The sequence below is a fragment of the uncultured Nostoc sp. genome (assembly GCF_937863485.1).
Classification (GTDB): domain Bacteria; phylum Cyanobacteriota; class Cyanobacteriia; order Cyanobacteriales; family Nostocaceae; genus Nostoc.
The window spans coordinates 42,214-99,884 of sequence record NZ_CALMFY010000046.1; the positions used below are offsets into that span (position 1 = coordinate 42,214).

Sequence of the window (57,671 nt, forward strand, 5' to 3'; positions counted from 1 at the left end):
GGGACAAAAGTGTCGATAAATGCTCCTGTTTGCCCGTTGTAGCGTAGAACACTATTACTTGTGCGGCTGTTAATACTGGTAACGTAGAGATTGCTGTCAGGTCCAAAAACCAAGTCTTCAGGTGAATCTAGTCCACCACTACCGGAAGGAACAAAGGTACTAATGAAATTCCCTGTTTTTCCGTCGTAACGTTGGACGTTACCGCTCAAAATACTACTAACATACAAATTATTATCGGGTCCAATAGTTAAGCCAGTGGGTCCCTGTAGTCCGCCACTACCGGAAGGAACGAAGTCATCAATGAATTCTCCCGTTTTTTCGTCGTAGCGCAGAACGGAGTTATTATTAAAACTCCCGACTAAAAGTGCTGCATCAGCTCTTGGGGCTATCCACCCTAGTAATGCAAAGCTTATTAGTGGGAGGCTGATATAACAAAAGTTGAAAAATCTCATAATTTTGTTAGCTCCTACAATCATAATTACTTAATACAGTTAATCATAAATTTGTAGCCTCTCATTTGTCCTGCTTCCCCTGCCTGCCTCAACGGATAAATTTCCTTAATCCAAGCGTATTGGTATTTACTGTGGTAATGACACAAACTTGTGCATTACAAAAACCACTCTTGGTAAAAAATATCTGCTAATCTTTCACCCAACTTCTAGCGAAAGAAAGAGTTTCAGGCTGAGTATCTCTGTAATCATGAAATGCGGACAAGTATTAACCTGCTTAATAACTGATATGCCGCAATATTTCGGAAAACTACCCACTACTAACCAACCTTGGACAACAGTTAGCAATGTAAAAGCTGTAACCTGGGACAATAATATTATTAATTTTGACTGTGGTGACTCACGCCTTACCATCAGCGTACTTGCTCCCAATTTAATCCGTGTGCGTTTTGCACAAACTGGGGAATTTATGCCTCGCCGCTCTTGGGCAGTGACGCTGGATGATGCAGAATGGGCGACAACACCTTTTGCAGTCCGGGAAACTGAAGCGACGGTAGAAATTGAAACAGCACAGATTCGTGTGTGCGTCCAGCGAGAAAAATGTCGCATCGCCTGTTTCGATAAAGATAATCGTCCCTTTGCCCAAGATGCAGAGATGGGTATAGGTTGGCGGATGGGCGCAGTTGCAGGGTGGAAAGAAATTGCAGCCGATGAACATTTCTATGGCTTTGGTGAACGCACAGGCTTTCTAGATAAACTCAGTGAAGTAAAAACCAACTGGACAACGGATTCTTTAGATTATGATGCACTGAGTGATGAAATGTACCAGGCAATTCCATTTTTTATGGCTTTGCGCCCCCAGGTAAGCTATGGCATCTTTTTCAATACCACTTTTTGGAGTCAGTTCGATATCGGTGCTGAACAACCAGGTATTTGGAAGATGGAAACTCGTGGCGGTGAATTGGATTATTACATTATCTATGGCCCCGAACCAGCCCAAATCCTAAACACATATACTCAGCTAACTGGGAGAATGCCATTACCGCCGAAATGGGCGCTAGGTTATCATCAATGTCGCTGGAGTTACGAATCAGAAACCGTTGTCCGGGAACTAGCAAAGGAATTTCGCCAACGCCGCATTCCCTGCGATGTCATTCACCTCGATATTGACTATATGCGGGGCTATCGGGTGTTTACTTGGAGTCCTCAGCGTTTCCCCAACGCCGCAAAACTTATTAGTGATTTAGCACAGGATGGTTTCAAAACAGTCACAATCATTGATCCTGGTGTGAAATATGAACCAGAAGGGAATTATGATGTTTTTGATCAAGGATTAGAAAACGACTATTTTGTGCGTAAAGCCGATGGTACGTTGTTCCACGGCTACGTTTGGCCTGAGAAAGCTGTTTTTCCTGACTTTTTACGTCCTGATGTGTGTAACTGGTGGGCTGATTTACACAAAAGTCTAACTGATGTTGGTGTGGCAGGAATTTGGAATGATATGAATGAACCTGCCATCAACGATCGCCCCTTTGGTGATGAAGGTGAAAAAATTTGGTTTCCCCTAGATGCACCACAGGGGGGAGATGGGGATAATTCTCAATCCAAAATCCAAAATCGTTCGACTGAGCGAAGCCGAAGTCCAAAATCTAAAATTGATGTGACTCATACAGAAGTGCATAACTTGTATGGGTTGATGATGGCTAAAGCTTGTTATGAAGGATTGGAACGGCATCGAAGCTCTGAGCGATCATTTGTGTTAACGCGATCGGGTTATGCTGGTGTGCAACGCTGGTCTTCTGTGTGGATGGGGGATAACCAATCGTTGTGGGAGCATTTAGAAATGTCTCTACCGATGCTTTGCAACATGGGACTTTCGGGTGTGGGGTTTGTGGGTTGCGATATTGGCGGGTTTGCTGGTAACGCCACAGCTGAATTATTCGCTCGGTGGATGCAGGTAGGAATGCTGTACCCAATGATGCGTGGTCACTCGGCAATGTCTACTGCTCGTCATGAACCTTGGGTATTTGGCGATCGCGTTGAAAATATCTGTCGAGAATATATTAATTTACGCTACCAATTACTTCCCTACATTTATAGTCTTTTCTGGGAAGCAGCAACAACGGGCGCACCGATTTTAAGACCCTTATTGTACCATTTCCCCAACGATCCGAAAACCTATAGCCTCTACGATCAAGTATTGCTAGGTGCGTCGCTGATGGCTGCACCAATTTACCGCCCTGGAGTTGAGCATCGATCTGTCTATTTACCCCTTGGCACTTGGTATGATTGGTGGAGTGATGAGCGTTATGAAGGCCCGATTCACATTCTTGCTCATGCACCACTAGAAAGAATGCCACTGTATGTCCGCAGCGGTGCGATCGTTCCCATGCAACCTGTCAGGCAATACGTTGAGCAAGCCCCACTCGATGAGATCAGATTACGGATTTGGTCTGGTAATAACGAATACCAGCTATTTGAAGATGATGGACAGACAAACAAGTATCAAGATAAAAGTTTTTCGCTAATAAATATAAGCGTATTTACAGAGGCAAACCAAACAGTTGTGGAAATTGGAGCGAGAGTTGGAGAATGGACAGCACCGCGTGAAGTGATTGTAGAACTTGTTGGTGTTGGAGAGCAACGTTTCCAAGATGATGGTAAGCAACGTAGCCTGCAATTCTGATAGACCACAAAGGTGGTTCAAAAAACCACCTTTATTTCTGATTTTCAATTGTCCAAGAAAAAATATGCATAAGGGTAGATGAAAAGCAAGTCAAAGGGTAACATACAATACAAAGGGTAGAAATAGTTAAACCGTAAGAAATACGTAAATTTACTACGCTAGATAGATGCGGTTAGAGAACACTCAATGTTAAATATTAACCGCTTGCGGTTGCAAGATATATTTAAAATCCCTACAAATTTACTTGTAGGAAAAGTTGCAAGTGCGATCGCTGTTTTTGTTGGCAGCTTGGTACTAGTTGGCTGGTGGTTTGGCATTGAAGTTCTCAAGCGCGGCTTCCCTGGTAGTCCGGCCACAATGAAAGTCAACACAGCGCTGTGTTTTGTGCTGTGTGGTGTGTCGCTGTGGCTGTTTTTAAGAGGAGGGGGAAACAATTCAAAATTCAAAATTCAAGTTGCGCTGGAAGCGCACCAAAGGTGCGACTCAAAATTATTTCCCCACTTCCCCACTCTTCTAATTTCTAGGGTCTGTGCAATAGCGGCTACCACAATTGCTGTGCTTACAGTCTGTGAATATCTGTTTGGCTGGAATCTTGGTATTGACGAACTGCTATCGCGTGATTCGCTAACTAGCATAGCGACATTGCATCAGGGGCGAATGGGGGTGAACACAGCAGTGAACTTTATGCTGGTGGGCGTCGCCCTACAGATTGTGGTTAATCCAAAAACCGACCGCAGTTATTGGTATGCCCAGATTATCGCTCTGATAGCTACTTTAATTTCCTTTCAAGCGCTCATGGGCTATGCCTATAAAGTGAAAGTTCTCTACGGACTTGCCCCTTATACAACATCAATGGCCTTACACACAGCGGTGTTGTTCAGCTTACTAGATATAGGCATTCTCTGGGCGCGACCAGAACAGGGGTTAATGAGGGTAGTTACAAGTGATACCTACGGCGGCTTACTTGCACGTCGTTTATTAATTGCCGCGATCGCAGTACCTTTTATACTGGGGTGGATAATTGTTGAAGGTCAACGGGCAGGACAATACGATCCAGCTTTTGCAGTATCGGTGTTTGCGATCGTCCTGATTGTGATTTTTACTGTTTTGATTTGGCAAAGTGCGGCGGTTATTGAACGTCTCAGCCATCAACGTGATCTTGCCCAAGAAGCACTGAGAACCTACGAAGCTAAACTGGGGAGTTTTGTTGATGCTAACGTTATCGGCATTCTGTTTGGTGACGTGTATGGCAGTATCCAGCAAGCAAACGACGAATTCTTGAGGATGATTGGTTACACGCGAGAGGATTTGTTAGCAGGCAGGCTAAGTTGGAGTAATATCACACCACCAGAGTATCTATATTTGAATGAGCGAAGTGTCGCCGAAGCACAAGGAAGCGCCAACGGTGCTTGTATGCCTTACGAGAAAGAATACATTCGTAAGGATGGTAGCCGCATCCCAGTTTTAGTTGGTTACGTGCTGCTAGGAGAAAACCGAGAAGAATCAGTAGCATTTATCCTCGACTTGAGTGAACGCAAGCAAGCAGAAGCAGAGCAACAAAAATTAGTATCGTTGGTAGAAAATAGCTCTGACTTTATCGGCATCGCCACCCTTGAGGGTGAATTACTCTACATAAATGATGCAGGTCAAAAACTGGTAGGGCTTGCAAGCCTTGATGAAGTGAGGCGAAAAGCAGTATTAGATTACGTCATGCCCAAAGACAAAGCCTATTTTCAAGAATATATACTGCCGACTGTGCTATTACAAGGGCGCTGGCAAGGAGAATTCTGTTTTTGTCACCTCCAAACAGGTCAACCGATACCAGTTGATTACAACATCTTCACTGTTACAGACAACAACACAGGTCAGCCAATTGCCTTAGCAACTGTGACTCGCGACATTAGCGAACAAAAGCAGGCCAAGGAACAAATCTTACAACTAAACAAGGATTTACAGCGCCGCATTACTGAGTTACAAACTTTGTTGGAGGTCATTCCCATTGGAATTGGCATTGCTGAAGATCCAAAATGCCAAAATATCAAGGTCAACCCTGCTTTTGCCAAGCAGTTGGGGATATCGTCAGATACAAATGCCTCCCTCAACGCTCCCAGTGACGAAAAATCGACAAGCTTTAAAATCTACCGAGAAGGAAGGGAACTGTCAGCAGAGGAACTGCCAATGCAATACTCTGCCACTCATGGTGTCGAAGTTCTGGATTGTGAACTCGATGTCGTCCATGAAAATGGAAAAATCGTCAACCTGTTGGAGTATGTTGCACCCCTGTTTGACGAAGAGGGTAAAACTAGAGGAAGCGTCGGTGCATTTTTAGATATTACGGAGCGCAAACAGGCAGAGGAAGTACTTTTAAATCAGCAAAAATGGCTGGAGGATGTGTTAAATCTGATGCCCAGACCGTTGCTGTTTATCGAACCAGGAACGGCGCGGGTAACTTTTGCCAATCGCTCTGCTGACGAATTAGCTGGGGGCGAATTTCCCAAAGGTGTACCAGCCGCAGATTATCACACAGTTTACCACTACACAGATGCAACTGGCGATCGCATCCCCAATCAGCAAATGCCAGGAGTGCGGGTTGCCCTTGGCGAACGCCTGAATGGATTGGAAGTAGACTGGCACACTCCCGGTGGTGTCCGCTCTCTACTAGTATTTGCTGATACCCTGCCAGCAATGCACGGTCATCCAACTACCTGTATCTTGGTGTTCCAAGAGATTAGCAACCTCAAAAAGGTACAAAAAGCACTCTTGTTAGGTTACAAAAGGCTAAACCTACTATTTGATACAGCTAACGATTTACTATCGAGCCAACAACCAGTAGTACTAATCGATAGCGTCTACCGAAAACTAAAAGACCAAATTAGTTTAGATATTTACTTTAACTATTTGGTTGAGGATAACTCTCAGATATTGCAATTGGGGTCTTACAGTGGCATTTCCCAGGAGATGGCAAAGGAAATTGAGAGGTTGGCATTTGGTCAAGGGGTTTGTGGTACTGTAGCGCTCTCACGCCATCCCATAGCTGTAGAGAATGTGCAGCAATCCACTGAAGAGAAAACAGAATTGATTCGCTCTTTAGGCATTAGTGCTTATTATTCATACCCATTGATTGCTCAAGGACGGCTGTTGGGTACTCTTTCTTTTGGCAGCCGCACTCTGTTAAGCTTCACCGACAATCAAAAGGGGATGATGCAAGCAGTATGCGACCAAATAGCGATCGCAATGGAACGGGCTAGTTTAATTGCTTCTTTGCAACAACAAACTGAGGAGTTGCAAGATGCTAACCGCATGAAGGATGAATTCTTAGGGATATTGTCCCACGAGTTGCGATCGCCCCTCAATGCCATCCTTGCCTGGGCGCAATTACTGCAACGAAGCAAGCTCAGTGAAACCCAAATGGCTAGGGCTACGGAGACAATTGAGCGCAATGCGAAGGCGCAAACCCAGCTAATTGAAGACCTGCTGGATGTATCACGGATGATTAGAGGTAAGTTACGCCTCAATGTTGGTAGTTGCAATTTGGTTGGGATAATTGAGTCAGCCATTGAAACTGTTAGTCTAGCCGCCCAGTCCAAGGAAATCGATTTGAGATTTTCCCTGATTCCCTCAAAAGAAACGCGAAATGCGCCACCGGGGATACTCCCCGTAGTTACTTTCGCGCAAAATTCCGATTTGGGATTAGGAATCAATCGCGAAAATCTAGAATCTCTAGAAGCACAATCCCAAACCAATCAACACTCAAAGGATAGCAAGTTTAGCGAAAATTCTCAATTCTTAATTTCCGGGGATTTCGAGCGTTTGCAGCAAATCATCTGGAATCTGCTATCCAATGCCATCAAATTCACACCCGTAGGAGGACGGGTAGAGGTGCAATTGTCAGTAGTCACTGGTGAAGAAAAACAACAGACAACGGATAATGCCCAAATTCAGGTGATTGACACAGGCATTGGTATCAGTCCTGACTTTCTTCCTTACGTCTTTGATTGCTTTCGTCAAGCTGATAGTTCTAACACTAGAACCTATGGTGGATTAGGACTAGGATTAGCGATCGTGCGTCATTTAGTAGAATTACATGGCGGTACTATCCATGTAGATAGTCCAGGTAAAGAGCAAGGAGCAAGGTTTACAGTCAAGCTACCACTTTTGAAAAGTCGCCCCCTCGCAGCCTCGTAGCCTCTCCTCATACCCTATTCCCTTCTTCCTAATATCAGAATTTATACAAAATTCCAAATTTTCCCCAATTACCAATTACCAAAAAGCAGTTTTTTCCTTTGCAATTTAGTGTAGGTGAATACCTGCATTAGAAAAATCTTTATATGTATATTTTTATTTCAATATGAATAATTATTTTGTATTGGGGCGATCGCTATTTAGTAGAAGCAGCTTCAATAGGCAATGCAATGACTCCCATTAAAAAGGCTTGCTGTTTTCTACTCCATTTTTTTAGCGGTTCCCAAGTGCATAAAGTACACAAAACCTCACCCATAACCCCTCTGGGTGAGTTTGGAGAGAGGAGATACTTATTCTTTATCAAGGTGAGGTACAGCTTAACCTCACTCTTTTATTACTCTCATTAGAGAATATTTAAAACTTTGTTTCTTTATGCTTGGTTCCTAACAAGGATTTTTTGGCTTTGCTTATCAAGCGAGGCTTTGAAAAAGATTCAAGGTGAGCATTTTATTTTTCTCTCCTCAGAGACATAAAAGAGCGTTAGGAAACGCTATAAGGAGGTGACTACAGGCGGAGAGAACTTATCCAAAACTTATTGGAAGCAACTTCCGAAATAGGCAATTTTAGAGTTGTATTTAAATTATGTAACCTGAGTTAATCCAAACAGGCTACATAAATTGTTGTTTGGGTATTATCAAAAAACTATGTTAAAAATAACACTTGTATCCCTGCTGTTAGCATGATTGTTCTGTAATATTCACGTAATTTATTCAGATAATCATGTAAAAAAAAGATGTGCATCTTCCAACTACCATAAATCTAACTAATAAGCAGTATTTGATACATTACAATACCTCCTATGATTGCTCTAACAAAGACATTAGTACAAATAGTAGCTGAACCACAACAGCTAGATAGTATTAACTTACATGAGTCGAAGCGAGCTAATTTTTTACAAGAAGTAATTGAAGGCTTAGAAGACGGTATATTAATTTTAAGCAAGGCTGGTAAAGTGATTCATGCTAATGCATCTGCTCATCGCCTTTGTTGTCAATTTAATCAAGGCAATTTTAATCATAATTTTGTACCCCCAGCCATCTGGAATCTTTGTAAATCGTTAGTCAATAGTAGGTATTTGTTTTCTGATAAACTGCTAATTCTGTCAGATGAAATTGTGCTTGATAAGTCAAATATTTTTCGTATTAGGGTGAGATTGCTAGATTTAGATGGGTTTGAAGTGCCTTGCTTATTAGTGACCATAGAAAACCAATATGAGTCTGTGAAAAATATAGCACTCACTGAAGTTAAAAAATTTGACCTGACGCCGCGAGAAGCTGAAATTTGGTTTCTCTATAGAAGCAACTACAGCTACAAAGAAATTGCTAATAAACTTTACATCACCATCAACACCGTGAAAAAGCACATGAAAAATATTCACACCAAGCGACAAGCATCTCTTGTACTTGAAGAGTAATATCGCAATCATAATTGGTTATGCAAGTTGGGGCACAATGCTGTGTCCCTACTTGTATTCGGAGCTTTTTGTAGGCATAATAAGGTATTGGAAACCTGCTGTTTTAATAAGATATTGTTATTTTGTAGTTCCATAGTAATTTTGTTGAACTGATCATTGCTCAAACCATTATCTTTGACAATTTTTTCAGAGAGAGTACAGAAATTCTTGGCGATATCTTGAGCCTTTGTTGGAAGATCCTTTATACTGTTAGGATCGTTACAAACAATCTTGGGAATTTCTCCATTGCCAATAAGTTTTTTAATTTCTTCAAAGGCATTTTGACGGGCTGGCTCGATTGCAAGCACGGCTTGAGCGTAACTGTTGATTTCAGTATTGTTGACTATTGGTGTTGGAGTTTGACCATCAGCTTTTAAACTCAATGAAAACGCGTTGGAAATCACACTCACAGTAGCGATCGCACCGAAAAAGAATGATTGGAAAAGAATTCGCTTTCGGCTAGGTCGGAAAAAGAAGTCAGAAGTTTTCTTCATATAGTGTGTAACACAAAACTACATCAGGGATATTATAAGGACTTGGAATTATTTTCGGAGTTGGAAGTTCCAGCTACCGCTGAATACATCAAGCTTTTATATTTGATTGTTAACTTCCTCGGCATACTTGACAAAGTTCGATGACTTTAGTCTGGAGTGTTGACATTTCTGATGCTCCTTGCTTGAGGCTGACTTCTAACTCCAGTAGTAGGGGTAAGCAAGAGATTAACTGTTGCACAGAAAGCAGCCTAATTTCTTGCTGTAAGAAGTAGATCCGTTTGGGATTACCGATATCAGCAGCAATAGCGATCGCTTGTTGATTGCGCTCACCACTTTCTATCATAATCTTCACCCATACCCAGGTGCGAAATTGTCCAATTAGTGTGGCAACTATCCGTAATCCCGGTTCGGCAGCATTGATCAGATCCGCCAACGTTGTCAAAGCTTTAGCTGTATCTCCTGTTCTGATTGCTGCTGCTAATTGTAAGCTATTTTGAGTAGTATTTCTTACTAACTTCGTCACGGTATCTACATCTAAAGGCTTGTTGCTACCTTGGGCATATAACCGCAATTTCTCTATTTCATTGTAGAGTAACCGTGTATCATTTCCTACAGATTCTGCCAACAGCTGGGCAGTATTGGCAGTCAGTTTCACGCCCACAGTCTGGGCTGCTTGATTAACAGATTGCACCAGCAATTCTGTTTTCCAAGGGGGAATGAGGGGAAATTCTCGGAATTCGGTAGCAAATTGTTTTAACAATTTCGTGGATTTAAGGCGTTCATCTGGCTTGTTGCGGCTGGTGAGCAATAAAAATGAGTTTTCGGGAATGACTGATAGCGATCGCACCAATTCTGCTAACACATTGTCTGGACAGTGTTGGCACAGAGTAGTATTTATCAGCCATACCAAGCGCCCACCAGCGCCAAAAGTGGGTGTCATCACCTGATTTAACCCCTGGATAGCAGCATCAGCTTGATCTGGGGGAAATGAAGTGTAATTAAAACTGATCCATTGGGGATCGAGGACGCGATCGCGCAGCATAGCGATCGCCTTTTCTATGGCAAAATCATCTTCACCCCAGTAAACATAGATTGGCATAGATAAACCTCATTGGGCATTGAGCAAAACAGTTCCGAATTCTGAGTAAATAAGTGAAATTCCCTACTTCTTTACTCAGCACTCCCCACTCCCCACTCTCTCAACTATCACACCCAGAAACTAAATACTTTTGAAATCATTCTGTCAATCAAGGTAATTTTCCCTAAAATCTATCAAGTGAGAGCGTGAGGCTATGAAGATTGGACGACAACTATCAAACTTACTTAAATCGGTTAGCACGACTGACGCTGCCAGAAGCTTACAGATCCCAAGTCCAGCATATTCAGGAATCTTCTAAATTCCAGCCACATTCTGGGTTGAGACAAGCAGCGTCCTTTCCTGGCTATACGCTAACTACCCCGCCGGCAGAAGAAGAATCACAAAACTCTGCTTTCTATGCCAAATTACAGACTTACCAACAGGAACTTTTACAGTTGCCTGTAAACCCTAATTTGATTGTACCTGTACCTCCTGCTAGCTTCCATCTGACTTTAGCGGATTTAATTTGGGACAGTGCTTACCTTGACGCCTACGAAAAAAATCCCAATTTTGACGAGGAGTTACACTCTTGTTTAACCGAAATATTTCAGCAATATCAACAATTGATGACAAACAGGAGTCATCTAATTCAATGGCAAATGCTGGGACTGATACTGATGCCAAGAGCTGTAGCTGTTTGTTTAGTACCTCAAGATGAACGCTGCTACGAGGAAATTATTAAATTTCGCCGAACAATTTATCAAAATCCCAAGTTAATTGCTTTGGGTATTGAGCAGCATTATCACTTCACAGCCCATATTACATTAGCTTATTTTGGGGAGGTTTCATCTGACTTAGACCGCACAAGTTTCAGTACAATGCTTTCTGAATTGAATGAAGAATGGCTGTTGAATTTGCCAGAATTTTTGATTGATCGCGTCGAATTGCGGAAGTTTGACAATATGACACGCTATTATCGTGAACCAGACTGGCCAATTTTAAATTTTTGACCTGATTCGCGGATCATCTTCACAATAAACGTAAGAATGTAAGAATTCAGCATTCAGGAGTCAGGATTTATCAGGAGTTTAGTATGATCGGTATATTCATTCATCAAATATTCTCCTGATTCTTTAACTATTCGGACTCCTGAATTCTAACTTCTGAATTATTTAACATTAAGTAAGTAGGCAAGAATAAATCAAATTATGTTACCCAATGTAAAATTAATTAAATTGGCTTGTATTAAGCGGTTCTAGTCCCTAGTTAATTGAGATGGTAGCTGGATTTATGCCATGCTGTACTAGTTTTTTTATATCAAAATTCTGGTTGTTTATAAACGAGGTAAACAGCTTCTAAAAATACATCAGGTGTAACAGCTTCTGGTAGCTTTTCTAAATTAATAATAGTTTGAACTTGCTCGGCTAACTTTAGAGATAGTGAAGCTCTTGCCTTTAATGACATTGCACCACGTCGCTGTAAATACTCACGAATAACAGCAAAATCATCGGGTAACAATTGCGATAAATCGGCAATTTCTACTAACTGCTGATTGAGTACCTTTGCCTGTTCTGAAATTGTCAATGTCGCAGATGCAGTAGGTGTTTGTGCTTGAATCACAATTGTGCCAGCTGCTAAATCACCCAAACGCTTTTCGCGACGGCCCAACATAATTAAAAAAGCGCCTATAAATAAAGTCTCATCAAAGGGTCGGAGTAAAGCACGTAGCGTTGCTTGTTGTAGCCCGATGAGTCTACCGTCATCTCGAACCACGCGAATTTTAGCAAACCGTTTACCAGGGGTTTGCCCAAACCATAAGGTTTCAAAAAATACAAAATAGCTGATATAAATTGCAAAGGCGATAATGAAGAAGATTGCTAATAACCAAACTCCTAAATTTTTGCCATTAGTAAAAAAGTCTTCAACAAAATTTAATAGTTGCGTCGATAAGACGCTCCAAGCAAGGACAAACAGAAGCAAGGTTACAATCAAGATTGTATAATCAATCAGCAGTGCTAAAGCTCGATTGCCGATTCCCGCTAAGGTGAATTCCAACTCTACACTTTCTGGAGTCTGGAATGTGATGCGATTAAAAAAGCGCATATTTTAACTAATTGAAAATTAATAGAGTTGAATTAACGTATTGAGTTAACGAAAATCTTGTAAGGGAGGTTCTCGTAACTGCAAACCTAAACCCTCACGCCGAGTCCGCAAGTCCAAGTATAAAACAGCTTTTAGTGCTTGCCAGAATGGCATTACTAAAACTCCACCTATTAAGCTGCCGATCAAAGAAATAACATACACAATCCAGTAAATAATAGTACCTTGCTCAAGCTTTATGAGGAATAAACTAGGTATATAGTTTAATACAAACATTAACGGTAGTGTAACTAAAAAAGCAACTAAAACAATGCCCTGAATGCGAAGTACCGAGGCTTTAGTTAACTCCCAACTTCTAGCAACACTTTCGCTACCATTAATATTTTCCTCAACTGCTAGTGGTACTTCAGCTACTACCCAACGAGAGTAGAACCAGGTTAGTCCCAACACCACAATTACTGTAAAAATTATTGCCAATGTAGTTACGACTATAACGCCTGTACTAGCACCAAATATCCTTCCTAATACTACTCCCAGCAAGCCAGCCAAGATACCAGCTGCGATCGCTAGTCCAAAATAAATTAAAAGTATTGATATTCCTACCTGAAAACCAACTCTTAAAAATGACCACAGACGCTGATTAACATGGCTGCTGGCAGCTTGGACACTTTCAGGTTGGTAAATCAATTCTCCAAAAGCCAAGCGTGAAATTAGTCCAGAAATAGCTGCATATTTTGCCCAGCCATAGATCGGAACTATAATCCACAAGTGAGCAATTAAAGCCAGTTTCAGATAAGTCTTCAGATGAGAACGATACAATCGCACCGCAGCACTGACAACATTTCCTACACTCAGTGGTTGTATCTGACCGGGAGATCCAAAATTTTCAGACATAATGGCAACTTTCCCTTGAAAGTACGGAGATGAATTTGAGGATATTTTAAGCTAAGTTAAACTCAGTGTTCCCAAAATTCATGAATATTCAACGTTGGATTGCGCGACGAGAACCGAATTGGCAGCGTTTGGATGCCCTATTAAAGCAGATAGAAAAAAAAGGGCTAAAGTCCCTACAAGCAGCAGAAATTAGAGAGTTAGCGAGTTTATATCGTTCAGTAGCAGCAGATTTAGCTCGTGCCCGTACCCAGCAAATCAGCAATACTTTGATACAAAGTTTACAATCTTTAACAACTCGTGCCTATACGCAGATTTACCAAGGTTCGCGGCGACAGGAATGGCAGGCAATCTTAGAATTTTACTATTGGGGATTACCATCTGTAGTCCAGAAAACATTTGCATATATTGCTACTGCAACGGCGCTGTTTCTACTGGGGGCAGTAGTAGCTTGGTGGTATTCCTGGCAAAATCCTAGCTTTATGTCGTTGATAGTACCTGAAAGTTTGATTACCAAGGTGCGAGATGAGCATAAATTGTGGATGGGGTCAATTGTTGGCGTTGAACCTCTGGCATCCAGCGGTATCATGATCAATAATCTGTCGGTATCTTTTGGTGCTACTGCTGGTGGGATCACGGCTGGAGCATATACAGCCTACTTGATGGTCTTTAATGGCTTATTGATTGGTGCTGTTGGTACTTTGGTGGGTCAAAATAATCTGGCTTATCCTTTTTGGGCGTTTGTGTTTCCGCATGGTTCTTTGGAATTACCCGCCATCTTTTTTGCTGGGGGTGCAGGATTTTTATTAGCAAGAGCAATTTTATTTCCTGGTAAATATCGCCGTGGTGATGCACTGAAATTCTATGGTTTTCAAGCAGTGCAGCTAATATTTGGGATTGTACCAATGTTAGTTATTGCTGGTGCGATCGAAGGCTTTTTTTCACCTAATCCCAGCGTACCTGAGCCGATTAAATATTTTACAGGAATAGGATTATTTATACTTTTGGTGCTGTATTGTAGCCGCAAGCAAACATGAAATAACTTAAATAGCGGCGGATTGGTGAATTTAAAAAATATTTTAGAATAAGGTAAATACTTTTAAGTTAAGACTTCACAAGTTAGGATTTAACTATGTAAAACAATTATCATAAGTTGGAGCTAGGATAATCATGGTACAAACACCAAATAAAATATTGACTTTAGAAGAGTTTCTCGCACTACCAGAAACTAAACCGTATTGCGAGTACATCGACGGTAAAATAATTCCAAAACCTCTGCCTCAAGGTAAACATAGCACTATTCAAGGAGAACTCTGTCCCACAATCAATTCTGTTGTCAAAGTACAAAAAATGGGTTGGGCTTTTGCAGAATTACGTTGCACTTTTGCAGGACGTTCTATAGTTCCCGATGTCGCTGTATTCTCTTGGGAAAGGCTTCTTGTAGACGAAAATGGTGATATTGCCAATACATTTGTCGCAGCACCCGACTGGATAATCGAAATTCTCTCTCCTGAACAAAGCCATACAAAAGTTACAAAAAAAATTTTACATGCTCTCAATCACGGGACTCAAATGGGTTGGTTAATTGACCCTGATGAGCGATTCATTGCTGTTTATCCTGCGGGACAACAACCTTTACCTTTTGAGGAAATTGAGTCTGTTTTGCCAGTACCAGAGTTCTGTCAGGGGTTACAGTTGACGGTAGGTGATATTTTTGGGTGGTTAAAGGTGATTGTGTAACAAATATTTCGTTCAAGCCAACCTACCATTCTTGCACTGAAAATATGCCAAAACGCATCATCACCGAACTATCAGATGAACAAGAAGCAATGCTTCCTATCTATAGAGACAAGTGGCGATCAATACAAATATCAACTGAATCAATTGAGCAAGAAAAAGTCACAGCAATAATCAAAGCTGCTTATGCGGTGAGTGATTATCCTGAGCCTGAGATATTATTCTATAGCAGTCCTATGACGGCAATTGAGAAGATTCTTACTATTGAGAACTTTAAGGCGTATTTAGGGCGCAATATCCACATCAAATTCTTTAAAAGAGTAGTAGATCACCTTCTACATGGAATAAGGCAACAACTTGACGAGCATCTCTTTATCAGGTTGCGGAACCAAGTTCAACACCCTGAATTTCCGTACTACTCAACTGAGAGTTATCCACTAGTTTCATACTTTCCGTATACAGGAAGATGTCTTGAACATCAACTAATTGCTGATCTCGACAAGCTTGAACTTGAATTTAGTGAGATTTCATACTTTACAGACCACCTGAATAGACCAGCAGGATGGGCAATTTGGGGTTGTATGTTAGATTTTTGTATCTCAGTTCTTAATATTCAACACGACAAGAAAAAATGGAATGCACTTCAAGAGTTGATGCAACATTGTGGTTTTATATTCCAATTTGAAAAGGTTTGTATAGTCTGCGATCGCCCTTGTAAGTTGTCTTTTGACGAATAAAATATGCTCCATGCTGAAGGGGAATCTGCCCTTCAATTTACTGATGGCTATAGTGTTTATGCTTGCCACGGAAGACATCCTTATGAAGAAAATCGAGAGCGATGTTATGAGGAGCAAGTGCCTGATTCTATGTAGATGCACAGCCTAACAACGAATGATTTAGAATTGCTACTCAACTCCAGTGACTCACCGCTCAACACATATTTTTATCTCTTTTCTACTGAAATGATAATTTTAAAATTGCGTATTTTATTAATTTTTAATTATTAAAAACAAACTTAAATTTTTCATCATCATATTTTTAGTAATCTAATCTAATTAATCAAATATAGATAAGTAACAAATTGTTTTAAAGTAAATTTTAAACATAGATTAATTTTTTGTTTATCAGTTATTAAATAAAATTTAACCATAAAAAATGTAGCCTAATTTAAGGCTGGAATTACAGCAGGAAAATATTCCTTTAATCAGAGGTAATATGATTTTTTCGACCACCATCTTGAATCGTGTCGTTGCTACTTCAGTGGTGACAACTTCTGTTGCGCTCAGTCCATTTTTTGGTGTGATCGCACAAGCTGAAACTCTGAATGGTGCAGGAGCAACTTTTCCGGCTCCGCTTTACGAACGCTATGCTCGTGAAGTTAAGAAGAAATATCCAGACTTGAAAATTAACTACCAAGCAATTGGTAGTGGTGGTGGTATTCGTCAAGTCACTGCTGGAACTGTTGACTTTGGTGGTAGTGATGCTGCAATGAAAGATGATGAAATCGCTAAAGTCAAGAACGGTGTAATCTTAGTACCCACAGCAGGCGGTGCCGTTTCTGTGGTTTACAATCTTCCAGGCGTTAATGATCTTAAATTGTCCCGCAGTACATTACCAGCAATTTTCTCAGGTCAAATTACCAAATGGAATGACGCAAAAATTAAAGCTGATAATCCGGGTGTCAATCTACCAAATCAATCAATTAAATTTGTTGTTCGCGCCGATGGTAGCGGTACAACTTTCATTTTTACTAACCACTTAAGTGCTACCAGCGGTTATTTTAAAGGCAGAGTTGGAACTAACACTGCTCCAAAATGGAATCTGCCAAATGTCCTCAAAGGCAAAGGCAACCCAGGCGTAGCCGCCTTAGTATCTCGTACTCCTGGTTCTATCGGTTATGTTGAATATGCATACGCGATCAAAAACAATTTGAAATCAGCATTGGTACAAAATAAGAGAGGAGAATTTGTTGCTCCTTCTTTAGAATCTGCGAATGCAGCTTTGTCAACTGTCACTTTCCCAAACAACTACCGCGTTTTTGTAGGAGATCCAGGACAAGGTTATCCTATCGTAGGTCTTACCTGGATTATGGTTTACAAACAGTATGCTAATGCTTCTAAAGCTGATGCTATTAAGAAATTGATTAATTGGGTATTGAAAGACGGTCAACAATATAACGATGACCTCAACTACACCAAGATTCCATCTGATGTGGCAAATCGTGTACTTCAGACAGTGAATAGCTCTGTCAAACCTTAATTCGCAATCTTATTACTTTCCTCTCCTAGAGCATCGATTCGTAATCCTAGAAGAACTTCTCCCCCAACCCTACAAGAGTTGGAGGCTGGGGGGTTAGGTTTTTGATTACTGAATCGATGGTCTAGTAAGGTGAGTTGACAACTCACCTACTAATAAGAAAAAAATCTATTTTATTGATTTGTAATGGCAAATTCATCGGAACCAGCCGACAGCAATTCATCAGATAATTTAAATCTAAGCGATGAAAATTTCAATCTAACAGCTATCAGCGGCACAAATCTCTGGTTTGACCAAAGTTTTACACGGTTAGTATACTTTTTTGCCGTGATTACCGTTGCAGTGCTATTTTTGATGAGTTGGGTAATTTTACACGAAGCTTTACCAGCCATTAAGCAGTTTGGACTGGGGTTTTTGTGGGACCAAAATTGGGATACAGGTAATCAGATTTTTGGTGCATTACCCTATATTTATGGAACTTTGATAAGTAGTGCGATCGCTATTTTATTCGCTGTCCCAGTAGGAATAGCAGTAGCCTTAGTCACGAGGGAAAATTTCTTAGCTTCATCGCTACGAACAACTTTAGCATTTGTTGTTGAATTAATTGCAGCAATTCCCAGTGTCATTATTGGTTTGTGGGCGATTTTTGTCTTTATTCCAGTTCTAGAACCTCTACAAAAGTGGCTAGCCAGTACTTTTAAATGGATACCACTGTTTAATACAGAAGACCCTTCTGGGACTAATATGTTGACTGCTGGAATTATTCTAGCCATCATGATTTTGCCTACAATGGCAGCAATTACTCGTGATGTTTTAATGGCTATCCCTAAAGAATTACGTAGTGCATCTATGGCTTTGGGTAGCACCCGTTGGGAAACAATTTTTCGGCTCTTGCTACCAGCAGGATTTTCTGGAATCGTGAGTGCAGCAATGCTCGCCTTAGGACGCGCTCTGGGTGAAACAATGGCTGTCACTATGGTGATTGGTAACTCTGCTCAAATCAGTGCTTCTTTACTCGATCCAGCTTATACAATTCCCTCTGTATTAGCTAATGAATTTGCCGAAGCTGAACCGGGATTGCATATAGGCGCTTTAAGCTATTTGGGATTGATTTTATTTGGGTTGACTCTAGCTGTAAATGTTGGCGCTGTACTCTTGGTAAAATGGTTTATGAGGAAAAATATATAACACTATTTCAGTTTAAGTTTGCCACAAATACTTCAGTATAGTAAGACGTTTATCAATCAAAATTTGTAAACAATATGAGTGGTTACATCCAGTCAGAAACTGATGAATCCCTGGCGACAGAATTATGCAGTCCTCTGCCAACAGAACGAGTAATATTTACTTATGCAATGAATGCGATCGCCTTTGGTTTGACAGGTCTAGCACTCATTCCTTTAATATCAATTTTGTGGGAAATTCTTGTCCGGGGAATATCTGGACTTAAATCAGATATGTTTGTCAAAGCAGTGATTGACAATGGTTTTGGAAATGCCATCCTGGGAACCATAATCATGGTGGTAATTGGTTCACTTTTAAGCATCCCCACAGGGATAATGACAGGAATTTTTTTGGCGGAATTTAGTGAAACCAATCCAATTGCTGGTATTGTTCGTTTTATCACCAGGATTCTTACAGGCGTACCTTCAATTGTTATAGGCGTATTCGCTTACGGTGTGATAGTTTTGCTAACTAAAGGATTTAGTGCGATCGCAGGTGGTTTTGCTTTAGCCGTGATTATGCTACCTGTGATTATACTGACAACAGAAGAATCTTTAAAACTGATTCCCACATCTGGACGCCTCGCCTCTGCTGCTTTAGGCGGAACTCGTTTCCAAACTACCTTTCGCATCGTTGTTACTGCTGCAATTCCCGGAATTACTACAGGCATTTTATTAGCTGTAGCTCGTGCTGCTGGTGAAACAGCACCTTTAATTTTTACTGCTTTATTTAGTCTAGATTGGTCAGAAGGATTGTTAAGTCCAACAGCTTCCTTACCAGTATTAATTTTTAACCTCTACAACGATCCAGACCCACAAAAAAGCCAATTAGTATGGACTACTTCTATAGTTCTACTCGGCTTAATTTTATGTGTCAGTATTCTCTCTCGCTTAGTTATTAGCCAAAGAAGAATAAAGTAAAAATAAATTTTGGTTTTGTTTTGCAGCTTGGGCAAGTATGAATAACCTAATTCCAGCTATCAAAGTTAAAAATATCAGCTTTTACTATGGCACAACAAAAGCAATTGAAAAGGTGTCAATAGATATTTATCAAAATCAAGTAACAGCAATTATTGGTCCTAGTGGTTGTGGTAAATCTACCTTCATCAAAATTCTTAATCGCATTAGTGAATTAGAAGGGCCTGTGAAAGTTGAAGGGGATGTAGAATTTTTTGGTCAAAATATTTATGCTCCTCGTGTCAACATCAATCGGTTACGCCGCCAAATTGGTATGGTGTTCCAAAAACCGAATCCTTTTCCTATAAGTATTTACGAAAATGTTGCCTACGGTATGAGAATAGCAGGCAGGTATTCAAAATTAAAATTAGATGAAATCGTCGAATCTGCACTTCACAGCGCTGCTCTTTGGGATGAAGTGAAAGATAAGCTGGATAAATCAGCTTTATGGCTTTCTGGTGGTCAACAACAAAGATTATGTATTGCCCGTGCTTTAGCAGTCAAGCCAAAAGTTCTGCTGATGGATGAGCCTTGCTCGGCTCTTGACCCCATCGCTACCATGAAAGTTGAGGAACTGCTCCATAGTTTGCAGTCTGAGTTGACAATTGCGATCGTTACCCACAATATGCAGCAAGCCGCTCGCGTTTCTGATTTTACGGCTTTTTTTAGCACCGATGAAAGTCGCATTGGTCAAATGATTGAATTTGGTGCTACAGAGCAAATCTTTAACAACCCACTAGACCCCCGCACCCGCGATTACATTTCAGGGCGTTTCGGTTAAGATATGTCCTAGCGTGACTCAATGATTTTTGTCAAACTATCTGATATCAGAGGCTACTCATTAAAGTGTAGTTTTAAAGTGTGGTTTTTAAAATCATTCATATTTGGTCTTTCCTGTCAATGCGTAAGTCCTACTAAAATTATTTATTCAGAGTAACCACCTAAAGAGTAGGAACGCGCAAAATACAGGCATGGGGTCAATCTAAAATCTAAAATCCAAAATTGTTTGACTACCCATGAAGGGTATATGATATTAATATTTTTATTTCTACATAGCTATTTTAAGTCGAACCAACCCGAATCCTTTTTATAGGAAAGGATAGTATATAGGTCAAGGTGCGAAAGGTAGGTATAAAAAGTCTGTAAAAGAGAAATTTTAGGATACAGTTTTAATACAAATACTAACAGTTTATCTGCTGTATAGCTACGTAATTTCCATGAACATCTCCTTTTGGGAGTAACATAGTGAAACAGCGGCGCTGATTTCTACTGCTTTGCTTCGTCAAGTTTTGTTTCACACGTTTTAGGAATATGAGTAAACTAATTCCAGCCATTAGAGTCAAAAACTTCAGCTTATATTACGACACTCAAAAGATAGTTGGAGGCGTGTCAATGGATATTTACCAAAACCAAGTCACGGCAATTATTGGTTCTAGTGGTTGTGGTAAATCTACTTTTCTTAAATCGTTAAATCGCATGAGTGAATTAGAAGGAGAAGTGAGGGTTGAAGGAAAAGTAGAATTTTTTGGACAGAGTATTTATGAGCGTCGTGTCAACATCAATCGCTTACGTCGCCAAGTTAGTATGATTTTTCCCAAGCCAAATCTTTTTCCCATGAGCGTTTACGATAATGTCGCCTATGGGGTGAAATTAATTGGATGGCATCCGAAAGTAGAATTAGATGGGATTGTTGAATCTGCCATCAAGGCTGCTGAACTTTGGGATGAGGTAAAAAATAAACTGCACAAATCTGCTTTAGAGCTTTCTGGCGGTCAACAACAAAGATTATGTATTGCCCGTGCTTTAGCAGTCAAACCGAACGTTCTGTTGATGGATGAACCTTGTTCAGGTCTTGATCCTGTTGGTAGCATGAAAATTGAGCATCTGATCCATAACTTGCGCTCTGAGTTGACAATTGTGATTGTTACTCACAATATGCAGCAAGTTCCTCGCCTATCTGATTTTACGGCTTTCTTTTGTAGTAATGAAAATCGCATTACTCAAATGGTTGAATTTGGTACTACAAATAAAATCTTTACTAACCCTGTGGATTCTCGCACCCGCGACTACGTTTTCCCCCGCATCAATTGAAGTGTTTCTTAAATTTTAGCTATTTAGAGGGCTACGACATAATGCAAGCGTAAATTAAGGTTGAATTTAATTTCTGCTTGCTTTGAGTTTATCTTGTGTTGGGCAATATAAACTGAAGTTTACAGTATTTTTTGATACTATATACTTAAAAACAGTATTTGCTTTAGACTACCTGAATCAAAAGATGAAATGTCCCCGGTGCGAATCTACTTTATATCGTAAAAATGGTCGTAGGAATGACAAGCAGAATTACCTCTGCAAAAATTGCGGTAAACAATTTCTTGAGCCTGCATTCCCTCGTTCCCTGGAAAGTGACTTGCTTGCTAACAGCAACGGGCATCCTAAAATATCTATACCTGAAACTAGAGAACTTTCTTTAGTAAAAAACCTATTAGAAGAAAAAGTTACAGAGAAAAGCCTTAGCTCTTTTAGTTTTACATTAGCTGAAGAACTGCTGCAAACTATATTATCGCCTGATTGGCTAGAATCTGCTGTATTCAGTCAATTGATCCAAAAATTTCAACAAAAAACTGAAATTCAACATCAATTATAAACAGGAATCTCCCTTCTACTTTTGGATGCGGAAAACTTAAAATTAGATATTAATTCACAATTATTTTTAGCCAGTATTTGTAAATATCCTCTCCAAGCTAAAATCGCATTTGCTAACTGGAGAAATCAAAGTATTGGTAAACAAGATATTGAACTATATAACCGTGGCTATCAACTTGTCCATGTGCCTGAGGGTAAGGACAGTGCTGATGCAAAAATGATCGCACTTGGTGCTTGTATTTTACGCTCTTATCCAACAGCTAAAGAAATCTTGGTCTGTTCTAGCGATGGAATTTTGATCCACCTCTGTAACGAACTCCAAAATCAAGGATTAATTGTCTATTGGGTACGTAGACAAGGACAAAATTTGCATATAGAAAACCGGAATACCGGCAAATTAACTCATTATTCCTTATCAATGGCAACAGAAGTTCCATCCTTTGAAAAAGTGGTTGAGCAAATTCAAGATTTAATTAAAAACGAACAAGATTCAATCAATGCTCGATTACACAGTTTAGCGGCTATTGCTAGTTTATTTCAAGAAAGATGCAATATCAATATCAACTATAATCAAAAGCAGCCACAAATTGAGGAAATAATTTCTCTTCCAGAAGAGTTATCTCCAAAATCTATTCAACAGGAAAAACAAGAAGATTTTGCTAAAATTTCTGATGGAAAAACATTAGATAAATTTCTCTTGAAAATAATTCAAGATATCCAAATAAATTCTCCTACAGCTAAATTATCTGTGTCCAAGCTAGGTACAGAGATACAGAAAATAACTGGAGAATCTCCTAATTCAATTATTAAAAAATTAAAGTTAGGTTCCAATTTTACCAAATATCTAGAATCATCTCCCACATTTACATTAAAGGCGAGTGGCAAGGAATATGAGGTAACGCCGCTACTCTGCAAGTAAATACTTTCTGAATGTCTACGTACAACCTGAGCTGTAATTCAGTATTATGTAAAAAGATGTAAATAAATGTAAATAATACGATGCAGGATAAAGTCGTTGTTATTGTCGGTGCTACTGGTGGTATTGGTTCAGCATTAACACACAAACTTGCGCCCACCGGAGTCCGGTTGATACTGGCTGCCAGAGATGCAGTTCGTTTAATAACACTGGCCGCTGATTTACCAGGGCAAGTTTTGACCGTTCCCACCGATATTACTGACCCCCAACAAGTAGACAGTTTGATAAAAAAGACCGTTGCTGAGTTTGGTCAAATCGATATTTTGGTGAATGCAGCTGGCGCTGGTATACTCAAGCCTTACAACAGCCTGGAACCTGCTGATTTAGACAAGATGCTAGATGTCAACTTAAAAGGCAGCTTTTACACCACTCAGGCGGCTGCTGAAGAGATGCAAAAGCGCAAGTCTGGTGACATCTGTAATTTAGTAGGAATTCTGGGCAAGCATTCGATGGCAATGGCAGCGGCTTATTCTGCTTCTAAGTTTGGTGTTGTCGGTTTCAGTAAATGCATGGCAGAGGAACTCAAGCGTTTTGGTATCAAGTTCACGCTATTCTACTTTGGTGGGGTAGATTCTCCTTTCTGGGATAACGTGAACTTAAAAGTAGACCGAAAAAAAATGCTTAGTCCTGAAACTGCTGCCAATGCAATTTTTTTTGCCCTTTCTGCCGAACCGCAAGCTGTGCCAATGGAAATTAACATTCAACCTGATAGTCATCTGTTCTTTTAGAGTGGGAGTACGTCTACATAATTCTTGCCTGGTAAAGACATGAAAATCTAGCAAAAAAGGCAAAATTTACAGACATATAAGCTGTTATGCTTGATTTTCAGTATTTATGAAAATTGATCACGTTCATTTCTATGTAGAAGACGCCAAAGTATGGCGGGATTGGTTTGTACACCATCTTGGTTTTCAAGCAGTAGCCAAGAGCCTCAGTTCGTTTCACACTTGTACAGAAGTGGTGAAAAGTGGTTCTGTCTGCTTTTTTCTATCTTCACCACTGTTACCCACAAGTCCAGTAGCTGAGTTTTTACTTCAATATCCACCTGGTGTGGCAGATGTTGCTTTTGCTGTCGAAGATGTTGAAAGCGCGATCGCACTAGCTCAAATGCACGGTGCTACAATCTTACAACCCATCCAGGAACGTCAGGTAGGTACGGCATTCATCAAGTGTGGCAAAATTGCCGCCTGGGGTGGACTGACTCATACGTTGATCGAAAGGCGCTGTCCAGAAGTAGGAATAGACGACACAAAGAAAGAACTCTCGGTGTTCCCGTGTCCCTGTGTCCCCGTGTCCTCTTCAATTACCGCCATAGACCACATAGTGTTAAACGTGGCAGTTGGTGAATTGGAACGTGCCGTCGCTTGGTACGAAAACATTTTAGATTTTCAACCCCAGCAGGCATTTAAAATTAAAACCGATCGCTCTGGTTTACATAGCCAGGTGATGGTTTCGCGCAACGCTCTAGTCCAATTGCCAATTAATGAACCAGCTTCCAGTAATTCCCAAATTCAGGAGTTTCTCGATGTTAACCGGGGGCCAGGAATTCAACATATTGCCTTGCGGACGATTAATCTTGTGAGCGCGATCGCTAAATTTCGTGCTAGTGGTTTATCCTTACTCTCAGTTCCCCAAAGCTACTACTCCCAGCTAAAACAGCGTCCAGGACTCACCCTATCACCTCTAGAACTGGAAGCGATCGCTCAACAGGAAATTCTGGTGGACTGGCAAGAATATCTTCCCGTAGAGGCACAACAAACCGCGCCTTTACTACTGCAAATTTTCACCCAGCCCATTTTTGAACAGCCGACATTTTTCTTTGAGTTTATTGAGCGCCGTTTGCAAGCTAAAGGTTTTGGTGAAGGTAACTTTCGCGCCTTATTTGAAGCTATTGAAAGCGAACAAATCAAACGCGGTACCCTGCAATGATGCCTGAGTACAAAATACCAATTGAAATTCAGCCAGACTCCAAACAAGTTGATTTTGTAGACAAGCAACTTCAGGATTTCAATGTAGGCAAGATTGGAGATTAGCAATATACGCCACTGTTTCTATTACTTCATGAGTGAGGCTGCCATATATGCCGTTATGACTCGTATTATGCTACGTCGTCTAGTCGTCTAAAGATTTACTTTATAAATGGTCTCTAATGATAAAGAATTTAAAGTTATTGGAGAGGAGACAAATATAATGGACAGACTTGATTTGCGGGCTGAAATTATCCCTGGAGTTTCCGCAGCAGGATTTAGCATTGGACAACATCTTTCATCAATACCTGATCTTAGTGAGCCTAATCTGGTTGTCAATCTCCAAGAAGAAAGAGAGAAGAGAGAAAAAGGATTGAAATCAATTAATATCAACGAAGCTTTATCTAAGTCGGATGGCTGGATCTGTCAGAAAATCTGCTCAGATTCTGAGAAGTTAGATGGACATAAAGTTTTCTATTATAAAGATAGGGTTGTATTACTGCATTTTAATTCGGATGATATTCTCTTCGTTATTTTTGTTTTTGAGGGCTACCAAGGAAAGTTTTTTGATAAATTTGAAATCGGCTCTAAGGTTTCGGATATAAACGAGTATTTTGAGCTTGAATATGATAGCGGAGATGAAATGCATTATCCTTCTGAATCATCTCATGTTAAAGGTATTGCCTTCTATGGTGCAGAAGAATCTTTAGAAGATAATGCTGAACAAAAAATCATAGGTTTTTGCGTACATAACTGGAGTTTACAGGTATAGATATGAGCGTAGGGTAAGCTGATGAAAGGAATTATCTGCTCGATCCGAGGGGTAATCGTCGATAGTTTCTTAAAAAGAGTTTACAAAAAACCTTAGCTAGACTTGATCCTCTCGAAAAATAGCCATATATCTGAGATAATTTTAATAAAAATTAACATTTTGCGCCGATGCTAAGACTTATTACTGACTTCGACGGCCCAATTATTGATGTTTCCGAACGGTACTACCGTGTTTATCAATTCTGTTTGGAGAAAACCCGTCGTCCAGACCAAGTAGTGCAAGAACTTCCGAAAGCGGAATTTTGGCAGTTAAAGCGATCGCGTGTTCCCGAAAAACAAATCGCCTTAAATTCAGGGTTAGATGAAGCCCAAGCACAAGAATTTGCCCAGTTGCGGCGGCAAACTGTGCATACAGAACCTTACTTTCATTATGATACTCTCGCGCCTGGTGCTGTGGATGCACTGTTAAAAATTCAACAAGCTGGAATTGATTTGGCAGTTATGACCATGCGCCGATTTCGAGAACTAGATTATGCCTTTCAAAAACACGATTTAGGCAGATTTTTCCCGGAAAATCGTTGTTATTGCCTGAGTAACGACTACGTAAAAACTCGTGATATTGAAGATAAGCCTTTGTTAATGGCTAGGGCTTTAGAAGAACTGCCCCCCGCCACTGATATCTGGATGGTGGGAGATACCGAAGCCGACATCACCGCTGCTAAAAATTATGGTATTAAGGTGATGGCTGTAGAATCTGGCATCCGCGATCGCACCCAATTGGAACTTTACCACCCCGACTTAATCGTTAAGGATTTCAGCGCTGCTGTAGATTTAGTCCTAAAACCTAAACACCTTGTCTAGAAAGGCTGTGTAGCTGCAACAGATTGAATTAATCGGCATTCGTTTATTGTCTTTCTTTTTGCATCAATCTCAATTATGCCAATTACTCCCCAGGAAATAAATTCCCTCTCTTATAGCTAAATAGTCTTTTTGGGTTTCAACTTCCGGGTTTTCAGCCAACATTCTTAAAACTTAATCAACGTGAGTTTAACAAACTTCTCCCTGCCTTGAACTTTAGTTCAAGTCTGTCGCTCTGGGAGTCGGAGAGGGATAGGTTTTGCGTAGTAAAACCTCTTAGAGGTCTTTTGATTCGACTGATGTGACCAGTCAAACTCACGTTAATCAGCATTCAGGTTGCCAATTAAAGTAGGAGTCAGCATACCTATTCTGACTCCTGACTTTCTTATTTAAGAAGAACACACATAAACCACGTCTTCTTTATAGAAATTTGCTTGCAGGTAGCGGTTTAGCGGAGAAAGCTACTAACCAACCACAACAATATAAACGTCACTACAGTAGAGAACTGATTTATTCCCAGACTGATAAATGAGATTTGTGGTAACAGCCAGCTAGCAACTAGTCCCCCAGCGATTAAGCCAATTATTAAACTGACCAGGGTGAACAAAACTGCTCGGCCAAATTTACCTTCCTTGCGATTGAGAAAGTAAATACTGGTGCCTACCCCAACCACCAATGCTAACTGCAAAACCTGATCGCCTCCCTCTGGGTAAAACACACTAATAGAACTCAAACCAAGAAACCAAGCTCCTGGTAAGAGTATATCCGCAGGCGTTGGCTGATCCAGCATCCGTTGCAGCCATGCAGGTGACTGCTGACGAGGGGTTGGACTTTCTTTAGGAGGCGATTGCACTCGCAACTCTGGAAACCGGATACGCTCAGGGACTTTGATTTTACCTTCCTGGCGCATCCGTAAGCGATCCATTAAAATCGCATCGTAAGCTGCTTCAATTACTTCTAAATGCTTGGCATCGCCATTATGCTGCTCGAATAGGCGATTACGAGCATCCTGAATTTCATCGAAGCTAGCCTCTTCTGATACCCCAAGTTTTTCGTAGGGATTTTGATCGCTCATGGGAGTTTGTTACTTCAGCCTCAGTCAGCGGCAGTCTTTTGTCGAAGAAAAAAACGGCTTTAGGTTTTGTTTTAATCGAAACTAAAGTCTTGACCTATTTTATGCCCTACCAGGATAGTAGCACGGGTTAGTTTGATTGACTTTGTAATTTCAACTATAGTTACTTTAACATATCGCTATAACTCCGTGTATACCCTCATGTCGTTGTCCAGTTCTGGCTCTAATCTAGAATTTGAACGGAGAGTACCTAAAACATATAGTTTTTATGAAAAAATCAACTTTACTGTTTCAGATTTGGCAACTTACTGTGCCCTAATAGAGTTTTTTTAATTATACTGAATAATCGCTTGTGGTATATATCCACAATATCGATTTAAAATTGAAACGTTTTAAGTTACCACCTAACTGGGATCAAGAAGGTGTCTTGGTGTCAAGAACTGTTGCGGCTAAAGTCAGAGCGCCTATATACTGTGGCTAACACAAGTTTCGCGTTCTTATTGCCCACAATCCTGATTAGAGTATTTATTTTTGAATGATCAGGATTATAATGCCGTAGCCATGTAGATTCTTAGTTAGTCCAAAAGTGGCAACTGCGTTTTTACGCAACCCTCTTGTTAATCTTACGTATATTTGTGCAAAGTAATGGTCATGGCTCCTGCCAAGATTCTTGTAGTTGACGACGACCCTGCGGTTCGGAATTTAATCCAACGCTTTTTGATTAAGCAGAACTATCAGGTAGAGGCTGCCGAAGATGGAAAGACAGCCTTATCTCTATTTGAGCAATTTAACCCGGATTTGGTAATTCTGGATGTTAATTTACCAGATGTAACTGGGTTTAACCTCTGCCAAGAGATGCAAAGTCGTAATGGTGTTTTTGTTCTGATGTTGACTAGCCGTGCTGACGAAGCTGACAAAATTCGCGGCTTTTCTAAAGGTGCTGACGACTATCTCACCAAGCCTTTTGGGCTAGGAGAGCTAGAAGTCAGAGTCGGAGCTATTTTGAGGCGTCAACGAGTGATAACTAATGCCGAGCAGAAACGCTTGGTATTTGAAAAACTGATGATTGATCCGGTGCGACGAGAGGTGGCACTTAATAACCAACCAGTACCCTTAACTGCTCTGGAATTTGACTTGTTGCATTTTTTAGCCAGTCATCCAGGTCGAGTTTGGCGGCGTGCAGAACTAATCCAAGAGGTGTGGGACTATGAATATGTCGGCGACCAGCGGGTTGTAGATGTCCATATCGGCCAAATTCGCAAAAAGATTGAAATTGATGCTAGTCAGCCAGCATTAATTCAAACTGTACGTGGTGTAGGGTATAAGTTTGAATCTCCTCCTCACTCCCAGCACTTGGAAGCCAAGTCCTGAGTTTATAGTCTAGAGTTTTTTAACTCTTGACTGTTGACTCTTGGGCGAGGAATTAGTGAATTATCTTTGACTTTAGTAAAAGACAAATTTAGACAATCAAAATAGGGAGATATTCCTCAAATACAGACCAGTCCGTTATTTGAGATATTTCTTTATCCGTTTAAGACAGTGGACAGGTGAGAGAGTCCACTGGAAAATATTTCTTTGCATTTGACCGTTTTGGTAGATATAACGGTGCTTAGGTTGGAGTTCGTAGAGGCGCATAGCTATGCGCCCGCGCCCCTACAAACGTGTTTGTATCCAAAAGAAAACCGTTAGATAATAAGTACTAACGGTTAGCTAATATACTCAAGTCTTGCCTCAATTCTAAATCTTGCGCTATTACCAATAAGTTTTAGCAATAGGAGAAACTATTGGAACCTTTTTAAGGATCAGAATCTACTGATCTTTTTTGTTGTAATATTGCCCCGATATGCTCGATCGCTATTGGGTCAAAATCCCATTGATGGCGCACGGTTTGCGTGCCTTTATTAGGGCATGAGCCAGAATAACGCCCTTTATACCAGTACCTATGGGGTGTCTAGTAGATTAGCGGTTGCGGGTGAATCGATGCTGGGCATTTCTACTGAGGAGTGGTGGAACAAAGTTTCCAGATAGACTCGGGCAGCACGGCGATCGCTATCTCCATTTTGGAGTAAAAACAATGACAACGCCGCCGTCAATACCCTGTTTTCATCCCAATCGGGATGGGTTTCTAAGTAGGTTTTTAAGGATTCGTGGAGTGTTTCGGGAATTTCTGTAAAGATGCTAACCGTTGCTTTCATGAGATTTTCCTCCTATGAGGATAATCAAGAGGGACAAGTTGCTTGCGGTGAAACGGCCTAAAGCTACCTCACACGCTCTTTCGCTAGCCCGACAATCTGCGCCTACATCTCAGGTAATATATTTTACACATTTGATACCAACGGTTGAACGGACTACAAAAGCAAGCCGAATCATTGTGCGCTAAGAGGGGGTGGGTTTGTCAATGCTGCGAAATGTTAAAAGCCATTGTATAAAAAATAAATGCGAACGGAATAATCAGCTTTAGAGTCTATTTTTTGTTACTTTACTTTACAAAAACTCAGTCCTTGAAGTTCCTTGCCACAGTTAATTAACAATCCCCAGCAAGACGGCAAGAAGCCCATTAGTTCGTAGAAGACCTGTGGAAAACTGCTAAAATCCCTGTGGAAACCCTGTGGAATGAGTCAGGAAAATTGCTGCAAATGATAAGAATTACCAAAATGTCACAAAACTATGACATTTAAGCTCATGAAATTAACTTCTCAATCTCAGCTATCATCGTGGCTGCCCTCGATACATCCCCAGATATGGATTTTCGCAATTGGTAGATTTTTCTCGGAAGTTGGCACTGGCTTTACCGTGTTTTACGCCCCAATCTTTTATGTCAATCAAGTTGGTTTATCTGCAACTAGTGTCGGGCTAGCCTTGGGTAGCGCCTCGATTTCCGGCATTGTCGGGCGGATTGTAGGTGGTTCTTTGGCTGATTCTGGAGAATGGGGACGCCGCCGCACTTTGTTGCTAGCGACGGCGATTTCAGCAATTGGTTCTTTAGTTTTAGCTGCAACCAGTAATTTTACTATTTTGGTAATTGGTAGCTTGATTAGCGGTTTAGGGATAGGTTTCTATTGGCCGGCGGCTGAAGCTGTTGTTGCTGACGCCAGCCAGATTGACAATCGCCGGGAAACTTTTGCGATCGCCCGACTAGCAGATAATCTTGGGTTAGCTATAGGAATTGTGCTTGCTGGGTTTTTAATCGCGATAATTGGCAGTTATCGCTGGCTATTTGTCATTGATGCCATCTCTTTTATGGTATTTTTTGGGGTTGTCTATGTGGGAATTAATCAAACAGAACAACAGCAGATGGGGGAATCTGAAAAGACACAATATTTTGCTTCTTGGATGACAGTATTAAGCGATCGCCGCTTCCTTGTCTACATAGCAGTTAATATATTCTTCACAATCTATATTTCTCAAATCCATAGCACCCTCCCGCTTTACTTCAAAAACTTTGTGATCAAAAGTACTACCGAAGGATTTGCTCAAACTACGATTAGCGTTCTATTTGCTTGGCATCTGGTGCTAGCGATCATTTGTCAATTGCCTGTTACCACTGCCTTAAAACGCTGTTCTCACACACTCGCACTTACTGTATCTGCTATTTTGTGGGCAATAGGTTTTGGCCTGATTTGGGTAAGCGGTACTGCCCCATCTCATAATCTGGTTTGGGTAGCATTGGCATTGGGAGTATTTGCTGTTGCGATTGTTTCTTATACCCCATCTGCTGCCTCTTTAGTCACTGAGTTAGCCCCTGAAAATCAACGCGGCGTTTATTTCTCTATCAACGCTGTCTGCTGGGGTGTTGGCTATTTTATTGGTCATCCTTTGGGTGGATGGGCATTAGATCAACCGCGAATTATTACTAATAGTTTCTGGCTAGGCTTTTCTTTGAGTGTGGCGATCGTCGTGGTAATTTTACAGTACCTGAATCGAATTTGGGCTGATTAAAAGCTTCATTCCACCCACGGTAAAATGACTTATTATTCCCTCTATTGACGACGTTCTTGGAGCTTGCGATACACAGATTTTAAATCAACTTGATGGTGAGCTAAGGCAACCAAAGTATGATACAGCAAATCAGCCACTTCACCTGCGATCGCATCTGCTTCATCATCCTTAAAGGCCATTACCACCTCAGCGGTTTCCTCACCGATCTTTTTCAAAATTTTGTTATCACCACCTGCTAATAACTTACAGGTATAAGAACTTTCAGTAGGATTGTCGCGGCGATCGCATATTATTTGAAACAATTGCGACAATGTATCTCCTGGTGGTGGGGCAATTTTCCCTTCTATTTGGTGAAAGCAACTGCGTTCTCCAGTATGGCAGGCAACATCTCCTAATTGCTCTACTCCTATGAGTACCGCATCACTATCACAGTCATAACGGATACTTTGGACTTTCTGAATATGTCCAGAAGTCGCCCCCTTGTGCCACAATTCTTGCCGGGAACGGCTCCAAAACCAAGTTTCTTCAGTTTCCAAAGTCTTTTTTAACGACTCCTGATTCATCCACGCCATCATCAGAACAGTACCATCCAAATAATCTTGGACAATTGCAGGTACTAGACCGCGTTCATCGTAGCGAATTTCCTCAGTAGGGATGGCGTAATGCAGCGATCGCGAATCGTTAGAAGACATACCAGCTAATTTGCTCTAATGAGAATAATTCATGGATTTACGATACCATTCTGAATAGGGCAGCTGGCATGTTTTTTTAAATTTAACTATCTTATCTAGCTTTCAACAAAAGCATTCCGTTCCATAGCAGACTGCATCTTTACAGCACTCAACGCGACTTTGTGAGCTTTTGAGGCTTCGCCATACCAATGGATCGCCGAGTTAAAAGCTGCTCGGTAAAGATCCTGGTATGCTTCAGATAATCGAGTTTGAACATCTAAAGGCAAATCTTTATTCGACTTGTATAACATATTATTATTTTTCTATTCAGCTAATTTTACAGGATAGAAATTCTAAGCAGTTTTTGACACTATCCTAAGATAGAGCTTTTTATTGCCCACTGTTAGGAGAGAACCTTGGTAAATACCACAATTAAAACAACAAAATCACAAGAAGTTTTTGCCGCTGCTCAAAACCTTATGCCAGGAGGAGTCAGTTCTCCAGTTCGTGCCTTTAAATCTGTAGGCGGACAACCCATTGTTTTTGAGCGTGTTAAAGGCGCATATGTTTGGGATGTAGATGGCAACCAATACATAGACTATGTAGGCACCTGGGGGCCAGCTATTTGCGGTCATGCTCATCCAGAAGTAATTGCCGCGTTGCATGAAGCTTTAGAAAAAGGCACAAGTTTCGGTGCTCCCTCAGTACTAGAAAATGTTTTGGCAGAAATGGTCATCAATGCCGTTCCTAGCATCGAAATGGTCAGATTTGTCAACTCTGGAACTGAAGCCTGTATGGGGGTTTTGCGGCTGATGCGGGCTTTCACCAACCGAGACAAAATCATCAAGTTTGAAGGCTGCTATCACGGACACGCCGATACGTTTCTAGTGAAGGCAGGTTCTGGGGTTGCCACACTTGGCTTGCCAGACTCACCAGGAGTTCCTAAATCGGCAACTAGCACCACTCTAACCGCGCCTTTCAATGACCTAGAAGCAGTTAAAGCCTTGTTTGAAGAAAACCGCGACGAGATTGCTGGTGTCATTCTTGAGCCAGTCGTCGGCAATGCTGGGTTTATTGCACCTGATGCTGGCTTCCTAGAAGGATTACGGGAACTGACTCACGAGCATGGAGCCTTATTGGTATTTGACGAGGTGATGACAGGCTTCCGCATTGCTTACGGTGGCGCTCAGGAAAAATTTGGCGTCACTCCCGATTTAACAACCTTGGGTAAGGTGATTGGTGGTGGTTTGCCAGTAGGAGCCTATGGTGGTCGCCGGGATATTATGTCAATGGTTGCGCCCGCCGGTCCTGTATATCAAGCTGGAACTCTTTCAGGTAATCCCCTGGCGATGACTGCTGGCATTAAGACTTTAGAACTGCTGCAAAAGCCTGGTACTTACGAGTATCTTGACCGGATTACTAAAAAGCTAGCAGATGGTTTACTGCAAATTGCCAAAGAAAATGGTCATGCGGCTTGCAGCGGTCAAATCAGCGCGATGTTCGGCTTATTTTTTACCTCTGGCCCAGTTCATAACTACGAAGATGCAAAAAAGTCTGATACAGCCAAATTCGGACGCTTTCATCGTGCTATGTTAGAGCATGGTGTTTACTTAGCACCCTCTCAGTTTGAAGCTGGGTTTACGTCTTTTGCTCACACCGAAGAGGATATTGATCAGACTTTAGCAGTAGCACGGGATGTAATGTCGAGCCTGTAAGCTGTTAAGGAATTTTAAAATAAAAGAGTATGCAGTGACCTCTTGTGGGATGGGCAAGATGCCCATCCCACAAAATGGATGATTATATTGGAAATCCCTTTTTTAAGCGAGTTGGACAAAAGTAAGTGGGGGAGATTCTGTGACTCACTCTAAAGCCTTATTTGCAGAACTTTCAGCAGTCAATGGTGTTCACTTATCTTGCGCCGTCGGGGATCAAATAAATTTTTTAACGAATCTGCCCTGTACCGTCATCACTCAAGTAAGGTCACATCTTTGTCATAATTTCGCAATGGCTTTGTCAATACGATATGCAATATTAAACCTACATAAGTATATTGATGTTAACAAGGCAGGATTAATTGCCTTTTACAGTTCTCGAAATTCCCCTCATACCCCATAGTTTACAAAAATTAACGCGCAAGAAGGCTCTCACTTTCATGGTGAGGGTTTTGCTTATAGATACTTAGATTATCCGTAGGGTAAGCCATTTTTTCTGAGTCAAGGTTGGAGCTAACTTTAAAAAATATACCAATTATGCTGTAGCTTGCATGGCAAGGCTTACCAGAGGATAAAAAACTGCCAGAAGTATTGTGAAAAAAAAGATGGTTCGACCCTTGAAGGAGCTATGAAGTGGAGGAAAATAAGTCATTTTTTAGTCTGCAAAAAATATTAATTACGTTGCTTGTCTTGAGTGCCAGTTTGAGTGCTAGCACGATGATGCTTATCAAGTCAAGCTCCTCTGAGGCTGAAAGTACAAAGAATACAAATGTAAACAATCTACCAGTCAAGGTTGGAACTCAGCAGCAGATTGAAGAACTAAAAGCCACGATGCTTAACAGTTGGCAGCAACTAGCACAAATAAAGGGTTTCTCCTATGCTGTGCCACTACGTTTTCAAGGAGCAATAGTTGAGTCGGCAAAACTCACTCCCGAACAAAAAGTAATTGCTCTCACCTTTGATGATGGGCCATGGCCTGAGAGTACCGCGCAAGTACTGGATATTCTCAAAAAAAATCAGATCAAAGGGACATTTTTCCTCATTGGGCAAAACGTGAAGAATTATCCAGGCTTAGTAAAGCGGGAGATTGCTGAAGGTCACGTAATTGGTAACCATACTTGGCATCATTGGTATCAATTCTTTAATCCCCAAGCAGCTGCCTATGAAATTAACCACACAGCAGACCTGATTTATCAAGTGACAGGGATTAAAACAAATTTGTTTCGACCACCAGGGGGAATCATGCATAATGGGGTAGCTGCTTACGCTAGAAATAGCAAATATGCCATCATTCTCTGGTCATCTGACTCTGTAGACTACTCGCGTCCTGCTGTACCAAAATTAATTAATAATGTATTCAGGAAGGCCAAACCAGGTGGGATTGTGCTGATGCATGATGGTGGTGGTAATCGCTCTAAAACTGTGCAAGCTTTACCAGAAATTATTGCAAACTTTCGGAAACAGGGCTATAGCTTTGTTACTATCCCTGAACTTTTAGAAATGCAAGATAAAGATCAAAGGCTGATTGCAAACAAAAAGTAATTGTTATTTCGATGGAAATCAGTGGCTCTATGAATCGCCACTTGGCAACAAAAAACAAGTTTAATTTTTCTGGCGATTTGTAGGTTTTTTGTCTAAACTCAACTAAGAATAAGGTCTACCACTCAGGGAAATTATGAATAAAATTCTCATGGGTTTGCTTTGCGGCTCTAGCTTTTTTGCATTGACGCTCCTAACTGTTAATCCAGCTTTTGCAAAAGAGCTTTCTCCTCAGGATTTAACCTCTCCTAAGTTGAACTCGGCCCAGACGCAGACAGTTAATACATCTGTAAGTAAAAAATCCCCCGAATTTCCATCAATCAAATCTACTCAATCACTCGAGGAGCTTGCTATACAGAAGTTTGGCTGTGACTGCCCTGGCTGTCAAGCTCGTGTAAGTCAGATGGTATTACAAGGTAGTTTCCCTCAGCCTCAATAAAACTGGTGTCTGAGATGACATTACGACAGATATTGATATTGAGAATTTTTATAGCGATTTATAATTTTTCGTCTAAGCTCAACTTAAAGATCAAGTCTACTACTGGTGTAAATCATGAATAAAATTGTCATGTTTTTGCTTTGCGGCTCTAGCTTTTTTGCATTGACGCTCCTAACTGTTAATCCAGCTTTTGCTAAGAAGCTTTCTCCTCAAGATTTAGCCAATCCTACCTTAACACCCACTGACACACAGACAGTTGCTGCACCTGTTTCACAAGAATATCCCCAATACCCATCAATACATGCTAATGAAAGAGTTAAACAGCTTGCCATGCAGATGTTTGGCTGTGCCTGCGCCAGCTGTCAAGCTAGGGCAAGTCAGATGATACTACAAGGTAGTCTACCTATACCTCAGTGATTTAGATTAGGGACTCAGCCAATTGTAGTCACTTGCTGCTTTGAGGTTTTAATTAGCTAAGAACCTAGCTGAACGATGAACTATTTCTGGTTTCGTTAAAATTCCTTGTGTGGGACTAAAAAACTTACCTTTGAAAGCCTTTTTTAAGGGAAAAGTAGAGGGGATCAAATCTTATCCGAACTATATTGCAGGAACTTATAGGCGGGGCTGACTTTTCATGGCATGGAGAAAAACCAACGATAAACCTAACCCCCTAAGCCTTTTCCCTACAAGCAGGGCTGTTTCATTCCCCAAAAGCTCTGATTTACAAGCGTCTAAGTCAAAAAAAATCAGGTGATTAAAAAATCTGATTGGACAATAAAATGGCGATGCCAACTATACAAGATGCTTCTCTACCACAGGCTACGCCAACGCCAACGCACTGAAATTTGCTTGTTGAGACGGTAATTTATCTTTTTGCTACTTCCCTAAATTTCTCGCCGATGCTGTTGACAAAATCCCTGCTTCTCTACAAGGTGAGAGGACAATACGCTTGGGTTAGCGTCAAAAACCATAAACCGCGTAGGTTGGGTTTCGTTCCTCAACCCAATCTACGATTCTCCTTAATCCAAGCGTATTGGGTGAGAGGAATGGAAGTGAGGTTTTCTATATCCTGTGAAAAGTTAGGTAGGCACGGTTACCAATTTAACTCACCTTTATTACAAAAAAAACCGTTCAAAATTAACATCTGAACGGAATTTTTACGTATTAATACTTGATGCCAGTCTAGTTCTGTTACTGGCTATACTTGTACTTAAAAATTACAAGTCAGGAGGCAAAATCACCTGATCAATTGCGTGGATTACACCGTTACTGCCTGTGATATCTGCCTGTGTCACTTTAGCATCATTGACAGTTACACCGGTAGCAGGATCAACCTTAACGTTGATTATGCCGCCTTCAAGGCTTTTAACTTCGCCAGACTTTAAATCAGTGGACAATATCTTACCAGGTACTACATGGTAAGTTAAAATCTTCATCAATACTTCTTTGTTACCTGGCTTTAACAATTCTTGCAAGGCATCTGGTGGCAACTTAGCAAAAGCTGCATCTGTGGGTGCAAAAATAGTTAAGTTATCTTTGCCTTGCAAAGCTCCAGTCAATCCTGCTGCTTTCAAAGCCTTGGTTAAGGTGGTAAAAGAAGCGTTTGACTCTGCCAACGCTAACAAGTTTTTGCCTTGATTGTCACTTGCCCCTGGACCTGGTGGAGTTGGAGTAGGTGTCTCAGTAGATGGTACTTGTGTTGGTGGTGTGGTAGGTTGAGATTCTGGGATAGTGCGCGGGGTACGGGGTGTAGGTTCACTAGGTGTAGCGTTACCACCACGGTTATAGGGAGGCTCGTTGAAAATACTTGGTCTGGGATTTGTTACACCACTTGTCTGCGCTACTTGTTTGCGTTTGGTATTGCCTTTTTCTGTTTCGGAAGCAGCCTCAGCAGGTGTGTATTGAGCGTTTACTTGAAGGCGTTGACCCTGGTTATATGGGGCTTCGTTGAAAATACTAGGGTTAGGATTTAGCGCCAATTTCGCATCAGATGGTAAAGTAATAAGAAGGCTGAAACTAGTGAATCCTGCTATACCTGTCAACGCGGTCAGCAATTTGCTGTAATTCGTCTTCATAAATTTTGTTTGTCTTTTTTGTCTATACATCACATAAAGATTTATAACATTTTGCTATGCACAAAATCTAACTTGAGAGGGAAGTAAGATTTTTCTCCAGGATAACTTGTGTTGATTAGGTTAAATATCTAACCTCGACTCACGCTTGACAACTACTAAATATACTTACCATATATTTCATGTAAATTGAGCAGATTTTCTGCATTACACCAAAAGGAGTTAAAAAGCCTTACTTGGTGTAGCGTAAACTCTAAGAACGTGGAAAAATATCATATTTACAAGTTATAAGTTATAACATCCTCTGAAAAATACTCTACTTAAAAGCAAATTTATATACAAAGTTGTACGCAAGTTAATAGTTGATTCAAAAATCCGGAATTCTTTATGGATAAGGCTATAATGTCGAAATTAATCATTAATTACTCAGCAAAAGTAGAGAAATTAAGTACCCAGTACAGCTTTGCTTAAATTCAGCTACCATGTCAATTAACAAGACTTAGAACAAAATCCCTTGTTAAAGCTAGGTAAGCTTCCGCCATAGCCATAGTGTACTAGATATTTTAACGTAGGCTAAAAGTGACGAAAATTAAAGTAACTGCTGAAGACTCATACCAATTCTTTGTGAGCTTGCACAGAATATCAAACTATAAAATCTTTGTAGAGCAAGAGTTATGAGTATGAATATCCAATACATCTTCACATGAAATTGGGATCACGACTGAGCGGTTAGGTTTATTTATGTATGCCGAATTAAATTATTTAATTATTTGATATTTTAATCATTTAGAAAATAATATTTTTTAAATCGATAATCTTGCCAAAAATCAGGTAAGTAGTAGTAAAAAATTAAATATACATATTAATTTCACTCGCAATCACATAAATAATTTTGCGTAACCACTTATAAGTTCAATCCTAATGTCAAGAAAAATTACTTTAACTAAAGATACAATTACAATTGTAAAGTTAAAAAGTTGACCAGTTACAAGGTATACAACATGCTTGAATTATACCAATGGGAACTCTCTCAATACTCAGAGAAAGTGCGCCTAATTCTAGATTTTAAAGGATTAGATTACCGCAAAATAGAGGTTACACCTGGAATTGGACAAGTAGAACTGTTCCGGCTGACTGGCCAGAAACAAGTCCCAGTATTAAAGGATCGTAATAAATATATTGCGGATTCTACGAAAATAGCTAAGTATTTAGACTTAGAGTATCCCGATCGCCCAATAATACCGCAAGATCCCAAAAAACGGGGTTTAACTTTATTAATAGAAGAATGGGCTGATGAGTCCATAGGTATCAAAGGTCGCAAAGCACTATTTGCTGCATTAAGTCAAGATCAAAATTTCCGCAAGTCTTTATTACCCACCTCAACACCAGATATATTTAAAAGTTTGGTTCAAGGAGTACCTAGTGACTTTTTGGCGCTGTTGGGTGTTGGGGTAGGTTATAGCCCAGATGTAATCCAGTCAGCGATCGCATCCTTAAAACAAGACTTAGAAGCGGTAACGTTATTATTGGCAGATAGTCCTTATTTAACAGGAGATGAGCCGACTTTAGCTGACTTGGCAGTAGCTAGCTTATCAATATTGCTCAAGTTCCCCTCTGGGCCCTATCTGGATTTACCAGCTTCTATTAGAGGTAAAGGATTGCCAATTTTTGCAGAGAATATAGATTATGAACCATTTTTCACTTGGCGCGATCGCCTTTATGCCCAATTCCGCAAACCATTAATCATTACCACTCCACCAACGGGAAGTGCGCCAACTTCGATTCAGATTGATTAAGTAATTGGGTATTGGGCATTAGTTATTCCCTCACACTCAGCACTCCAAACTCTGCCAATTTTAGATTTTAGGTCGTACCTTTGGTGCGCTAGAAGCGCAACTTGGATTTTGGTGAAGCAGCGCAGTCTTCCCCCATGAGTGACTGCACCAAGCCGTTCGTGCAGCGTCTCCCCTTCTCCCAAAGGGAGAGGCTAGCGCCTGCCGTAGGATGCCCAAAGGGCTGTAGGGAGAAGGGATTGAAGAAAAAATCTAAAATCTAAAATCTAAAATTGAATGAGTCCTAATTTATTCGCAACTTTTGCCCTATCCAATTAAAATTCAACATAAGATAGCGCACCACAATCATGTAATTAACTAGATGAATTCGGTACAGCCATTAGGTTCGGTTATTCAAGGTTCTCTAACTGAAGGTTTAGAAGTACGATTGCATCCTGACATTTCTGTGGAAGATATGCGGGTGGGTAAGTTTCTTGTTGTGCAAGGGATGCGATCGCGCTTTTTTTGTATGCTGACAGATGTAGCATTGGGAGCTGCTAATGCACGAATTATTGCTAATCCACCCAATTGGGAAGATACTTTTTTACGAGATGTTTTAGCCGGAAGTGGTACATACGGTACTATCAACCTTGCGCCGATGTTGATGTTCACTCCCGAAACTGAAGAATCTTTCTCCCCCACAAATGGCAAATCGGTAAATCCCTTTCTTCCATCGGTGACGGGTTTGGCTTCATTTGTGCCACAAACCAGTACTACTATGGAATTGTTGCCTGTTAAAACTATTCCTAGCCACTTTAGTCAAGTTTACGAAGCAAGTGTTGACGATTTTCGCCGGGTATTTGGTTGGGAAGATGACCCCCAAAGGCGCAATTTTTCCATCGGCAAACCTTTGGATATGGATGTGCCAGTTTGCATCGATTTGAATCGCTTTGTGGAACGCAGTAATGGGGTTTTTGGGAAATCTGGTACTGGTAAATCCTTTCTAACACGGCTACTTTTAGCTGGTGTTATCCGTAAAAGTGCGGCAGTAAATTTGATTTTTGATATGCACTCTGAGTATGGCTGGGAAGCCGTTGCAGAAGGTAAGAACGTAAATACTGTTAAAGGTTTAAAACAACTTTTTCCCAGTAAGGTGGAAGTTTACACCCTCGACCCGGAATCGACAAAGCGTCGAGGTGTGCGTGATGCTCAAGAACTTTATTTGAGCTATGAGCAAATAGAAGTTGAAGATATTAAGTTATGTAGTCGAGATTTAGGACTCTCTGATGCAGCCTTGGATAACGCCAATATTCTATATAGCGAGTTTGGCAAGTCCTGGATTGTCCAGTTGCTGAATATGACTAACGAAGAAATTGAGATGTTCTGCGACGAGAAGCGCGGACACAAAGGCTCGATTATGGCATTGCAGCGCAAACTCTTGCGGATGGATAGTTTGAAGTATATGCGAGCGGTTTGCCCTCAGAATTACATTAGTAAAATTGTGCAATGCCTGGAATCTGGGAAGAATGTTGTGATAGAATTTGGTTCCCAGTCAAATATGCTCTCTTATATGTTGGTGACAAATATGATCACCCGACGGATTCACGAGCATTACGTCAAAAAAGCAGATAAATTCCTGCAAAGCAAAAATCCTTGCGATCGCCCGACGCCATTGATGATTACCATTGAAGAGGCGCACCGTTTCCTTGACCCAGGAGTGGTACAAAGCACGATTTTTGGAACTATCGCCCGTGAACTGCGGAAATATTTTGTCACACTTTTGGTAGTTGATCAACGCCCATCAGGAATAGATAATGAAGTTATGTCCCAGATTGGGACTCGCATTACTGCTTTGCTAAATGATGAAAAAGACATTGACGCAATTTTTACAGGTGTGTCTGGTGGTAGTGGGCTGCGATCGGTGTTGGCAAAGTTAGACTCTAAGCAACAAGCCTTAATTTTGGGTCATGCCGTTCCGATGCCGGTAGTAGTGCGTACCCGTCCTTACGACGCAACTTTTTACGAAGAAATTGGTGAGCCAGCCTGGGAAGAAAAACCTGATGCAGAAGTCTTTGCCGCTGCTGAACTAGCCAAAGCTGACCTGGGATTCTAGATAGTTATTTGCCATTGCTCATTGGTCATTAGTCTTGAGTTATTCTCTTCCAATGCCCAATGAATGCCCCAATTCGTAACATCCCTCCATCCTCACAGCCAATTAAGTTCGGTTATCCGGCTACTGTTTGGCAACAGAAGAGGGGTTTTTGGCGTCACTATAGATGTAGTAAGTAATTTCAAGGAATTTTAAATTTATTCTCGCAAACGATTACTTTTGAATTATAATTAGACGCTTTATCTGAAGATACTTTACTATCCGCCTGATTTATCGTATTATAAAGGTAACTAGAACTCATACCGACTTCGGATTTTCCAGTTACTATCAGTAACTGCCAGTAACTGCCCAAAAGAAGAATTCTCTAAAACAACTAGCGTGCTTATTATAAGAGATTGAAAATTTAGGGGAGGTAGGGGAACCTATCATTGGGGGCTTGCCGTCTTAACAACGGCTGTATCGATTGATAATTGCTTTTGGTAGCTCCCGATATTTCGTGATAGATGTACTACCTTTCTCCAATAAATTTTAGTAAAAAAACATACATTGTGTTTACGGAGTAGAGGATAACACACGAATGCCTACTGTCAACACCCAAACGGAAAATCTTAACACCAAATTCACGGCTGATATGGTGCGAACCTATCTGCGGGAAATTGGGCGTGTACCACTGCTAACCCGTGAACAAGAAATTGTCTATGGGAAGCAGGTGCAACAAATGATGAAGTTCATCGACGCCAAGGAAGCTTTGGCGAAGAAGCTGCACCGCGAACCGAATATGTCAGAGTGGGCTGACCAGGTTCAAGAATCGGAAACTGAGGTACAACAAACGGTGGCGCAAGGTAAGCGGGCAAAGCAAAAAATGATCGAAGCGAATTTGCGCTTGGTCGTTGCTATTGCCAAGAAGTACCAAAAGCGGAATATGGAATTTCTGGATTTAATCCAGGAAGGAACACTAGGATTAGAGCGGGGTGTGGAGAAATTTGACCCAATGAGGGGTTATAAGTTCTCAACTTACGCTTACTGGTGGATTCGCCAAGCGATTACTCGAGCGATCGCCCAACAAGGTCGCACCATTCGGTTACCGATCCATATTACCGAGAAACTGAATAAAATCAAGAAAGTACAGCGTGAGTTGGCTCAAACCTTGGGGAGATCGCCCACTCCAGCCGAAATTGCCAAAGAACTGGAACTAGAACCTGCTCAGATCCGCGAGTATCTGAACATGGCCCGTCAACCAGTGTCTTTGGATGTTAAAGTTGGCGATAACCAGGATACTGAGTTGCAAGAAATGCTCGAAGATGGCGGCCCATCGCCAGAGTATTACACCAACCAGGAATTCTTACGCCAAGACTTGAATAACCTGCTAGCAGAACTAACCCCGCAACAGCGAGAAGTTTTAGCACTACGCTTTGGTTTAGAAGATGGTAATGAAATGTCATTGGCGAAAGTGGGTGAGAGATTGAATCTCAGCCGTGAACGTGTCCGCCAGTTAGAGCATCAAGCTTTGGCTCATCTGCGTCGCCGTCGTGCCAATGTTCAAGAATACGTTGCTAGCTAGAACTAGAGACGCGGAATTTCGCGTCTCTACACCATCTTGGTGACGCGCCTCTTAAATTCAGGGGGCGATTTTTTTATGCTGACAACCAGGAAAAATATTTGGATTTGACGCGATAGGGACGCACAGTTAATTAAATAAAAACTTTAATTTTTGACAGTTTTATTTTTTGGAGAATAGTAATATAAGTCGTTAAACAGCGTCCACCTTGAAAACTGTAGTTCTTTCCGTATGAAAAGAAAAAACCCTCATCCCCCAGCCCCTTCTCCCAATATTGGGAGAAGGGGAGCCGGAAAGAAGTCCCTCTCCCAAGTAGGGGGAGAGGGATTTAGGGTGAGGGCAAAAACTACGGTTCTCAATATAGATGAGGTTTAACAAAGTCTTTGACAATTAAAACTTGGTTATTATTTAAGTAAGTTATAGAGAAGTTAGTTAGTTTTTTAACAGGAGAAGTAGGGTGCTTAACAACTTTTATCAGTTCTTATCTCCCCGTCAGTGGGGAATTTCTCTCGCAGGCTTAGGCTTACTTCTTGGTTTGGGCTTTATAGGCAAGCAGACTCAAGTAGTACCGATTAGAGATTCGCCATTATCATCGGCTCAGATTCAGAAAAGCTCCGAAACCTCTCTATTGTCGCAGCTAAGAATAGTTAGAGAGCAGAGAAGTCAGCTAAAAAGGGCTGCTGGAGAGAGAGATTTTTTTATGCATAAGAGCGGAAAAACCTTCCCTACAACCACAGCATCGGTTCCAGGTTCTCAAGAAGCCACAAAAGGCGCAGAAATTTTACCAAAAGCGAATTTTCCTGTAAAAGATGGGATTTATCTCTATGGCCAATCCCCAAAACCAAACCAGGTTGGTCAAGGTTACATCATATTTGAAAAGCAGCAGGGCAAGGTAACTGGTGCATTGTATATGCCCAACTCAGAGTTTAATTGTTTTCAGGGTACACTCAACCAGTCAGGAGAGTTGGCGATGACGGTTAATGGTTCGTCAAATGAAGCCAGTTCTACTCAGTCGAATCAGGTAGCTGCAAGCAGTAGACTGCCTCAAGTCAGTGAAGATGAGTTCAGCAATTATCCTTACTCAGTGGCTCTGCAAGACTTTTATCAGTTAAATTCCATCACAGCTAGCGATCGCCGCACATTACAAATGTGTAAATAATCTCCAACTTAATACTCAATTCCTGGTTGCGCCTTAACGCCTTGATCGCGGAAAGGGTGCTTAATTAGGGTCATTTCGGTTACGAGGTCAGCACGCTCAATTAAACCAGCTGGTGCGCCTCTACCTGTGAGAATAACGTGCTTGTTAGCTGGTTTTTCTGCCAAACCCGCTAAAACGTCCTCTAATGGTAAATAAGCCATTTTGAGGGCAATATTAATTTCATCTAACAACACCAAATGGAAGTCTGGGTTGCGAATATATTCTAATGATTTTTGCCAAGCGGCGCTAGCTTTATCGAGGTCGCGATCGCGGTCTTGAGTTTCCCAGGTAAAGCCTTCGCCCATTGCGTGAAATTCTAACTGGTCTTCCCAATAGCTGAAAACCCTTTTTTCAGAAGGTTCCCAGCTTCCTTTGAGAAATTGGACGATCGCTACTTTATACCCGTGACCAAGCGATCGTAACACCATCCCCAAAGCCGCAGTAGTTTTACCCTTACCGTTACCAGTATTTACAATAATTAACCCTTTTTCTGGTACAGCTTGTGCTATTCGCTGATCCTGCACTTCCTTACGCCGCTGCATCTTTTTGCGGTACTGTTCATCAGTCAGAGATGAAGACATTACCTGATCAATCAAGCGCCCAATTTCTGGATCTTGGTTTAATTCTTGTGGTGTATCGTTTTTCATCAACTTTGTCTAGAAATAACTGTTAAAAGTGTTGAGAATGAACAAAAATCGTCTCACTTATCGAATTTCACTTAAATCACTTGATTAGAAATGTCCTGTAAGTTTTCATGCAAAATATTAATAGTATGTTAGCTTTATTAACATGATTTGCAGACAAGTATGTAAGTCCATATAATATACAAACTAAACTTATAATTTGAGTTTACTATAGCAATTATAAATGAATTGTAAAATTACTCGTTAAGGCAGTGAAACAGGGAATAGAAAATAAAGATGTATAAATTTTCTTTATTTGTTACAAATGAAATAGGACTGCTATTTGTGGTAGTAGTATGTTTCCAGCTTCTACAATAAGGGAACTATAAGAAATAAATTATCCAATTTATTCATGTAACATTATTATCTGATTATTCTGCCCTAGCCTCCTCAGCCTCCCCAGCTTCAACAGTGATGGGGTATTTATTTGGAAATCCCTAATTGCTATATTATTATATTAAATTTATAACAATGTAAAGAGCTTTTCGTTAATGTGATGTCTTGTTATAGTCAGTACATTGCCATATCCAAAAGATCCTTTTATTGCATAAGCATAACTAAAAATAAGAACATCTTCCACACCATCATTGTTAAAATCTGCACGTAGTAACTCCGAGAGAATTTGCCCCATTTGATTATGTTCTATATGAATAGAGTGCTGTGTTACTTTTTTAATTTTAACTAATCCCTCATCAACCCAATCTTGAACACTTTTTCCACTAGCAATAGCAATTATGTTTTCCTCGTTATCTTCTGATGAGGATGATAGCGAAGCAAGTATAGAAATAGGTAAAAAGTTTAAATCTACTAATCCAATTCTAGGATTACTAATATAACTTTCTTGCGGGACTCTGGCCTTAGATAAAGATTCAACAATATCACAAGTTTGATTAAATTTACTTTCAACTTTCATAGCATAAGTAGTCAGAGCATAAAATCCTAGTTTTTTCGCTTCAAAAAATTCTTGACAAGTTTTAATATAAACTGTTTCCTTAGCATTATTAACTAACTCTAAACCTTCCTCAATAGAAGCTCCAAAATCAACTGACAATTCTACCAAGTCATCAAAAAAGCTATGATTAATATAACCACTTATAATTCGCTCATTAAAATGCAACTCATTAAGGAGGTAAAATTGTTCATCATTACTCAAACCTTCTAAATATTTAATAGCCTCTTGAGAAGAAAATATACCTATTTCTATTGCAGCCTTTAATAGAAGCAACAGTTCTTCTTTCGCTATATACTTATTAAATCTTTGTTCATACTTTAAGACTTTTTCATAATGTCTCTGTGCTATTTCTAAATAATATCTTGCATTACTTTCGCTGTAAATTAATCCACCTTTTTGTAAATTAATTCTACTTCTTACTGGAAGCCAGTTATAGTAACTATTAATATCAAAATTTTCTTTTAAACCATAATGAGCTTTCAAATGTTCTAGTTCTTCAGAATTGTTTAGTAATTTTTCTGGAAGAATATGATCAATATGTAACTGCTCAAAAGATATGGGTTCACCTGAAATAGCACATCGCTTGTTATAGGCTTGCCAAAGAGCTACTCTTTGAGCAGTTGAAAATTTATGTTTACCCATACTTTTATTTACTTTTTAATTAATGAGATAAATCAAGCTTTGAATATAAAGTCTTTTTAAAACTTGATCACTTACCATCCTACCAAAGTAAGAAACTTCAAGACTATGAATTAGACAAGTACGAATGTATAGTAATTCTAAATGAGTTGTGAATTTACTTGTTGAAGCAGGGAATAGGAGACAGAAAATAATAATCTCCAAATTTACTTAGTTTTTTAACAAATTAAATAGGACTGTGATATTACTGTTTTAAATAATTTAATATGTTTATTAAAGCCCTTTACCAGTCAAATTTTATCATTCTCTTGTTTGGTACAGTCATGAGTTAGATTAGCAACTCAGGGTGATGCCTATGGCGGACAAGTACGCTATTGCATTCTTGGAAATGTCTCACCTATACTATTTGGCTTAACTGTCAGGGATGTAGTCTGATGTCGAGAATTGTGCCTTTATGGATGCTGTTGTGTCCATTTTTCCCATAAAGGGCGCACATCCTCTGGTTGTCCATCATAGTTGAGCAATTGGTCTGAAATTATCACCCATGATTGAGCACTCTGTGTCCAGATATTACCCACTGGGCGTAACCAACTTGTATCATCTAACGTTCCAGCTTTGACGTTGATAGTATTTGAGTTGTAAGTCCGTTCATGGAACAATCGCGTTCCGCAGTCGCCACAGAACAGGTTATTTACTTCACGTCCGCTATCATTTTTCCGAGTCCAAGCTTTCGGTTTTCCCTGAACAATCACAACAGCATCTCGTGATACAGTAAGAGACATTCCAAAGGCACTAGAAGATTGTTTCTGACACTCCTTACAGTGGCATAGATAGAGGGTTAACGGTTGGGCATGAATTTCGTAACGAATCTGCCCACATTGACAACCTCCAGTATATGGAAGATTCACAGGTTTTATCTCCTTACAATTGATATTGCTTGATTGTAGCGAAAGCTATCTCAATCTTGAAGCTGGTTGTAAGAAACACAATTAACTCATAAGCTTCTCCAATGTTGCTTGAACTCCACTTGGGTAAAATCGACTACTTACAAATCCCTCATTCTTCATCTTCATCCGATTCATCATCCTCACTCCAATACTGTTGAGGTGCATTTCCGTAAACTTCTAAAATCTTTGGTTTTTTGATTTTGTTATTAGGTGGATTAATTGCTTCTAACTGCACATCAAATTTCCAGTTGTCACCAAAATCATAAAGATAGGTCATTTTAGTACCTGGTTCTAGAGACAAATCACCAATCTGCACTTGGTCGGCAAATGGGGGTGTTTCCATATAGGGATGACCAATTTTGATTATGCGACCAAAACGGTCTTTATAACTAAACTCATATAAATGGTCGTAGTCAAAGTCAAAAGCATCGATTATTGTCTCTGCTAGCCAGCCTAATGGTTTTTTCGCTGGTATGGCAATACGTCGCCAAGCCTGATAAATAGATACTTTAAAAATATAAATACCATCAGTGAAGCCTTGCTTTGGAACAAATAAATTATATTTCCATTCTGCAAAAAATGGTTGAAAATGTGACTGTAATTTTCCAAAATTTACATTTAAATCATCCTGTAATTCTCCTCGTATCCCCAGCGGAAATAGTAATTGGAATAGAGCATCACCAAAGGGCAAGCGTTGTAAACTAGCAATGCGCCACCCCTTGCCTTCTTGTGGTTTCCCATGCTTAATAGATAACAATCCAAATAACTCTAACAGGGCAACGTTATGCAGACCAGGGTAATAACTAATATCATGTTGATCTTCATATTTAGGAAATTTAAAACCTTTATCTGGGACGCGCGGCCAAAGTTGAATGCATTTAAATAAATTACCGAATGAGTCTTGATGCTCACCCAAAATTTCGTTATTTCCCCAAATCAACCAGGCTTCTAATAAGTTGAAATAGCGTTCTGTTGGGTTGAGATTTGACCATGATTCTAAGGTGGCTGCGTCTAATACTAAAACCTCCTTCTTACCTTGGGATCTAATTTTGGCTATCCCAGAACTGCGTAATAACAGATATAGTCCATTGATGTAGGGGTATGATTTTTGTACAGGGCGTTTGAGTTTAGTTTCAATTGGGTGACTTAACTGAGAATTTAGTTCTGATAGTACTTTCAGTGGGAGAAGGTTATTAACACTACTAACTTCCACTCCATTTGGTTGCAAGAAATCTATCAGAGTTTGAAAGTCATGCAGAATTGTACCGGGTTGATTTTGATCAATACTGAGTTCTTGTAAGAGTTGTTTTTGTGACTCTGTTAAGGAAGGTAGTTCAAGATTGAGTGTGCGTTCTAGCCGCGCAAATCTATCTTCCATAAATAAAAATTTTAAATTCTAAATTCACAATTTAACCTTCCGTAAAACCCTGTTCTCTTTATACTATGACTACAGAAGTTCTCCTAATAAACCTTGACCCGCTAAGTGTCACAGTAGGTCTATCAAGACCGTAAGCTTAATGAGATGTGAATGATAATATTTTCACCTTCTAGTTGACAATCCCAGGAATTTGATATGAATAGTAACACTCGTCTACAGATGATTTTAGCTGATACACCTATTGATACAGTATTAAGAGCGATCGCTCAACTAAATCTACCTAACTGGTGGTTAGCCGGGGGTGCAGTCAGAAACACTGTTTGGGCTTCAATTTTTGGCAATGGCTGTGGATTAGGTATTAAAGATTTTGATATTGCATTCTTTGATATAGAAGGGAATCGTTCCCAAGAACTAGCAGCAAAGGCGACTCTTACAGAACAATTTCCTGATGACGAGTTTGATGTCAAAAATCAAGCTAGTTTTGCTCGTTGGCGTCTTGGTAGCAGACCCTACACTAGTACAGAGGATGGCATCACAAATTGGCTGCACACTGCTACTGCTGTGGGAGTTCGACTAGATGCACAAGGTCAATGGCAATTTTTTACTCCTTACGGGTTGGATGACCTGTTTAGTGGCATTATTCGACCGACGCCAGCACATACTCATAACCTAGAGGCTTATAACAAGGCATCTGGGTTTTTACAAAAGTGTCCTTATCTGCGGTTGGCGTAAAAGTTACAGTTGGATTATAGCCAAATATACCTCGCTTAAAGTAGTAATCGCTCAGACATGAATTTTCAAACAAGCTCTAAGCGTTAGCAAAGCTGTAAAATCATTCTTTATTCTGTTTGATGCGTGAATAAAGAAGTTCGCGATCGCTCTGGGGATTTACAATTAAGCATGGACTATTACCGGCACTTCCATTACTAACAATAACGACAGTAATACCCATCCGGGGACAAACGCCTAAACAACTGGTGCTAACAACCCGAAATTCACCCCATAATCCCTCAAACTTTAAACGAGATTTTAACCAATTCTCTAATTCTTCGGAAGCCGTTGAGCCTGACTGCTCGTTTGCACATTGTGAACACACAAGCACCAAACCAGACTCCCATCGGGGAGAAACACTCTTGATAGATGTGTCTAACGGGCGAGAATTTATTAGGGGCGATGGTTGCTCAGAATTGGATGAAAACCTCTTGAGAATACGTTGGAGTAATGCTTTAATCCGCTGAATCAGTTTGTTCATGGATGACCCTACCTATTTATCTGAATAACGTAAACTGAATCAAAAAACCTTTAAGAGGTTTTACTACGCAAAACCGTCCCTCTGTGAGTCCCAAAGGGAGAGACTTGAAATAAAGTTCCAGACAGGGAGGGGTTCGTCGAACTCACGTTGAACAGGATAGTGTAAATTTCCCCTTTAGTCTGTTCTGGTAGATCATCTAGTTTCAGCAAGAATCAGCGCTTCTAAGCAATTTGCTGCAAGTATGCAATTAGCCAATAGACTTCTTGCATGAATCAAAAGCCCTCACCCTAAATCCCTCTCCCAAGCTTGGGAGAGGGACTTTGAAATTGGCTCCCCTTCTCCCAATTTTGGGAGAAGGGGTTGGGGGATGTAGCTCGCTTCCCGCAGGGTGGGCGAATTTTGCATTTGTGCAAGAGGTCTAATATAGTTCAGTTAAGCATTTCTTCCTTCTCTTTCTTCTCTTCCTTTGCGTTCTTCTCTACGTTCGCGCAGCGTGTCGCAGACAGACGCTCTTGCTAGCTTGCTTCTCCGTAGGAGTATGCGCCCTTCTCTACGAGACGCTGCGCGTTGGCGGAAGCCTCTCGCAGAGATGGCGGTTCGTTAAAAAATTGACTTTGATAAAGACAGGACTTACGCAATAACTCTCTGAAACTCTTATTCCTTTGTGTCCTTTGCGTCCTTCTCTACGAGACGCTGCGCGTAGCTTGCTTCTCCGTAGGAGTATGCGGTTCGTTTTATCTTGATTTTGCGTAAGTCCTGATTCCTATGTTTATTGTCTAGTTGCTTGGCGCGCGGCGCGGTGTAGCCGCGCCATTGCTTGTGACAGTTGCGTAAGTCCTGATATTTTGCGATCGCTCTTGCTAATCCATCTGCGCCATTTGCACGCGGACATAGCGATCGCAATTAACGTGTAAAGTTTTAATCAGTACCATTTATCCCACGCTCCCCTTGCGGGTAAAGCGTGGGATGAATACGGATTAAGCTAAAACCCCGACTACGACTGTGGAACCCACACAGAAACTGAACCAGCACTGCATCGAAAATCAGCCCAGCCCTCATTATTCGTTGTGACGGGTTCACTAATATGTTCAGTGATGTCAATGTAAGTGCTGTTGGGTTGCCCAACTTCCATCCACTTAGTCCCCTCTCCCCCATTACTCAGAACAACCGCCATACCGCCGGGGTGTTCTTCATCTCCTAAGCGTGTCCAGCCGATTGTATTAGCGTGGTCGAAGTAATCGTATTGGTCGCCATAGGCATAGGTTTGACGAGCGTACAAAAATTTATCAATTATCCATTGATGGCTATCGAGCCAAATCTCATACTCATTACCATCTGGGGCTTTATCCTTGTAATTAGCACCATAGTAATCCGCATAGAAGATACAGGGATAACCCTCACTTCGCAGTAGGATCAACGCATAAGCCAACGGTTTAAACCAGCTTTCTACTACAGACTCCAACGACTGCAAGGGTTGAGAATCATGATTCTCTACTAAGGTGACGGCTAAAGTAGGTTGTTGTTGCACCAAAGTGTTATCAAATATCTGCCGCATATCGTAGTCACTGCCTTGTGTGCTGGCAGCGCTAAAGTTATAGTGCAATGGCGCATCAAACAACATCACATTGCCTTCGGTAATGTTAAGGAAATGGTGGAGCGCTTCAACTTCATAAGACCAATATTCACCAACGGCAAACAGATCGCGACCTGCCTTTTGGCGACAGTGAATCAGCCATTCTGGGAAAAAGCCAGCTCTAACGTGTTTAACGGCATCAAAACGAAAGCCATCTATACCAGTGGTTTCTACAAACCACTCACCCCAGCGATTCAACTCCTCGCGAACTTCTGGACTTTCCATATCCAGATCGCATCCCATGAGATAGTCGAAAGCGCCTTTTTCCAGGTCAACGTTGTCGTCAAAATGTTTATCTTTAAACAGATAAACTGCGTTCTCACCTTCGTTGTAAATATTGTAATCAACTGCGTCGAAATGCCACCAGTGCCATTCCATATCGGAGTATTTGCCTTGGCGACCTGGGAAGGTAAAGTGAGTCCACACTTTAATCTTTTGCATCTCACCGATCGCCTGGTTGCGATCGTCTGGACTATAGGGCGTTGCTTCCACCTCTTCTTCTACGTCTGCACCTAATTTGTGGTTCAAGACAACATCAGCATACACTCGAACGCCAGCAGCTTTTGCCGCCTTGACAGCAGCGATATATTCGTCTTTTGTGCCGTACTTTGTCCGAACCGAGCCTTTCTGGTCAAACTCGCCTAGATCATACATATCGTAGACCCCGTAGCCGACATCAGAGCTACCCCCTATTCCTTTATAAGCTGGGGGTAGCCAAACAGATGTAACACCTGCATCAGCTAACTCTTGGACTTTCTGTTTGAACTCATTCCAAAGATTGCCATCTGGAGGGATATACCAATGGAAGTACTGCATCATTACACCATTCAATTGAGCCATTTGTATCCCTCTAGTCAAATATACGATGAATTTTTATTCTTCCCACGAAAATTATACTTGAAGTTTTGTTTGATGTTTCTAAATAGAAAAAAAGTCCACTAAAAACTGTGATCAACTCATATTGTTTTCTTCTGTGGATGACAGTTCTTCAGCCAGGTTTTTCTGGAGTGCTTCTAATACTGCGATCGGGTCAGCAGCTTGCCGCATCGATTCAGCTTCCGAATCATGCCGATTGATCACATCAGGCAAATCGTTACGGAGTTCTTCTAATAGAGCAATAATCTTGGCTATTTTTTGCTCAGAGAGCAAGTTAAGCTGTAGCATCAGTTGCGCCCGCTGTTCGGCAAAGTTTTCTTGGCGAGTTTGTCGCACCAGCACTCCGGTTGAAATCACCAATGCAGCTGCGTCTAAGCCTTGACCTGACCAGCTAAACGCGGGCAGGTTGAATGGCAAAAAGCCATCAAAAAAACTGCCAAAAATCCACAGAGCCAGTATGACTAGCAAACTATACATAAATGTCGATCGCCCAAAGAATGTCGCGATCGCTTCTAGTATCCGCTGGTGGGCGGGAATATCTCGAACTTCCTGGCTATGAAGTAAACTAATCGCTTCAATATTTTTTGCAATCGGGTCTGGTAATGGAACCGTGATCACTTGATTTCGAGAAGCTTTCTCTTTGTGTTCGTTAGCACCTGAACTGAAGTGTTTGTTGGCTGTGTCGTCTGCCTTGTGCGTCATGCTGCAACTCCTGAATCTGGATGTTACTCGATTATTACTTATCTTTTGATGCTGTTGGCAAGGGGTAAATTGTTTTACAACCAAAATGGTGTTGCTACTGCTTTGGGCAGTAAATCACAATTCACAACAATAAATAGAGCGATCGCTTTTGCATTGCTCAATACTGGTATGAATCGTTAATGTATATACGTAAAATTTTCTGTCTCTACAAGGGTTTTGGTTACACAACTAAGTACAGCATTTCATTAATTTATAGCGAATTAAATTTGGCAATACCCTGCAATGCCAATGCGTCGGCTTGCATTGTTAATGTCTAGCGTAGGCGTAGCCCGCCGTAGGCATCGCTCAAGGTCAATTTGAATAAAGGTCTGTTGTGACATGTTATTTACCTCTTAGAATACTAAATTAGTTTTCTAGCATTATGTAAATGTAAGGCTAAAAACACTGTGTGGAAGATAATTATGAATCAACAACTTGATCTAAATGAATACAAGCAACAAATTGCGGATCTATACAGTTGCAGAGGTCAAACTTATGATCAGGGCGATTGGCATCCTCGAATTGCTCATCGTCTGGTTGAACATGCACAAATTAGCCAAGGACAGCATGTTTTAGACATTGCAACGGGGACAGGGATGGTGGCGATTGAAGCAGCACAGCTTATCGGTTTTGCAGGTCGAGTTGTGGGAGTGGACATTTCAACTGGGATGCTTGAGCAGGCAAAACGCAAGATTGAGGCGTTGGGGCTGAATAATATTGAGCTTGTACTTGCGGATGCTGAGAAACTGAACTTTCCAGCCCACAGTTTTGATGTTATCCTATGTTCCTCAGCCCTGATTTGGATGGCTGACGTTTCTGCGGCATTATGCCATTGGCATCAATTGCTCAAACCTGGTGGGCTAATTGGCTTTCATGCATTCGCAGACACCGCTTTTGTGGGAGGGGTAACTATGCAAAAAGTTGCCCAAAAGTATGGCGTTTCACTTGCATTCAGTAAACCGACAGGCACTATTGAAAAGTGCCATGACCTACTAAAAACAGCAGGGTTTGAGGCGATTGAAATTAAGTCTGAGCAAGACGGTAGTTATATTAGCTTACAACAGGCAAAGCAGATGTGGTCTGGAGGTTCTCATCCAGCACCGGGACAATTTCCACATCCCATGAAGCAACTCTCATCTGGGCAGTTGGAGAAACTTGAGGCGGAATTTGAAGCAGAATTGGCAGTATTAGTGACACAAGAAGGCATTTGGAACGATATCACAACTTTTTATACCTTTGGTCGCAAGCCAATAGACTAATACACGTGAGTTCGATTAACCTCTCCCTGATTTGAACTTTAGTTGAAATCTTTCCCTCTCTGAGTTGGCTACCGTGTACACACCTCAAATTATCGTTTAGTGAAAAAACTTGACAGCGAAGTGCTTTGATAGTATATTTGTACTATCAAAGCACTTAAGTGTTGCATAAAACTTTAACACTCCCGACTACGCAAACAGGACAACACAAAATAAATGAAGCTATCTAAGGTAGACTTGAGCAGTTTAGTAGCGATCGCTCACTGTGATGGATACTTGCAGTTGTTGCTCGATCAAGGCGACGAACTAGAGTTTTTGGAAATTCCGGCACCGATACAAGCTTATGAAGGATTGCAAGAACTGAACGAAGCTATCGCTGAAACGACCGCACTACCCTTTGAAGAAGAACCAATTGTCATGCTACCAGTTGTCTCTTCAATGGCTATGGCTGTAGGCTACGATCGCAACGAACATATTTTGCAAGTTGAGTTTCAAAGTGGATCTGTTTATCAGTACTTAGGCGTAGACGAGGATACTTGGGAAGATTTACATTCCTCTGACTCAGTTGGCAGCTTTTTCAATCAAGAGATTAAAGGTAGATATGACTGCGATCGTCTAGATAATGCAGATTATACTATTGATTAATAATTGGATATAGGGTTTTCAATAATTCTTGTGTTGTCTAGGGTTTGGGTAAAAAGGCTTGGAATTCATTAACTAGAGCAATTGGCGTTGGGCATTGCCACCAATATCTCAAATGTGCATCACATAGGCTTTTGTGGGTAATGCCTACCTGACAATTTGTGGTCTAATCTATTGGAAAAGCATTAGCAAGAGCAAATACATATACACCAGTAGCGTTTTGTTCAGAGACAATAGAAAAAGCCTACATAATATCAACGCAGTTATGACGACTACACTTGCCTCTGCTGTTAAACCAAGAGCCGAAGATAGTTTTGCCATTAGCTTTGCACCATTGTCTCTTGAAGAAATCTATGCCAAGTCTGACGATCCAGCCAACGGTGCTGTGGTTATGATGAGTGGCGTGGTTCGCAATCAAACTGATGGTAAACCTGTGGTTGCTCTAGAGTATCAAGCTTACGAACCGATGGCATTGCAGATATTTTATCAAATTGCTGCTGATATTCGCTTATCTACGTCTAATGTGAATCGGGTAGTGATTCATCATCGCACCGGACGTTTGCAAGTTGGAGAAATTAGCGTTTTAGTCGCGGTGGGTTGTCCTCATCGGAGGGAGGCGTTTGAAGCTTGCCAGTATGCTATTGATAGTCTTAAACATAATGCCCCGATTTGGAAAAAAGAGCATTGGCAAGATGGTTCTAGCAGCTGGGTGAGTATTGGCGCTTGTGAAACATCAACAGAAAATTGTTAAGATTTCTGAGATTATTGAACACGCAGCAATTCATCCAGCAATTAGCAAACTATGATGTGTGCTGCGCTAGTTGCTGGATGACATTTCTTTAACCTACGTTTATGAGGGATGCCCCATTCATAGATCCATTTGCAGATAAAAGCTGGGCAGAATTGCTTGGCTTAGGATTGGTGAGTCTTGAATTGCCCGTTAAGTGTCGCCTATTGTTGTTCTTGCGCCGCGCACCACCCGCCATCTCGTATTAAATGCATTCATAAGCTTAATGCAATGATTGCTGCACTGATTTAAGCAATACTTATAGATGGCAGAGCATTTGTTGCAAAGTATGAAGCATTTGGAGCAATTACTTATACAATTGCTGCAAACGCTTAAACATTTATTATGAATGCTCTTGCATTAGCTGCAAAGTATGAAGCATTTGGAGCAATTACTTATACAATTGCTGCAAACGCTTAAACATTTATTATAAATGCTCTTGCATTAGCTGCAAACGTTCAAATTTTGACAACCAGCGTTTGAATTTTAGTAATAACTGTTTGGTTAGTAGTTAGTGATCATGGGTTGAAAAAACTGAATGTGAAGCGATTTTGTGCAGCATTCTGGCAGACATGACATTGCGATCGCCACTACCATTCAATGTGAGAATCTTGTCAGCGATCGCAGATTCTCTTATAGAGATAGTACTATAGTCGTCGGTGAAAAGGTGATTTAAGAATGGCTCCTAAGCGGTAATTTTATCTGGAACGTCGAGCCTTTACCTTCATTGCTCATTACATAAATGTGACCGCCATGAGCCTGGACAATTTGTTGAGCGATCGCCAATCCTAACCCAAATCCGCCGTTTTCTCTTGCCCGTTCTGTATCAACTCGGTAGAAGCGATCAAAAATGTGAGGTAAATCTGCCTCTGGAATGCCAATTCCGGTATCGATCACCTGAATCACGACTCGATCTGAGTGAGGTTCTAAGCGTAACCAGACTGTTCCCCCAGACGGAGTATATTTGCAGGCGTTGTTGAGCAAGTTTTCGACTGCTTGGCGCAGCAAATCGGGGTCAGCCC

At 40.8% G+C, this 57,671-nt stretch carries 51 protein-coding genes and 2 pseudogenes (1 of these 53 running past the window's edge); 35 read left to right on the plus strand and 18 right to left on the minus strand.

Features of this window, described 5'->3' with window-relative positions; translation table 11 throughout:
* Positions 1-452, minus strand: a pseudogene (locus Q0541_RS06840) (hypothetical protein); the annotation flags it as partial.
* A 286-nt stretch (positions 453-738) separates the two neighbouring features.
* Between Q0541_RS06840 and Q0541_RS06845 the strand changes: the two are divergent.
* From Q0541_RS06845 to Q0541_RS06855, 3 genes are all read left to right on the plus strand, one after another.
* Positions 739-3,135 carry a TIM-barrel domain-containing protein gene (locus Q0541_RS06845; RefSeq protein ID WP_298907395.1) on the plus strand — a complete coding sequence of 799 codons (2,397 nt, stop codon included), beginning with the start codon at positions 739-741 and terminating at the stop codon, positions 3,133-3,135.
* Positions 3,136-3,321: 186 nt separating this feature from the next.
* Positions 3,322-7,320, plus strand: a complete 3,999-nt coding sequence (locus Q0541_RS06850; RefSeq protein WP_298907398.1) for a PAS domain S-box protein — start codon at positions 3,322-3,324, stop codon at positions 7,318-7,320.
* Positions 7,321-8,176: 856 nt separating this feature from the next.
* Positions 8,177-8,791: a LuxR C-terminal-related transcriptional regulator gene (locus Q0541_RS06855; protein WP_298907401.1), complete on the plus strand. Its 615-nt coding sequence runs from the start codon at positions 8,177-8,179 to the stop codon at positions 8,789-8,791.
* Positions 8,792-8,799: 8 nt separating this feature from the next.
* On the opposite strand, the gene Q0541_RS06860 is transcribed toward Q0541_RS06855, so the two are convergent.
* Positions 8,800-9,324: a DUF4168 domain-containing protein gene (locus Q0541_RS06860; protein WP_298907403.1), complete on the minus strand. Its 525-nt coding sequence runs from the start codon at positions 9,322-9,324 to the stop codon at positions 8,800-8,802.
* Positions 9,325-9,433: 109 nt separating this feature from the next.
* Positions 9,434-10,423 (minus strand): DNA polymerase III subunit delta, encoded by a 990-nt coding sequence (gene holA / locus Q0541_RS06865; RefSeq protein WP_298907405.1) that lies wholly within the window; start codon positions 10,421-10,423, stop codon positions 9,434-9,436.
* A gap of 200 nt (positions 10,424-10,623) precedes the next feature.
* On the opposite strand from holA, the gene Q0541_RS06870 reads away from it, so the two are divergent.
* Positions 10,624-11,412 carry a DUF1868 domain-containing protein gene (locus Q0541_RS06870; RefSeq protein WP_298907406.1) on the plus strand — a complete coding sequence of 263 codons (789 nt, stop codon included), beginning with the start codon at positions 10,624-10,626 and terminating at the stop codon, positions 11,410-11,412.
* Between the two features lie 307 nt (positions 11,413-11,719).
* Here the strand turns inward: Q0541_RS06870 and Q0541_RS06875 are convergent, their stop codons facing one another.
* Together Q0541_RS06875 and Q0541_RS06880 are read right to left on the minus strand one after the other, a co-directional pair.
* Positions 11,720-12,505: an RDD family protein gene (locus tag Q0541_RS06875; RefSeq protein ID WP_298907408.1), complete on the minus strand. Its 786-nt coding sequence runs from the start codon at positions 12,503-12,505 to the stop codon at positions 11,720-11,722.
* A gap of 45 nt (positions 12,506-12,550) precedes the next feature.
* Positions 12,551-13,396, minus strand: coding sequence for a hypothetical protein (locus Q0541_RS06880; RefSeq protein ID WP_298907410.1), 846 nt, complete (start codon positions 13,394-13,396; stop codon positions 12,551-12,553).
* A gap of 80 nt (positions 13,397-13,476) precedes the next feature.
* Between Q0541_RS06880 and Q0541_RS06885 the strand changes: the two genes are divergently transcribed.
* From Q0541_RS06885 to Q0541_RS06955, 15 genes are all read left to right on the plus strand, one after another.
* Entirely contained in the window at positions 13,477-14,430 is a 954-nt protein-coding gene (locus tag Q0541_RS06885) for a stage II sporulation protein M (RefSeq protein ID WP_298907412.1), read from the plus strand.
* Positions 14,431-14,563: 133 nt separating this feature from the next.
* Complete coding sequence (locus Q0541_RS06890; RefSeq protein ID WP_298907414.1) at positions 14,564-15,133, plus strand: Uma2 family endonuclease; 570 nt, start codon at positions 14,564-14,566, stop codon at positions 15,131-15,133.
* Positions 15,112-15,867, plus strand: a complete 756-nt coding sequence (locus Q0541_RS06895) for a hypothetical protein (RefSeq protein ID WP_298907416.1) — start codon at positions 15,112-15,114, stop codon at positions 15,865-15,867. The genes Q0541_RS06890 and Q0541_RS06895 overlap by 22 nt, the downstream gene beginning before the upstream one ends.
* 3 nt (positions 15,868-15,870) lie before the next feature.
* A complete protein-coding gene (locus Q0541_RS06900) occupies positions 15,871-16,002 on the plus strand; it encodes a hypothetical protein (RefSeq protein ID WP_298907418.1) in 132 nt (43 codons plus the stop codon).
* A gap of 343 nt (positions 16,003-16,345) precedes the next feature.
* Positions 16,346-17,389 carry a phosphate ABC transporter substrate-binding protein PstS gene (gene pstS, locus Q0541_RS06905; protein WP_298907420.1) on the plus strand — a complete coding sequence of 348 codons (1,044 nt, stop codon included), beginning with the start codon at positions 16,346-16,348 and terminating at the stop codon, positions 17,387-17,389.
* A 183-nt stretch (positions 17,390-17,572) separates the two neighbouring features.
* Complete coding sequence (pstC, locus tag Q0541_RS06910; RefSeq protein WP_298907423.1) at positions 17,573-18,574, plus strand: phosphate ABC transporter permease subunit PstC; 1,002 nt, start codon at positions 17,573-17,575, stop codon at positions 18,572-18,574.
* A 74-nt stretch (positions 18,575-18,648) separates the two neighbouring features.
* A complete protein-coding gene (gene pstA / locus Q0541_RS06915; protein ID WP_298907426.1) occupies positions 18,649-19,530 on the plus strand; it encodes a phosphate ABC transporter permease PstA in 882 nt (293 codons plus the stop codon).
* A 37-nt stretch (positions 19,531-19,567) separates the two neighbouring features.
* On the plus strand, positions 19,568-20,347 hold the full coding sequence (gene pstB, locus Q0541_RS06920; protein WP_298907430.1) for a phosphate ABC transporter ATP-binding protein PstB: 780 nt from the start codon (positions 19,568-19,570) through the stop codon (positions 20,345-20,347).
* Between the two features lie 530 nt (positions 20,348-20,877).
* On the plus strand, positions 20,878-21,657 hold the full coding sequence (locus tag Q0541_RS06925; protein WP_298907433.1) for a phosphate ABC transporter ATP-binding protein: 780 nt from the start codon (positions 20,878-20,880) through the stop codon (positions 21,655-21,657).
* Positions 21,658-21,973: 316 nt separating this feature from the next.
* On the plus strand, positions 21,974-22,210 hold the full coding sequence (locus Q0541_RS06930) for a hypothetical protein (RefSeq protein WP_298907436.1): 237 nt from the start codon (positions 21,974-21,976) through the stop codon (positions 22,208-22,210).
* A gap of 21 nt (positions 22,211-22,231) precedes the next feature.
* Complete coding sequence (locus tag Q0541_RS06935; protein ID WP_298907439.1) at positions 22,232-23,128, plus strand: NYN domain-containing protein; 897 nt, start codon at positions 22,232-22,234, stop codon at positions 23,126-23,128.
* A gap of 80 nt (positions 23,129-23,208) precedes the next feature.
* Positions 23,209-23,913 carry an SDR family NAD(P)-dependent oxidoreductase gene (locus tag Q0541_RS06940; protein ID WP_298907442.1) on the plus strand — a complete coding sequence of 235 codons (705 nt, stop codon included), beginning with the start codon at positions 23,209-23,211 and terminating at the stop codon, positions 23,911-23,913.
* A gap of 106 nt (positions 23,914-24,019) precedes the next feature.
* Positions 24,020-25,114 (plus strand): 4-hydroxyphenylpyruvate dioxygenase, encoded by a 1,095-nt coding sequence (gene hppD, locus Q0541_RS06945; RefSeq protein WP_298907445.1) that lies wholly within the window; start codon positions 24,020-24,022, stop codon positions 25,112-25,114.
* A gap of 261 nt (positions 25,115-25,375) precedes the next feature.
* The gene (locus Q0541_RS06950) at positions 25,376-25,924 is read left to right on the plus strand and encodes a hypothetical protein (protein ID WP_298907448.1); all 549 of its coding nucleotides are present in this window, start codon (positions 25,376-25,378) and stop codon (positions 25,922-25,924) included.
* Between the two features lie 167 nt (positions 25,925-26,091).
* Positions 26,092-26,784 (plus strand): HAD family hydrolase, encoded by a 693-nt coding sequence (locus tag Q0541_RS06955; protein WP_273769456.1) that lies wholly within the window; start codon positions 26,092-26,094, stop codon positions 26,782-26,784.
* A 445-nt stretch (positions 26,785-27,229) separates the two neighbouring features.
* Here Q0541_RS06955 and Q0541_RS06960 read toward each other — a convergent pair whose 3' ends face one another.
* A complete protein-coding gene (locus Q0541_RS06960; protein WP_298907458.1) occupies positions 27,230-27,856 on the minus strand; it encodes a CPP1-like family protein in 627 nt (208 codons plus the stop codon).
* A gap of 648 nt (positions 27,857-28,504) precedes the next feature.
* Here Q0541_RS06960 and Q0541_RS06965 point away from each other — a divergent pair.
* Positions 28,505-29,224, plus strand: coding sequence for a response regulator transcription factor (locus Q0541_RS06965; RefSeq protein WP_298907459.1), 720 nt, complete (start codon positions 28,505-28,507; stop codon positions 29,222-29,224).
* A 632-nt stretch (positions 29,225-29,856) separates the two neighbouring features.
* Here the strand turns inward: Q0541_RS06965 and Q0541_RS06970 are convergent.
* Positions 29,857-30,048 (minus strand): annotated as a pseudogene (locus Q0541_RS06970) (DUF2811 domain-containing protein); the annotation flags it as partial.
* A 487-nt stretch (positions 30,049-30,535) separates the two neighbouring features.
* Between Q0541_RS06970 and Q0541_RS06975 the strand changes: the two are divergent.
* Positions 30,536-31,792, plus strand: a complete 1,257-nt coding sequence (locus tag Q0541_RS06975) for an MFS transporter (RefSeq protein ID WP_298907460.1) — start codon at positions 30,536-30,538, stop codon at positions 31,790-31,792.
* 41 nt (positions 31,793-31,833) lie between these two features.
* Here Q0541_RS06975 and hisIE read toward each other — a convergent pair whose 3' ends face one another.
* Both hisIE and Q0541_RS06985 read right to left on the minus strand, forming a co-directional pair.
* Positions 31,834-32,484, minus strand: a complete 651-nt coding sequence (gene hisIE / locus Q0541_RS06980) for a bifunctional phosphoribosyl-AMP cyclohydrolase/phosphoribosyl-ATP diphosphatase HisIE (RefSeq protein WP_298907461.1) — start codon at positions 32,482-32,484, stop codon at positions 31,834-31,836.
* Positions 32,485-32,579: 95 nt separating this feature from the next.
* Positions 32,580-32,774 carry a ChaB family protein gene (locus tag Q0541_RS06985; protein WP_298907462.1) on the minus strand — a complete coding sequence of 65 codons (195 nt, stop codon included), beginning with the start codon at positions 32,772-32,774 and terminating at the stop codon, positions 32,580-32,582.
* 105 nt (positions 32,775-32,879) lie between these two features.
* Between Q0541_RS06985 and hemL the strand changes: the two genes are divergently transcribed.
* The 4 genes from hemL to Q0541_RS07005 all read left to right on the plus strand — a co-directional run bounded on the left by hemL (position 32,880) and on the right by Q0541_RS07005 (position 36,570).
* A complete protein-coding gene (hemL, locus tag Q0541_RS06990) occupies positions 32,880-34,178 on the plus strand; it encodes a glutamate-1-semialdehyde 2,1-aminomutase (protein ID WP_298907463.1) in 1,299 nt (432 codons plus the stop codon).
* Between the two features lie 630 nt (positions 34,179-34,808).
* The gene (locus Q0541_RS06995) at positions 34,809-35,717 is read left to right on the plus strand and encodes a polysaccharide deacetylase family protein (protein ID WP_298907464.1); all 909 of its coding nucleotides are present in this window, start codon (positions 34,809-34,811) and stop codon (positions 35,715-35,717) included.
* A gap of 133 nt (positions 35,718-35,850) precedes the next feature.
* A complete protein-coding gene (locus tag Q0541_RS07000) occupies positions 35,851-36,153 on the plus strand; it encodes a hypothetical protein (RefSeq protein ID WP_298907465.1) in 303 nt (100 codons plus the stop codon).
* A gap of 114 nt (positions 36,154-36,267) precedes the next feature.
* A complete protein-coding gene (locus Q0541_RS07005; RefSeq protein WP_298907466.1) occupies positions 36,268-36,570 on the plus strand; it encodes a hypothetical protein in 303 nt (100 codons plus the stop codon).
* Positions 36,571-37,370: 800 nt separating this feature from the next.
* Here the strand turns inward: Q0541_RS07005 and Q0541_RS07010 are convergent.
* Positions 37,371-38,228, minus strand: coding sequence for a fasciclin domain-containing protein (locus tag Q0541_RS07010; RefSeq protein WP_298907467.1), 858 nt, complete (start codon positions 38,226-38,228; stop codon positions 37,371-37,373).
* Positions 38,229-39,226: 998 nt separating this feature from the next.
* Here Q0541_RS07010 and Q0541_RS07015 point away from each other — a divergent pair.
* The 4 genes from Q0541_RS07015 (at position 39,227) to Q0541_RS07030 (ending at position 44,824) form a co-directional block, all read left to right on the plus strand.
* Positions 39,227-40,021 (plus strand): glutathione S-transferase family protein, encoded by a 795-nt coding sequence (locus tag Q0541_RS07015; RefSeq protein ID WP_298907468.1) that lies wholly within the window; start codon positions 39,227-39,229, stop codon positions 40,019-40,021.
* 358 nt (positions 40,022-40,379) lie between these two features.
* Complete coding sequence (locus Q0541_RS07020; RefSeq protein WP_298907470.1) at positions 40,380-42,110, plus strand: ATP-binding protein; 1,731 nt, start codon at positions 40,380-40,382, stop codon at positions 42,108-42,110.
* A 574-nt stretch (positions 42,111-42,684) separates the two neighbouring features.
* Entirely contained in the window at positions 42,685-43,668 is a 984-nt protein-coding gene (locus tag Q0541_RS07025; protein WP_273769467.1) for an RNA polymerase sigma factor, RpoD/SigA family, read from the plus strand.
* A 454-nt stretch (positions 43,669-44,122) separates the two neighbouring features.
* On the plus strand, positions 44,123-44,824 hold the full coding sequence (locus Q0541_RS07030) for a hypothetical protein (protein ID WP_298907475.1): 702 nt from the start codon (positions 44,123-44,125) through the stop codon (positions 44,822-44,824).
* A gap of 8 nt (positions 44,825-44,832) precedes the next feature.
* Here the strand turns inward: Q0541_RS07030 and cobO are convergent, their stop codons facing one another.
* The 4 genes from cobO to Q0541_RS07050 form a co-directional block, all read right to left on the minus strand.
* On the minus strand, positions 44,833-45,510 hold the full coding sequence (gene cobO / locus Q0541_RS07035) for a cob(I)yrinic acid a,c-diamide adenosyltransferase (protein WP_298907477.1): 678 nt from the start codon (positions 45,508-45,510) through the stop codon (positions 44,833-44,835).
* A gap of 499 nt (positions 45,511-46,009) precedes the next feature.
* Positions 46,010-47,140, minus strand: coding sequence for a hypothetical protein (locus Q0541_RS07040; RefSeq protein WP_298907479.1), 1,131 nt, complete (start codon positions 47,138-47,140; stop codon positions 46,010-46,012).
* A 449-nt stretch (positions 47,141-47,589) separates the two neighbouring features.
* Positions 47,590-48,045 (minus strand): GFA family protein, encoded by a 456-nt coding sequence (locus Q0541_RS07045; protein WP_298907483.1) that lies wholly within the window; start codon positions 48,043-48,045, stop codon positions 47,590-47,592.
* A gap of 148 nt (positions 48,046-48,193) precedes the next feature.
* Entirely contained in the window at positions 48,194-49,462 is a 1,269-nt protein-coding gene (locus Q0541_RS07050; protein ID WP_298907485.1) for a plasmid pRiA4b ORF-3 family protein, read from the minus strand.
* Positions 49,463-49,657: 195 nt separating this feature from the next.
* Here Q0541_RS07050 and Q0541_RS07055 point away from each other — a divergent pair, with 195 nt between their 5' ends.
* Positions 49,658-50,194, plus strand: a complete 537-nt coding sequence (locus tag Q0541_RS07055; RefSeq protein WP_298907488.1) for a nucleotidyltransferase family protein — start codon at positions 49,658-49,660, stop codon at positions 50,192-50,194.
* A 100-nt stretch (positions 50,195-50,294) separates the two neighbouring features.
* Here the strand turns inward: Q0541_RS07055 and Q0541_RS07060 are convergent, their stop codons facing one another.
* The 3 genes from Q0541_RS07060 to Q0541_RS07070 all read right to left on the minus strand — a co-directional run bounded on the left by Q0541_RS07060 (position 50,295) and on the right by Q0541_RS07070 (position 53,925).
* Positions 50,295-50,714 carry a (2Fe-2S) ferredoxin domain-containing protein gene (locus tag Q0541_RS07060; protein ID WP_298907492.1) on the minus strand — a complete coding sequence of 140 codons (420 nt, stop codon included), beginning with the start codon at positions 50,712-50,714 and terminating at the stop codon, positions 50,295-50,297.
* Positions 50,715-51,708: 994 nt separating this feature from the next.
* Entirely contained in the window at positions 51,709-53,187 is a 1,479-nt protein-coding gene (locus Q0541_RS07065) for an alpha-amylase (protein WP_298907495.1), read from the minus strand.
* Positions 53,188-53,298: 111 nt separating this feature from the next.
* Positions 53,299-53,925, minus strand: coding sequence for a DUF1003 domain-containing protein (locus Q0541_RS07070; RefSeq protein ID WP_298907498.1), 627 nt, complete (start codon positions 53,923-53,925; stop codon positions 53,299-53,301).
* On the opposite strand from Q0541_RS07070, the gene Q0541_RS07075 reads away from it, so the two are divergent.
* From Q0541_RS07075 to Q0541_RS07095, 5 genes are all read left to right on the plus strand, one after another.
* The gene (locus tag Q0541_RS07075; protein ID WP_298907500.1) at positions 53,917-54,105 is read left to right on the plus strand and encodes a hypothetical protein; all 189 of its coding nucleotides are present in this window, start codon (positions 53,917-53,919) and stop codon (positions 54,103-54,105) included. The two genes, Q0541_RS07070 and Q0541_RS07075, sit on opposite strands and share 9 nt — an antisense overlap.
* A 281-nt stretch (positions 54,106-54,386) precedes the next feature.
* Complete coding sequence (locus Q0541_RS07080; protein WP_298907502.1) at positions 54,387-55,223, plus strand: methyltransferase domain-containing protein; 837 nt, start codon at positions 54,387-54,389, stop codon at positions 55,221-55,223.
* 213 nt (positions 55,224-55,436) lie between these two features.
* Positions 55,437-55,865, plus strand: coding sequence for a KTSC domain-containing protein (locus Q0541_RS07085; protein ID WP_298907505.1), 429 nt, complete (start codon positions 55,437-55,439; stop codon positions 55,863-55,865).
* Positions 55,866-56,127: 262 nt separating this feature from the next.
* On the plus strand, positions 56,128-56,613 hold the full coding sequence (locus tag Q0541_RS07090) for a molybdenum cofactor biosynthesis protein MoaE (protein ID WP_298907508.1): 486 nt from the start codon (positions 56,128-56,130) through the stop codon (positions 56,611-56,613).
* Between the two features lie 589 nt (positions 56,614-57,202).
* A complete protein-coding gene (locus Q0541_RS07095) occupies positions 57,203-57,325 on the plus strand; it encodes a hypothetical protein (protein WP_298907511.1) in 123 nt (40 codons plus the stop codon).
* Here the strand turns inward: Q0541_RS07095 and Q0541_RS07100 are convergent.
* Positions 57,322-57,671 carry the end of a HAMP domain-containing sensor histidine kinase gene (locus Q0541_RS07100; RefSeq protein WP_298907514.1) on the minus strand. Its footprint extends 931 nt past the window's final position, so only the last 350 of its 1,281 coding nucleotides appear in the window; its start codon lies off the right edge, out of view; its stop codon occupies positions 57,322-57,324. The two genes, Q0541_RS07095 and Q0541_RS07100, sit on opposite strands and share 4 nt — an antisense overlap.

Bases quoted from the DNA above. Each gene is read 5' to 3' on its own strand.
- Q0541_RS06845 (WP_298907395.1), top strand. From the start codon at position 739: ATGCCGCAATATTTCGGAAAACTACCCACTACTAACCAACCTTGGACA.
- Q0541_RS06850 (WP_298907398.1), top strand. From the start codon at position 3,322: ATGTTAAATATTAACCGCTTGCGGTTGCAAGATATATTTAAAATCCCT.
- Q0541_RS06855 (WP_298907401.1), top strand. From the start codon at position 8,177: ATGATTGCTCTAACAAAGACATTAGTACAAATAGTAGCTGAACCACAA.
- Q0541_RS06860 (WP_298907403.1), bottom strand. From the start codon at position 9,324: ATGAAGAAAACTTCTGACTTCTTTTTCCGACCTAGCCGAAAGCGAATT.
- holA (WP_298907405.1), bottom strand. From the start codon at position 10,423: ATGCCAATCTATGTTTACTGGGGTGAAGATGATTTTGCCATAGAAAAG.
- Q0541_RS06875 (WP_298907408.1), bottom strand. From the start codon at position 12,505: ATGCGCTTTTTTAATCGCATCACATTCCAGACTCCAGAAAGTGTAGAG.
- Q0541_RS06880 (WP_298907410.1), bottom strand. From the start codon at position 13,396: ATGTCTGAAAATTTTGGATCTCCCGGTCAGATACAACCACTGAGTGTA.
- Q0541_RS06885 (WP_298907412.1), top strand. From the start codon at position 13,477: ATGAATATTCAACGTTGGATTGCGCGACGAGAACCGAATTGGCAGCGT.
- Q0541_RS06890 (WP_298907414.1), top strand. From the start codon at position 14,564: ATGGTACAAACACCAAATAAAATATTGACTTTAGAAGAGTTTCTCGCA.
- Q0541_RS06900 (WP_298907418.1), top strand. From the start codon at position 15,871: ATGCTCCATGCTGAAGGGGAATCTGCCCTTCAATTTACTGATGGCTAT.
- pstS (WP_298907420.1), top strand. From the start codon at position 16,346: ATGATTTTTTCGACCACCATCTTGAATCGTGTCGTTGCTACTTCAGTG.
- pstC (WP_298907423.1), top strand. From the start codon at position 17,573: ATGGCAAATTCATCGGAACCAGCCGACAGCAATTCATCAGATAATTTA.
- pstA (WP_298907426.1), top strand. From the start codon at position 18,649: ATGAGTGGTTACATCCAGTCAGAAACTGATGAATCCCTGGCGACAGAA.
- pstB (WP_298907430.1), top strand. From the start codon at position 19,568: ATGAATAACCTAATTCCAGCTATCAAAGTTAAAAATATCAGCTTTTAC.
- Q0541_RS06925 (WP_298907433.1), top strand. From the start codon at position 20,878: ATGAGTAAACTAATTCCAGCCATTAGAGTCAAAAACTTCAGCTTATAT.
- Q0541_RS06940 (WP_298907442.1), top strand. From the start codon at position 23,209: ATGCAGGATAAAGTCGTTGTTATTGTCGGTGCTACTGGTGGTATTGGT.
- hppD (WP_298907445.1), top strand. From the start codon at position 24,020: ATGAAAATTGATCACGTTCATTTCTATGTAGAAGACGCCAAAGTATGG.
- Q0541_RS06950 (WP_298907448.1), top strand. From the start codon at position 25,376: ATGGACAGACTTGATTTGCGGGCTGAAATTATCCCTGGAGTTTCCGCA.
- Q0541_RS06955 (WP_273769456.1), top strand. From the start codon at position 26,092: ATGCTAAGACTTATTACTGACTTCGACGGCCCAATTATTGATGTTTCC.
- Q0541_RS06960 (WP_298907458.1), bottom strand. From the start codon at position 27,856: ATGAGCGATCAAAATCCCTACGAAAAACTTGGGGTATCAGAAGAGGCT.
- Q0541_RS06965 (WP_298907459.1), top strand. From the start codon at position 28,505: ATGGCTCCTGCCAAGATTCTTGTAGTTGACGACGACCCTGCGGTTCGG.
- Q0541_RS06975 (WP_298907460.1), top strand. From the start codon at position 30,536: ATGAAATTAACTTCTCAATCTCAGCTATCATCGTGGCTGCCCTCGATA.
- hisIE (WP_298907461.1), bottom strand. From the start codon at position 32,484: ATGTCTTCTAACGATTCGCGATCGCTGCATTACGCCATCCCTACTGAG.
- Q0541_RS06985 (WP_298907462.1), bottom strand. From the start codon at position 32,774: ATGTTATACAAGTCGAATAAAGATTTGCCTTTAGATGTTCAAACTCGA.
- Q0541_RS07000 (WP_298907465.1), top strand. From the start codon at position 35,851: ATGAATAAAATTCTCATGGGTTTGCTTTGCGGCTCTAGCTTTTTTGCA.
- Q0541_RS07005 (WP_298907466.1), top strand. From the start codon at position 36,268: ATGAATAAAATTGTCATGTTTTTGCTTTGCGGCTCTAGCTTTTTTGCA.
- Q0541_RS07010 (WP_298907467.1), bottom strand. From the start codon at position 38,228: ATGAAGACGAATTACAGCAAATTGCTGACCGCGTTGACAGGTATAGCA.
- Q0541_RS07015 (WP_298907468.1), top strand. From the start codon at position 39,227: ATGCTTGAATTATACCAATGGGAACTCTCTCAATACTCAGAGAAAGTG.
- Q0541_RS07020 (WP_298907470.1), top strand. From the start codon at position 40,380: ATGAATTCGGTACAGCCATTAGGTTCGGTTATTCAAGGTTCTCTAACT.
- Q0541_RS07025 (WP_273769467.1), top strand. From the start codon at position 42,685: ATGCCTACTGTCAACACCCAAACGGAAAATCTTAACACCAAATTCACG.
- cobO (WP_298907477.1), bottom strand. From the start codon at position 45,510: ATGAAAAACGATACACCACAAGAATTAAACCAAGATCCAGAAATTGGG.
- Q0541_RS07040 (WP_298907479.1), bottom strand. From the start codon at position 47,140: ATGGGTAAACATAAATTTTCAACTGCTCAAAGAGTAGCTCTTTGGCAA.
- Q0541_RS07050 (WP_298907485.1), bottom strand. From the start codon at position 49,462: ATGGAAGATAGATTTGCGCGGCTAGAACGCACACTCAATCTTGAACTA.
- Q0541_RS07055 (WP_298907488.1), top strand. From the start codon at position 49,658: ATGAATAGTAACACTCGTCTACAGATGATTTTAGCTGATACACCTATT.
- Q0541_RS07060 (WP_298907492.1), bottom strand. From the start codon at position 50,714: ATGAACAAACTGATTCAGCGGATTAAAGCATTACTCCAACGTATTCTC.
- Q0541_RS07065 (WP_298907495.1), bottom strand. From the start codon at position 53,187: ATGGCTCAATTGAATGGTGTAATGATGCAGTACTTCCATTGGTATATC.
- Q0541_RS07070 (WP_298907498.1), bottom strand. From the start codon at position 53,925: ATGACGCACAAGGCAGACGACACAGCCAACAAACACTTCAGTTCAGGT.
- Q0541_RS07080 (WP_298907502.1), top strand. From the start codon at position 54,387: ATGAATCAACAACTTGATCTAAATGAATACAAGCAACAAATTGCGGAT.
- Q0541_RS07085 (WP_298907505.1), top strand. From the start codon at position 55,437: ATGAAGCTATCTAAGGTAGACTTGAGCAGTTTAGTAGCGATCGCTCAC.
- Q0541_RS07090 (WP_298907508.1), top strand. From the start codon at position 56,128: ATGACGACTACACTTGCCTCTGCTGTTAAACCAAGAGCCGAAGATAGT.